We start from the raw sequence: 57671 nt of genomic DNA, 5'->3' as shown, positions 1-57671 counted from the left end.
GGCGAGGCGAGCAGCAGGTTGCGCAGGTCGTCGACGGTGCCGACCGGGCTGCCGACCTGCACGGTCAGCGTCTTGTCCGCGTCCGGCACGGTGCCCGCGGGCATGACCGCGCCGGCCGTGGTCAGGGCGGCGGTCAGCGCCTGCGGGTCCACCCGGGCCGCGCCGAGGCGGGCGTAGTCGACGGTGACGCTGACCTGGCGGTCGCGCTCACCGCTGACGCTGGCCTCCCGCACACCGGGGATGGCCTCCAGGCCGGGCACGACCTCGGCGCGCAGCCGGGCCGCGGCGGCGATGTCGTCGTCGCCGGAGGTCGCGGCGAGCGCGATCACCGGGATGTCGTCGGTGCTGCCCTGCGCGACGGTCGGCTCCACGCCCTGCGGCAGGCGCGGCTGGAGCCGGTTCACCGCCTGCTGCATCTGGGCCACGGCGGCGTCGATGTCGGTGCCGTAGGTGAACATCACCTGGACCGTCGCGGAGCTCTCGGCGGAGCGGGTGAACACCTGCTCGACACCGTCGACACCGCGCACGGCCGACTGGATCGGCTCGGCCACCTGGCTGTCCACCAGGTCCGGCGACGCGCCCGGGAAGGGCGCGATGACCACCGCGGCGGGCAACTCGATGGACGGGAAGAGCTGCTGCTTGATCGAGGGCAGCGTGAACGCACCGAAACCGATCACGAGCAGGCTGAGCAGCCCGACGAGACTTCGGTTGGCCAGGCTCAGTCGAGCCAGCACGGACATCGTGGGAATCTCCTTGGTGAGCGGACCGGCCGGCAGGCGACTGCACGGGGTACCGCGGGCGGATGTGCGAACGCTGGCACACGCCACCTGAGAACGGGCTCAGACATGGGTTGACCGCACGCCCGTCGAACGGGCTCTGACCTGCGCGAACGGCATCCGCCACCGGATCGCGCGGACGTGGTGATCTTTGTCACGGAGGCCGGGGACGCGTGCCCCCGGCCTCCTGCACCCACGACGGCGTGCCCTGCCGGACGCCCTTGGTCTCGGCCGCCGCCACGGACCGGCCGCCGGTTGTAGGCCCGGCGACTGCATGCTTTACGAGATGGGCGGCCGGTTCGTTCAACGCGCCTGTTCGGAATACCGCAGTCCGGTGTGGCGCAACCAGAGCAGACCGAGCACGGGCAGCACGAGCGGGACGAACCCGTAGCCGCCGCCGAAGTCCGACCACACCGTGGCGTCCGGGAACGCGTCGGCGAACACCAGGCTCGCCGCGCCGACCACGAGCACCCCGGCCAGCTCGACGCCGCACGCGAGGTAGGCGACCCGCCGCGACACGACACCGGCCAGCGCGGCGGTGGCCACGACGTACACGACCGCCGCGAACGCCGACAGCACGTACGCCAGCGGCGCCTGCTCGAACCGGGTGGCGAGCTGCACCGCGGAGCGGGAGGTGGCGGCGACCGCGAAGATCCCGTACACCGCGATGAGCATCCGACCGGGCCCGGACCGGGTGGTCTCCTTCAGCTCGTCGCGCCGCTCACCCATGGGTCGCCCAGAGCTGGTTGAGCCGCAGGATCATCACCGGCACGCTCAGGCACGCCACCGCCAACACCCCGGCGCCCCACCGCGACCGGTCGCCCAGGGCCCAGAACGCGCCGACCGGCAGCACGGCGACCGCCGCGACCAGGTAGCCGAAGAACGTGGGCGCGTCCAGGCCGGCCCGGTCGGAGCCCAGCACGGCGACCGTCGCGGCCACCGCCTGCACGAGCAGCCCGGCTTCGAGCAGCACGACGACCGCGGCGAGGCCGAGGGTGGGCTTGGTGGCGAGCGTGATGGGCCGGTCGGCGACGACCAGCACCAGCGACCACGCGGCCGCGACGAGCGCCACGACCGTCAACGCGGTCGCGAGGACTTGGATCATCAGCACTTCCCGGTCGAGCGGACTTACCGCGGCAACCTACCCGGCGTCACGACAGCGGCAGCTTGAAGCCCTCGTGGGACTGGACGAAGCCGAGGCGGCGGTAGAAGCGGTGCGCGTCCACGCGGGTCTTGTCCGACGTGAACTGGACGATGACGCAACCGCGGGCCCTGGCCTCGTCGATCGCCCAGCGCATCAACTCCTCCCCCAGCCCTTGCCCGCGCATCGAGGACGCCACCCGCACGGCCTCGACCTGCGCCCGTGCCGCGCCCCGCCGCGACAGGCCGCGCAACACCGTGAGCTGCAACGTGCCCACGACCTCACCGCCGCGTTCCGCGACCGCCAGCACCTCGTGCCCGGCCGCGTCGATCGCCTCGAACGCCCGCAGGTAGGGCGCCAGGTCCTCCGGCGACTCGCGCCGCGCGCCCAACTCGTCGTCGGCGAGCATGGCCACGATGGCGGGGACGTCCTCGGCGGTGGCGCGACGGATGATCACTGGCACGGTCCTCCCCGGTCATCGGCGACTCCACCTCATCACAGAAGGGGATCAGCGGCCCGCGCACCCGGCGGCCCGGGCTAAGGCGGCCCGGCGCCGTGCAGGAGGGTGTCGACCACCCGCTGCGCCAGCGCGTCGGGTTCGAGGCCGCTGTCCGGCCCGTGCACCGCCTCGCCGATCAACGCGTAGAACACCCGGCGCGTCCAGTCGAGGTCGGCGGAGGCGTCGAGCAGCCCCTCGTCCCGCGCCCGGCGCAGCAGCACCAGGCAGCGGTCGTCCACCCGGCGCTTGCCCTCGGCGGCGGGCGAGTCGGCGGCGGCGAAGACGACGCCCATCGCGAACGGCCACCCGATCTTGACCCGCAGCACGTTCGCGGTGATCTCGTGCAGCGCGACCAGCGGCGGCGAGGTCTCCGGCCGGCCCGCGTCCATCACCTCGTCCAGCTGCCGCACGACGTCGGCCGTCATCGCCTCCACCAGCGCCTGCCGGTTGGCGAACCGCCGGTGCACCGTGGTGCGCGCGACGCCCGCGGCCTCGGCGATCTGCTCCATGGACGCGCCGGGGTTCACCGACAGCAGCCGCTCGGCGGCTTCCAGGATCGTCCGCACGCTGCGTTCGGCGTCGGCGCGCAAGGGCCGCGTCGCTCCCAAGTCTGTCTCCTTCCGTGCACCACCGATGGTACAGCTACTGCGTTAACTGGAACGTCAGTGTTGCATTTACGGCGATAGGTGTGCCTAAGATGTCTCACATAACCGAGCCGATGGAGATGACATGACCCACCGCCCCACCGCCCTCGTCACCGGCGCGTCCGCCGGGCTGGGCGTCGAGTTCGCCGACCGGCTCGCCGCCCGCGGCCACGACCTCGTCCTCGTCGCCCGCTCCGCCGACCGCCTGGACGCCGTCGCCGACCGGCTCCGCCACGAGCACGGCGCGAAGGTCCACGTGGTCCCGCAGGACCTGTCCGCGCCGGACGCGGTCGACTCGGTCGTCGCACGGCTGCCCGGCCCCGTCCACACGCTGGTCAACAACGCGGGCTTCGGCACCGCCGGCCGGTTCGAGGAGATCCCCGACGGCCACGACCAGGAGCAGTTGATGGTCAACGTGGTCGCGCTGGTCGGCCTGACCCGGGCGCTCGTGCCCGGGATGCTCGAAGCGGGCTCCGGCGCCGTGGTCAACGTCGGTTCGACGGCCGGGTTCCAGCCCTCGCCGTACTTCGCCACCTACAGCGCGGGCAAGGGGTTCGTGCTGAACTTCAGCCTCGCGCTGCGCCGGGAGTACCGGGACCGGGGCATCAAGGTGCTCGCCCTGTGCCCCGGCCCGACCGAGACCAGCTTCTTCGACCGCGTCACCCCGCGCGCCGCGATCGGCGGCCGGATGATGAGCGCCGAGGCCGTCGTGCGGGCGGCCTTGGACGCCCTGGACCGCGGCCGCGCCTACGTCACGCCGGGCCTGGGCAACGCGCTCAACGCCCACCTCGTCCCGCGTCGCCCGCGCACGATGGTGGCCGCGATCGCCGAACGCGTCACGCGGTCCGTGCTCCAGGGCTGAGGCTCAGGACCCGCCCGACAGGGACAGGTCGCCGATCACGACGGTGGTGCGCGGCGGCGCGACGGCCGCCGCCACCCTGGCCACCACCTCGTCGAACACCGGGTCGTCGTAGTAGTCGCTGTGCCCGCGCAACGGCGAGGCGACCATGTCCGGGTCGGGGTCGAGGAACTCCGGGTCGCGCAGCCGCACGTCGTTGCCGCAGCGCACGCCCCACAGCTTCGGGCCGGCGAACACCTGCTCCTCGGCCGTCTCCGGCCACACCTGCACCGGCCCGCCCAACGGGTCGGTGAGCCGGTGCACGTTCCACCAGCGGTCGCCGAGCTCGTCGTGCAGGCGGACGAGCTCGGCGTGGCCCAGGTAGTGCGGGAACAGCCGCGAGTACGCCCACTGCAACTGCGAGCCGTACGTCACCAGGCCGACCCGGCGCAGCGCGGCGACCGCGTCCGCCTGCCTGATGTACCGCTCGCCGTCGGCCGGGTCGGGCCGCTCGCTCTCCCGGCGCAGCAACGACAACGCGGCGAAGCACACCACGCTGCCCTGGCTGTGCCCCGACAGCACGACCGCGCCCACGTCGTGGTGCCCGGCCAACCGGACCGCCCGGGAGGTCAGCTCGATGGTGGCGCGACCGCCGTAGGGCGGCGGGCAGATCGGGTGCGCCAACCTCGGCCAGAACGCCACCAGGTCCCACACGATCCCGACCGCCGTGCGCATCCGCGGGCTCTGCCACGTCCGCACGCCCAACAACAACAAGACCAGCACGAGCCCGGACACCACCAGGCTGCCCAACGCGCCCAGCTCCTGCGCCGGGAGGGTCGACAGCCAGTCGGCCAGGCCCGGCGGCGGGGCGGCCCGCCAGTCCGGGTGCGCGAGCCGGGCCAGCGCGAGCCCGCCACCCGCCGCCACCAGCACGCCGCCCAGCAACGCGACCGCGCCGAGCAGCCAGTGGTAGCGGTACTTCGCCGAGGCCAGGCGCTGGTTGAACGCCACCTTGCCGATGCCCGGTCGGTCCGGGCGCCCCGGGTAGTCGGTCACGATGCCCTCGCGGACCGCCGCACCGCTCGCGTGGCGCATCCAGGACACCGCGCCGACCGCGTACAGCAGACCGGCGGCCACCGCGGCGACCCAGAACGCCCAGCCGGGCATCGGCGTCCACCGCAGCACCACCGCCACCGCCGCGGTCACCGAACCCGCCGCGAACACCAGCGCGCTCGACACCTGCCGCACCATCGCCGCCACGATCGGTGCCACCAGCAGCGGGAACGCGATCGCCAGCACGCCCCAGAGCCCCGCGCCGACCAGGTAGCTCGTGCTCAGCACCAGCCCTTGACGCCCCGCCTCCGGCACCGGGTCGCCGACCCAGTCCACCACCCGGTAGGCCAGCCCGCCGCTGAACCCGACCGCCAGCGTGGTGGCGACCGCGGCGATCACCACGGCCGCGTACCCGTGCCACATCGGCCGGAACCGCTTGTCCGCCACCATCAGCTCGACACCGCGCGCGGAGTGCCGCAGGCGCACGCACGCCCCGAGCAGCACGACCAGCAGCAGCATCGCCGACGCGGCCAGGATGTTCGTGACCGCCTCGAAGCCGGCCAGCGGCGTCACCGACCCGGACGCGCCCGTCGGCGCCCGCCACAGGAACGCCGTCGCCAACCCCGCCGCGAGCAGCAGGTACGCCGCCGACGCCCACTTGAGCGCCCGCGAGTTCACCTGCCGCCGGTCCGGCGACATCACCACGCACCCGAGGGCCCACGCCAGCACCGCCACGCCCAACCCGACCACCGTCCACGACAGCGCGTCCGACGGCCGGTCCGGCTGCGGGGTCCGCAACGCGCCCGCGTACAGCACCCCCACCACCACGCACGCCGCCGCCACGTGCGCGTCACGCAGCACCGGCGTGCGCGGCGACGTGTGCCAGAACGCGTAGTCGCCCAGGCTGCCCGTGCGGGTCTCCCACACGTGGTGCGTGCCCTTCGGCTCGTACAGGAACGTCTGCCGGCCGAACCACCACAGCACGGTGATCACCAGCCCGGGCGGGACCATGCCGACCAGCAGCATCGCCCCGAACGGCCAGCCGTCGAAGAACGCCAGGTGCGCCGACCGGCACGCCGCCGTGCCCGCGCACTGCCGCACCAGCAGCTCCAGCGACACGTACGCGGTCGCCGCGACGAGCATGCCCGTCAGCACCAGGCCGAGCAGCCGCAGCACCGCCTCGGCGAACCGGCCCGCGCCGAGCAGCGTGTACCTGGCCAGGTTGAGGATCGCGAACGGGATCAGCACCAGCCACAGCGCCCGGCTCGCGCCGCCCGAGGTGAACCGGCCCCAGTGGAACGCCTCCACCGTCCGCGTCCGCCCGCTGGACAGCGCCCGCGCGGGCTTGGCCGCCCGCAGGAACCGCGCGACGTCGTCACCGGCCACCGGGGTCGGGAACGGGTCGCCGAGCATCGCTTCCGGCGGGGTGCCGGACACGCCGTGCACCCGCAGTTCGACGACGTCCTCGGGACGCATGAGATCACCTGCCGTAGGTAGCCCTGGGCTGTTGCCTACCGGATCGCCCACGCGGGGTAGGCCGTTTCAGCGCGGGAGACACCCGGTTGGGCGATCCACGGGCTGGTGAGAGCATCCTGGGTGACGTCCGGTCGCCGATCGCGATCGGGCGTGCTCACGGCCCCGACCCGAAAGGCTGCCCACGGTGACCAAACCCGCCCGCCGCGACCCGAGCAAGCTCGTCGACGCCTCCGGGTTCCGCGAGTTCGTCCAGCACGGCTGGGGCCCGGCCGACCGCGCCGCCCGGGTCGCGCCCGGCGCCGCCGAGGCCGCCGCCGCGCACCGCGACCGGCTCAGCGCCGCGCTGCCCGGCGCGCGCATCGCGGTGGCCGCCGGCTGGTCGCCGGTGCGGTCCAACGACACCGACTACGGCTTCCGGCCCGACAGCGATTTCTCCTGGTTGACGGGCTGCGCCGCGGAAGGCGCGGTGCTGGTGATGCACCCGGTCGCCGGCGGTCACGACGCGGAGCTGTTCCTGCGCCCGCCGGCCGGCCCGGACGAGCCGGACTTCTTCGCCAACGCGCGCGACGGCGAGCTGTGGATCGGCCCGGTGCCCGGCCTGGCCGAGTGGGGCGAGGCACTCGGCGTGCGCTGCCGCCCGCTGCACGAGCTGCCGTCGGCGCTGCGCGGCAGGCTGCCCGCCGTGCACGCGACGGCAGGCGTCGACCCGCTGCTGGACGCGCTGGCGGGCGCCGATTACACCGCCGGGCTGCGCACCGTGCTGGCCGAGCTGCGCCGGATCAAGGACGACTGGGAGGTCGGCCAGCTCCAGGCCGCCGTGGACGCCACGATCCTCGGTTTCGCCGACGTCGCCGCCGAGCTGGGAGCGGCCGTCAAGGGCGGTGGCGAGCGGTGGTTGCAGGGCACGTTCGACCGGCGCGCCCGCACCGCGGGCAACGGCCCGGGTTACGCCTCGATCGTGGCCGCCGGGCCGCACGCGCCGGTGCTGCACTGGGTGCGCAACGACGGTCCCGTGCCCGAGGACGCCGTGCTGCTGCTGGACGCGGGCGTCGAGCTGGACACCCTCTACACCGCCGACATCACCCGGACGTTGCCGGTGTCGGGCTCCTACAGCCCGGCGCAGCGGCAGGTGCACGAGCTGATCGAACGCGCGTCGGTGGCGGCGCTGGCGGTCGTGCGGCCGGGCGCGGCGTACCGGGACTTCCACCAGGAGGCCATGCGGGTGCTCGCCGAGGGCCTGCACGACTGGGGCCTGCTGCCCGTGTCGGTCGAGGAGTCGCTCGACCCGGACGGCCAGCACCACCGCCGCTACATCACGTGCGGCGTCGGCCACTTCCTGGGGCTGGACGTGCACGACTGCGCCAACTCCAGCTCCACCGCCTACCACGAGGGCACGCTGGAGGTCGGCATGGCGCTGGCCGTCGAGCCCGGCCTGTACTTCCACCCGAACGACGAGACCGTGCCGCCGGAGCTGCGCGGCATCGGCGTGCGGCTGGAGGAGAACGTCGTGGTGACCGAGGCGGGCAACCGGGTGCTGTCCTCCGCACTGCCCCACGACGTGGCAGGTCTGGAGGCGTGGGTGGCGGCGGCGGGCCGCTGACCGCGGTCCCGACCACGTTGATCTGCGCACGGATGAGCTGGACGCTGGTCTTGCGCACAGGACGTGACCTCGGGAGCCGCCATGACCGCACAGCCGTCCTCCTGGCGATCGGGTGCCGCCCACAACGACATCGGGGGCGACGTCCACGGCAACGTGGTGCAGGTCGGCCACGTCGAGGAGGTCACCGCCTCGCAGGTCGTCCTGCTGCCGTCGCCGCCTGCCGACCGGTGGCCGCGGCGAGTGGGAGTCGTGCCGCTCGTGGCGGACTGCTTCCAGGACCGGGCCGCTCTGCGGCAGTTCGACCGGCCTGAACCCGCGCCGACGACGTCGGTGCTGGTCGGCATGGGCGGTGTCGGCAAGACGCAGCTGGCGGCTGCCGTCGCGGAACGGCTGTGGAGCGACGGCGCGGTCGACCTGCTGCTGTGGGTGACGGCCGGTTCCCGGGACTCGGTGGTCGCGGGGTACGCCGCGGCCGCGGCCGAGGTGATCGGCTCGAACCACGGCGACCCCGAGCGTGCCGCCGAGCGGCTGCTGGCCTGGCTGGCCACGACCGGGCGCACGTGGCTGGTCGTGCTCGACGACCTGGCGAACCCGGCCGACCTGCGCGGCCTGTGGCCACCGAGCAGGCAAGGCGGGCGAGCGGTGGTCACGACCCGCCGCCGTGACGCCTCGCTGTCGCGGCGGGACCGGGTCCTGGTCGAAGTCGGGGTGTTCACGCCCGCGGAAGCCGCCTCGTACTTCGCCGACAAGCTCGCCGGGCACGGCCGGCTGGCGGAAGGCGCCGCGGAGCTGGCAGAGGACCTGGGACGCCTTCCCGTCGCACTCGCCCAGGCCGCCGCGTACCTGGTCAACCGCGGCCTGACCGCACGGCGGTACCGGCAGCGCTTCGCCGCCCGCGGCAAGACCCTGGCCCAGGTGCTGCCCGACGCCGATGAACTGCCGGATGATCACCGCGCCACCGTGGCGGTGACCTGGGCGTTGTCGGTCGAGTCGCTGAGCCGCTCGCCCGGGTCGAACCTCGCGGTGCCGTTGTCGGAGCTGGCCGCCGTGCTGGACGCGAACGGCGCCCCGATCCAGGTCTTCACCGGTCGCACCGTCTCGACGTGGCTGGGTGGCGGGTCGGGGCACCCCGCCGACCTCGACGACGTCCTCGACGCCTTGCACCTGCTGCAGCGGTTCAGCCTGGCCTCGGTGCGGCCGGACGAGCCGGACCGCGCGGTCAAGGTCCACGCCCTGGTGCAACGGGCGACGAGGGAGGGCGCCACCCCGGCACGGTTCCGGGAGGTCGCCCGGACGGCCGCCGACGCGCTGCTGGAGATCTGGCCCGAGACCGAGCGCGTATCGGACCTCATCGCCGCGTTGCGGTCGAACGTCGTGGCGTTGAACGCCGTCGCGGGTGACCACCTGTGGGAGCACGAGGCACACCACGTGCTGTTCAGGGCTGGGATCAGCCTCGCCGAGGCCGGCATGTCCGCCGAGGCGGCCGAGCACTTCGGCTCGGTGGCCGCGACCGCGCGACGCCTCCTCGGCGACGACCACCCCGACACGATGACCGCCCTCGCGCACCTCGGGAACCTACGCGGAGTCGCCGGGGACCCCGGTGCGGCGATCGAGCAGGCGAACGCGCTGCTGGTGGACCGGACCCGCGTGCTCGGCGCCGATCACCAGGACACGTTGAGCACCCGTGACGACCTCGCCTACTGGCTGGCGGAGCTGCGCCGCAACGAGGAGGCGATCGACGAGTGGGAGCGGCTGGTGCCCGACCAGCTGCGGGTGCTGGGCCCCGATCACCCGATCACCCTGACCACCCGCGGACGGCTCGCCAAGGCGCGGACGATGGTCGGCGCGCACGCCGAGGCGGTGGCGGAGCTCGAACAGGTCCTCGCCGACCGGGTGCGGGTGTCCGGCCCGGACCACCCCGACACCCTGATGACCCGGAACTCCCTCGCCGCGTGCGTCGCGGAGGCGGGTGACCCGGCCGCCGCGACCCGGCAACTGGAGGACCTGCTCGTCGACCACATCCGGGTGATGGGCGAGAACCACCCGAACACCCTCGCGATCCGCAACAACATCGCGTACTGGCTGGGCGTCGCCGGTGATCCCGCCGGTGCGGTCGCGCGGTTGGAGCGGGTGGTCGCCGACAAGGCCCGGGTCTGGGGCTGGAACCACCCGCGGACGGTCTACAGCCGCAACAACCTCGCCGAGTGGACCGGCAGGGCCGGTGACCCCGCCGGGGCGGTGGAGCAGCTCGAACGGCTGGTCGAAGATCAGCTCGGGGTGTTGTCCCCGGGGCACCCGTACACGGTGAAGACCCGAAGACTCCTGGCGGAGTGGCGGACAAGGACCACGCGTCGGTAGTCAGCGCTTCCGCAGGCGCACGGACGTGATGGCGTGGTGCTCGACCTTCAGCACCTCGATGGACCAGCCGGGGATCGTGATCCGGTCGCCGGGGGCCTCGGGGATGCGGCCGAGCACCACCAGCACCAGGCCCGCGACGGTGGCGTAGTCGCCCTCGGGCGGGTCGGCCAGCTCGACGCCCAGGTCGATCAGGTCGTGGATCGGGAACGTGCCGGGCAGGACGAGCGAGCCGTCCGCGCCGCTGCGGACGGCCATCACGTCGCGGTCGGTCTCGTCCAGGATCTCGCCGACGATCTCCTCCAGCAGGTCCTCGAGCGTGATGATGCCGTCGACCGCGCCGTGCTCGTCCACGACCAGGCCGAGCTGCTCGCGCTCGGCCTTGAACCGGCGCAGCGCGTCGGACACCCGCACCGAGTCGGGGAACACCATCGGTGAGCGGGCCACGTCGACCAGCTTGGCGTCGTCGTCCAGAAGGTCCCGCAGGTGCACGACGCCCACGACGTCGTCCAGGTGCCCGCCGCGCGCGACGGGCGCCCGCGAGTGGCCCGAGGCGGCCAGCTCGGCGCGGGCGGACGGCACGTCCGTTTCCGCCGCCAACGTGACCACCGACCGGCGCGGCACCAGGACCTCGCGCAGCCGGCGCTCGCTGATCTCCAGGGCGCCGGTGATGATCATGCGCTGCTCGGCGTTGAGGCCCCGTTGGGCGGAGACCAGCTCGCGCAGCTCCTCGGACGACAGCTGCTCGGACTCGGGTTCCGGTTTGCCGCCGAACAGCCGGACCACCAGGTTCGTCGACGCGCTCAACGCCCACACCGCGGGCCGTGAGGCGGCCGACAGCACGTGCAGCGGCCGTGCCACCAGCAACGCCCAGCGCAGCGCGTACTGCATCGCCAGCCGCTTGGGCGCGAGCTCGCCGAACACCAGGGTCAGGAACGTCAGCACCACCGTGACCAGCGCGATCGCCACCGCGTTCGCCGCGTTGCCGAGGAACGACAGGGCCGGCACCAGCGGCTCGGCCAACGACACCGCCGCCGTCGCCGAGGCCAGGAACCCGGCCAGCGTGATGCCGATCTGGATGGTGGCCAGGAACCGGTTGGGGTCGCGCGCGAGCCGCACGAGCGTCTTCGCGGACGCCCGCTCGTCACGCTCCAACGCCCGCAACTGACCCTCGCGCAGGCTGATCAACGCCATCTCACTGCCCGCGAACAGCGCGTTCAGCAACACCAACACGGCGACCAGCGCGACCGTCCACCCGTACCCGTCCACACCCGAGTCCATACCCGAACCGGGCCGTCCCGCAACCGGAGGGTTGGTCATTTCGAGTGGCGGCGCTGCCGCCCCACCCCTCCTCTGGACTACAACAAGCAGTGGGGAGGTCACATGGTGTCTGCCGCGGTGCACCACTCGTTCGTCGTCGTGGACGTGGAGTCCTACGGCGATCCGACGCGGACGTCACCCCACCGGACCGCCGTGCGCGACGGCATGTACCAGGTGCTGATGAGCGCGTTCGCCGACTGCGACCTGCCCTGGAACGACAAGGCGGTGGACGACGCGGGCGACAGCCTGATGGTGCTGGTGCCCGCCGACGTGCCCAAGTCCGTGCTGGTCGAACGGCTGCCGGAGCGCGTCGTCGCGGCCCTGCGCCGGCACAACCACACCCACGCGCACGAAGCGCGGTTGCGGATGAGGATGGCCGTGCACGCCGGTGAGGTGCACTTCGACGAGCACGGCAAGACGAGCGAAGAGATGATCTTCACCTACCGGATCCTCGACGCGCCGGCCGCCAAGCAGTCCCTCAAAGCCTCGACCGCAACCCTGGTGCTCGTCGTCTCCGACCTGTTCTACCGCTCCGTGGTCCGCAACGACGCGGCCACCAGGCCCGACGACTACTCGGCGGCGCAGGCCAAGGTGAAGGAGGTGGACGCCCGCGTCTGGGTCCGCCTGGTCGACGGTCACCCGATCGAGACCTCACGCCCCGCCGCCCGCACGCGGAGCCTGACCCTGGCCGAACTGGGCCCGGTCATCGAGGTCATGCTGCGCACCCCCGGCTTCGACACCCGCGAGGGACGCGACCTCGTGCTGCGCGAACTGCCCTTCGCCGGCTCCATCACCCGGCACAACGCCGACCGCCCGGACACGGTCAGCATCGTCCGCACGTGCGCGCACTACCCCGGCGGCCTCGACGCGCTGCTGGCCGCCATCCGCTTCTACGCCGCCGGTTCCACCGAAATGGCCGAACTGGACACCCTGTTGGCCGAACGGGTCAGTGGCGTTTAGTTGCCCCCTGCGGAGCCGAATACCGCCATACGCACCTCTTCCGCTCTGTTTCCTTGACATTACACTGAGTCATGCCGTCGTAAGGCGAACCCCACCGCGCAGGGGCACCGCTACCTGATGGCCAACTCGGGAGGCCAGCTAGTGGATGAATCGGCAATTCGGATCGACTCCGGTCTGGTCGACTTGACGAACGTTCCTCTCGACGCGCTGGACGCATTCGACGACGGGATCCTGACGACGTCGACCGACCGTTTCCTCAGACAGGTCGACCACGCCATCATCAGTGTGGGCGGGCACGACTCCTGACCGGCGGACTCCGCACCCATGACGAGGGGCGACCACGAGGTGGCAGGCTCGAACTCCACGCACGGGATATCGCTGCCCAACCACGGGATGTCCCTGGCCCAGTTGGACGCCTTGGCGTCCGCACGCCCCGACGCCGGCGCCATCGCGCTGCTGCACCGGGTCGAGCGGACCAGACGTCTGCTCGCCCTGCGGTTGGTGCTGCACCACGCGCGCGACCACCCCGTTCCGGGCAACCCGTTGCCCCCGGTGGACGAGGCGTGGGACCTGCTGGTCGCCGCCGAGCGCGCCCGCCCGGAGGCGGTGGCGGACCTGCTGTCGCGCCCCCAGGTCGGGGTCTGGTCCGCGCACCTGCTGCGCCGGCTCCGGAACAAGGCCTCCGACACCGCTCCGGTGTGGTTCCACGTCGGCCAACTGCACTTGTTGGCCGCCGCGGCCGGGTTGTCCGCAGAATTGCGCTTCACGATGGCTATTCCCTTGCGGGATGGCATCGCGGTGCTTCCCGGCTGGGGCGTCGCCCGAGTGCCGGAGACGACCGGATGGGGTCACGGCACCTTGGTCTCGGAGGCATCGGGGTTAACCGTTAAAACCGGAGCCGGCACCGCTCACCCGGTGGAATGGCAGCCGATCCGCATTCTTGAGGGCGAAGTCGCCGCCACCGCGCCGCGCATCCACCTGGACGACACCGGACCGTACCGGGGATTGGCGATCCCGGAGCGACCGGACCCATTGTCGGAATCCGCGGCGGCCCGGTGGAACGCGCTCTTCGCCGAGGCGTGGGCGATCTTGGAGCGCGACCACCCGCACCGCGCGCGGGAACTGTCCACCGGGCTGTCGGTGATCACACCCCGCCCGGCGGCCTACCGCTTCCGGCCGCACAGCGGGTCGGTCGGCGACGGCTACGGCGCCGCGATCATCTCCGAACCGCACGACGCCGAGCAGCTGGCCGTGACGATGGTGCACGAGTACCAGCACAGCAAGCTGAACGCGATCAGCCACCTCGTGCCCCTGACCACCGTCAACCCGGCAGCCACCTGCTACGCGCCGTGGCGCGACGACGCCCGCCCGGTCGCCGGGCTGTACCAAGGCGTGAACGCCTTCCTCGCGGTCGTCGAGTTCTGGGAGTCCCAACGTCGGCGCCTGAGCGGAGCGGACGCGGCCCTGGCGCACTTCGAGTTCGCTTACTTCCGCACCCAAGTGGGTGAAGCACTCGACGCGCTACGGCGCCACCCGTCGCTCACCGAGCCCGGGCGGAGGTTCGCGGCCCGCCTGGCGGAACGACTGGCGGCGCTGTCGGACGCCCCGGTGCCCGCCGGGGTGCTCGCGGCCGCCGAGAGGGCCGCCGAGGACCACCGCGCGGCCTGGCGCGCCACCCACCTCCACCCGGCGCGGTCGCACGTGCTGGAGTGCGCCGAGCGCTGGCACGCCGGCGAGGCAGCGCCGACCTCGGGGTCGAGACCGGTCGTGGCCGCCGACGACGCTCCGCCCAGGTTGGACGCCAAGGTGATCCTCACGCGCGTCCTGCTGTCCGATCGAGCGGAGTTCGACGCGATGGCGTCGGACGCCTCCGGCGACGTCCACAAGATCGCCACGGACCTGGTCGAGGCGGATTTCGCCTTGGTGGCGGGCGACTACCACCGGGCCCACGCGCTGTACGCGGCGGAACTCGCCGCGGGCTCGCGCCGGCCGGGCGCCTGGTCCGGCTTCGGGGTCGCGGTGCGGGAGTTGTCACCCGGCCCGGCGGCACGAGCCCTGCTCGAACGCCCGCACCTCGTCCGCGCTGTGCGGAACGAGATCGCCGCGACCGGCGAGGCGCCCGACGTGCAGCGCCTCGCCGCGTGGCTGGGAGGAGCGGACGGTTAGAGGGGCATCGGGTCGATGTCGCAGTTCGCGCGGACGCGAGGATCGCTCAGCTCCGACACCGCCGGGTGATACTGCCCGAGCCGTTCCCGCAGCAGGCCCACCGCTCGTCGGTGCACCTCTTCCGCTTCGTCGGCGCGCCCGAGCGCACGCAGGTCGTGCGCGAGGTTCGCCTGGCACGCCAGCGTCGTCGGGTGGTCGGAGCCCAGGATCTCCGTCGCGCGGCGCAGCACCTCGTCGTCGATGGCGTGGGCTCCCTGCGCGTCGCCCGACTCCTGCAGGTCACTGGCGAGGTTGATCCGGGTGACCAGCGTGGAGGGGTGGTCATCGCCCAGACGTGCGCGGAAGCCGCCCAGTGTCGCCTGATCCAGCTCACGTGCGCTCTCGGCGTCGCCCATCAACCTGTGCAGGATCGCCACGTTGACGGCCGCGGAGAGGGTGTGCGGGTGATTGGGTCCGAGCGTTCGCTCGTACCTGCTGAACGTGTCGCGACCGAGCTGCTTGGCCTGTTCCAGCCGGCCCAGGTGCCTCAGCTCGATGGACCGGGCCAACGCGGCGGCGAGCGTGTCGGCGTGGTCGAGGTTGTACCTCAACCGCAACCCGTCGAACGCCGTCTCCGCGGCTTCCATCGCGCCGACGTGGTCGCCCGCCTTGCGGCGCATCACGGCGAGGTGGCGCACGGCGCGGAGCCAGGCGGGGTTGAGCGGTCGCCCCGTGCTGCGCCGTTCGTACGTGCGCACGATCTCCTCGTGCTCGGCGGACGCCTCCCGGTAGTTGCCGAGTTCCCGCTTGTCGATGGTGAGGCCCACCTGCGTCAGCAGTGACGTGTCGTGGTCCTGACCGTAGATCTGGACCCTGCGGTTCCAGGTGTCCGCGTCGAGGTCGAGCGCGGCGGCGAAGTCACCGACGAGGCGGAGGTTCACGCCGAGGCTGTGCGCGACGGCCAGCGTCGTCGGGTCCTCGTCCCCGAGGTACCGGACGCAGATGTCGTAGTTGCGCTTCGACAGCTCCAGCCCGCCGACGAAATCACCCTCCGCGCGCTTGTCCGCCGCGACCTGGCTGATCGCCAGGATCGTTTCCTCGTGCTCCTCGCCGAAGGTGCGGCGGTGCCGCTCCAACAGGTCCCTGTTCAGCGGGGTCGCCTCGGCGTACCGGCCCTGCACCCACAGCATGAAGCCGTACCAGCGGCCCATCCTCAAGGTCTCGGGGTGGTCCTCCCCCAGCCGGTCCACCCAGTTCTTGTAGATCTGCTCGGACAGTTCGGCGCTGCGCTTGTGCTCGCCCCACCGGTAGAGGAACTGGACCTGGTTGTACAGCAGCGTTCGAACGGGCTCGGCATCGCTCTCGTAGGCGTTGGACGCGGCCAGGTGCGCGCTCAGGTCCACGTAGGTCGGCCAGTTCTCCGGCTCGGCCGGCCCTTCCGGGTCGTTCTCGCTCAGCATCTGGTGGGCGGCGTGACGCATGGTCACGCGTTCGTCCTCGCTCATCTGGCTGATCAGCACGGACTGGACCAGGCGGTGCAGCTCGATGGAGTTGGTGCGGTGGTCGACGCGCACCAGCGCGAAGCGGTTGATGTCGCGGATGGCCTCGTTGAGCCGCAGGCTGTCGCGCAGGACCTTGGACAGCTCGGCCGGCACGTCGGTGATGTTGCGGCTGTAGGTGAACATCTTGCGGTTGATCGGTTCCGGCGCCAGGAAGGCGCACACCTGGAGCAACCGCAGCGCCGAGGGGTTCTTGCGCTTGAGCTCGCTGAGCGACAGGTCCCACATCGCGGCCACCGACTCGGGGTAGTCGAGGGTGGTGGTGACGTTGAGCAGCTCCAACTGCTTCTCGGCGAGCAGTTCGAGGTACTCCGCGGCGGGCATGCCGGTCTCCACCCGCCACGCCGCCGCCTGCGCGATCGCCAGCGGCAGGTCGCCCAACGCCTGGGCCAGGCGGTCGGCGTCCTCCTCGCCGAGTTCCGGGTCCCGCCGCCGCAGCAGCTGCACGCTCTCGGCGCGCTGGAAGACGTTGACCTCCAGCGGGCGGGCGACGCTGAGCCACTGCGAGTTGCGCGAGGTGACCAGGATCCGCCCGGTGCCGCCGGTGGGCAGGTACTGCTGCACGGCGTCCGGGCTGTCGGCGTTGTCGAAGATGAGCAGCCAGTTGGTCGGGATCTTGTGGTGGTTGCCGCTGCGCAGCGCGTCGAGCACCTGCTGGACCGCCACGTTGGCCTCGGAACCGACGACGAGGTCCAGGCGCTGCCCCAGTTCCACCAGCGAGTTGACGATCTTGACCGACCGCTCGGCGGGCACCCACCAGATCAGGTCGAAGTTCGCGCGGTTGCGGTAGGCGTACTCGATGGCCAGGTGCGACTTGCCGACACCGCCCATGCCGTGGAGCGTTTCGGGCAGCACGGCCGCGGTCCCGCCCCGGACCAGACGCCGTTCGAGCTCCTGGAGGAGGTCCGCCCGCCCGGTGAAGTTGACGTTCCTCGGCGGTACTCCGCCGAAGACGGGCGATGCGAGAGTCCTTCTCCTTTCTTCCTGCTCGACGGCAGTCACCTCTAATCCTCCCGCATTTCGCTCGACATCGACCGTGCCCTCGCGAACACGTGTTCGGTCCCGTTCATCGGCGTGTATACTCGCGCCGACCTCATCATTGCCGACTGCCGACGGCAGCTCTACTCCGGGGTCCCCTTCCGGCGTGGAATAGCGCAGATGAACCCCCGACCAGGCCCTCAACACCGCTCGCTCCGCTTCCGCCACGTGAGGCGACGTGACATTGGGCGAAGCGGCCGATACCGGCTCCTCGTCCAGCGGCCATTCGAACCCCGCCACCGCCGGTCGGTGTTCGTCCAGGTAATGCCGGACCACCTTGCGCACGCGCTCGGTGTCGATCCGACGACCATGCGCAAGAAGTTCCTCCCGAATACCCTCCCGCACGAACCTGAACGTCACTCGATTTCCGCCGTTGTCGTACCCGGGGGGCGCGATCGCCACCAGTGGGCCGCCGAGGAATTCCGACAGGGCCGCGGGTCCGGCTTCCGGGTGCAGCAGTTCGAGGATGCGGAGCAGGAGCGGCACCTCCAGCGGTGCGACGGCCCAGTGGACGGCCAGGTCGAACACCACCTTCGACGCGGTCGTGCGGTACGCCGCGACGAGTTCCTCGACGCTGAAGCTCGTGTCACCCGGTTGGGGCCGTGCCGCCCCGGCCGCCGGGTCGGGCGGAGCGGGCACCAGGGCCGCGCCCAGGTTCGCCCACCCGACCGCCGCGGCGAGGTCGGCCCACTCGCGCAGGCCCGCCGGGGCCAGCTCGACGAACGGGACGGGGGCGACGTCGCCGAGGTCGTCGTACAACCCGGGCACGTCGACCTGCGGCTCCCACTCGTGGAAGTGGTTCGGCGCGCCCGGCTCGGACGCCTTGAGGCGCAGTCGATGCAGGTCCAGGCCGGTGCGGCAGGCCGTCCACCACGGCAGCGGGCTGACCACCGCGACCGAGTGCGCGGCGCCCAGCTCGCGCAGCGACACCCACGCACCACCCCACCGCCAGGCCGGGTCGACGGCGTCGGTGAGGGCCAGCAGCAGACGCCGCCCGGAACCGGCCAGGTCCGGCGGGCTCCCCCCGTCGGACCCGCGCAGCACGGCCCGACCGCTGTCGTCGATGCCGAGGGCGCACACGGCGACCTCGCCGAAGACACCGGAGTCGGCGAGCGCACGGGTGAAGGACTCGACCGTCGACGCCCAGATCGACATCGCCGGACCGTCGTCGACGGCGACCACGAGGTCGCGGGACTGGCCGTCGAGCGGCGCGAGCACCTCCCGCAGCCCGTCCGCCGTCCACTCGTGGGTGTCCGGACCCGCGGTCACACCCGCGGCAACGTCCTCAGAGTCGACGCGCACCGTCACATCCCTCCGGTGCGGGCACGACACCCGGATTCGGATCGAGGAGCCGATTCATGCCGGTATGCCCTGGAATAAGGGAACCACGGCCTTGGCACCACCTTAGCGCCCGACCGCGGGAACAGTGCGCCTTCACGCAGTGAATCGATTCCGAACGGACCGGGTAATCGCCGGGACCTCGGGGAATCGACTACGCTCTCACCATTTCGAGTGAACAGAGGGCTACGCTCATCAGGTGAATACGGAACCACTGTGGGTCTGGTATCGAGTGCACGCCGACTGCGCATCAGATACCTCCCTGCGAACCCCAACCAGAGGTCAGGGGTTCCGGTAGACGCTCCGCATCGTCCCACAATACGGCAAGACTCCGGCCCGCGTGCGGCCCATCTGACTCATTCGCGAGCAGCGCTTCCCGGCGCAACTGGGCCAATCGGTCCGGCAACCGACGGACCTCGCCCGCGGCGAACAACCGGGTCACGGCTTCGTGGAAGTGGCTGGTCGAACAGTCCTCGCGATCCCAGATGATGATCGGGATCCCGGCCCTGAACGCCATCGCGGCCTCGTGCCACGCCCTGCCGCGACGGTCGCCCGGCGGTTCGCTGAGCACCAACGACACGATCGAGGTGTCGTTCAGGTCCACCGCCATCCCGGTGAGGTCCCACCCGCCGTTGGTCCGGCTCCAGTACGGGCGCGCGGCCTCCGCCGAGATCGCGTTCCAGCGCTGCTTCCACACCAGCCAGTACCGCTGCGCCCGCGTCCGCTCCAAGCTCCGCACCAGCACGGGGTGATCCACCGCCAACGGCACGCTGACGTCCGCCGGCGAGGCCTTCGGCCAGAACTCCACCGCGGTGTTGATCATCTCCCAGGGCAGTGCGAACTCCACCACGATGGCGCTCACGTGCTCGGCCGCCGGAGTGACGCCCAACTCGGCCTCCAGTTCCGCGATGACGCGGTCGACCTCCGCCTCCAGGTCGTCGCGCCGGATCGCGGCGTCGCCGCGCCGGCGGCCGTGCCAGCCGGAGCCCTTCCAGCTCAACCAGTGCGAGAGCACCACCTTGCCCTGGTCGACCGGGTCCGGGTCGACTTCGAACACGAGGTGCACCACATCGGAGTCATCGCCGTCGGCCTTGGTTTCGTTGCGCCAGCGGGCCTCCTCGACCAGATCGGTCACCTCGAACTTCTCCGCCAACCTCCAGTTGCAGCGACGCAGCTCGGCCGCCAGGGCGCCGTCCTCCAGGCGTCCGGCGAGGCAGTCCACCAGCACCATGGCGGGCAGCAGCGCGCCCGGACCGGCGTTGTGGTCGGCGAGGTGCAGGAACAGCGACCACACCGAGCGGCACCGCGCGGGCAGGTCGTCGCAGTGCCCCTCGGTGGCCACGTCGGCCAGGCGGCGCAGCTCACGCCGCTCCTCGAACGGGTCGTCCGACAACCGCACCGACCGCAACGCCTTCGCCAGCCGGTCCCAGTCCCCCGTCGGCAACGCCCGGAAGGCGGCCCACTCGTCCCCCAGCTCGACCAGTTGGGCTATCTCGGGCGCGTGGGGGTCCAACAACCTGAGGCAGTCGACCAGGCCGCGCAACCCGGCCGCGTGACGGCAGCACCACCGGACGAGGCCGAGGAGCTGGAGGTGGACCTCGGAACCGTCCAACGACACCTGCTCACCGAGGACGTCGGACAGCAGGCTCACCAGCATGGCGCGTCCCCGCTCGGCGCGCAGGCTCTCACAGCGCTCCAACAACGCGACGATCTCGCCTTGCAACCTCAGTTGGGCGGTGTTCACCCCTTCGTCCACGACCATGTGACCATCCCCCTCCACCGTCGACCACCCTCATCGGGACAGGCGTCGACCTGAGAGAACCGTGACTCCCGGCCGTCACTGTTGCACAGCCGGTGTGCGCTTTGTCCGCAAAATGCGGTCACACGACGGCGGTCGGGCGGTCGGTGGTCAGGGAGCGGCCGCTGGTGGTCAGTTCGGTGGCGACGCGGTCGACCGCTTCGGTGAACTCGGGGTCGTCGCAGTGCCAGTCGGTGAGCTTGACGAGCAGCCAGCGGCGCCAGGCGGCGACCAGGTCGGTGAACACCTCGGCGCCCTGGGGCGTGAAGCGGTAGTGGGCGTCGGATTCCGTGACGTAGCCCCGGGTCTGGAGTTGGCGGGCCACCGGTTCGAAGACGCCGGCGGGGACCTTCGTGGCCTCGGCCAGCCGTTCGAGCGTGGCGTCGCCGTGGTCGACGCTCTGCCGGAACACCTTGACCACCAGCCACGCCTGCGCGTGCGTGAGCGGGACGCCCGAGTCGCGCAGCACGTCCGGCGTGGGGTCGCGGCGCTCGCGGCTGACGATCAGGGCGACCAGCTTCTCCAGCTCGTCCCCGGAGTCGGACGTGTGCGGCGCGGCGAAGTTGTCGCCCACCTCGGTCGCGGCGGCACGGGCGGTGTCGCGCAGCGGGACTTCCTTGAGGAACAGGGCGACCAGGAACGCGACCGCGGCGACCGGCGCGGCGGACAGGAACACCAGGTGCAGGGTGTCCGCGTACGCGGCGATGATCGGGGCCTTGAGCTGGTCCGGCAGGGCGTGCAGGGCCTGCACGTTCGCCGCGGCGGCCGGGTCGACGCCCGGTGGGACGGCGGCGGCGAGGTTGGCCGGCAGATTGCTCGCGTACACCGTGCCGAAGACCGCCACCCCGAACGAACTGCCCAGCGTGCGCAGGAAGCTCACGCCGGACGTGGCCACGCCGAGGTCCTCGTAGCTGCTGGTGCTCTGCACGACCACCATCGCCACCGGCATGCACATGCCGACGCCGAGGCCGAGCACGAGCATGTACGTCGACGCCTGCCAGAACGACGTCTCCGGGTGCAGCCGGGACAGCAGGAGCAGCCCGCCGACCATGAGCAGGCTGCCGACGAGCGGGAACACCTGGTAGCGGCCGGTCTTGCCGATCACGTTGCCGGTCGTGATCGAGGCGACGAGCAGGCCGAGGACCAGCGGCAGCATCTCCAGGCCCGACTGGGTGGCCGACGCGCCGTGCACGTACTGCAGGTAGGTGGGCAGGAAGGTGACGCCGCCGAGCATGGCGAACCCGACCACGAAGCTGAGCACCACGCACACGGTGAACACGCGGTCGCGGAACAGGCGCATGGGCAGCATCGGCTCGGCGGCCCGGTTCTCCACGAGCACGAACAGGCCGAGCGCGATCACCGACCCGACCGCCATGAGGATGATCGTCGGCGACGCCCACGGGTACTCGACGCCGCCCCAACTGGTGACGAGGGTGAGGCCGGTCGCGGCCAGGCCGATGAGCAGGATGCCCAGGTAGTCGATCTTCGGTCGGGCGGTGCCGCGCGAACCCGGCACACCAACGCCCGGCAGCGCGAACGCGCCGACGGCCAGCACCACCACGCCGAGCGGCAGGTTGACGTAGAACGCCCAGCGCCAGCTCAGGTGGTCCACGAACAGGCCGCCGAGCAGCGGGCCGACCACCGTGGCCACGCCGAAGACCGCGCCGATGAACCCCTGGTACTTGCCCCGCTCGGACAGCGGCACGACGTCCGCGATGACGGCGGCCGAGGTCACCATCAGCCCGCCCGCACCGAGCCCCTGCACCGCGCGGGCCAGGATGAGCCACGTCATGGAATCGGCCCAGCCGCACAGGAACGAGCCGACCAGGAACAGCGCCACGCTGACCAGGAACGCCCGCTTGCGGCCGAACAGGTCGCCGAACTTGCCGATCAGCGCGGTCATGATGGTCTCGGCGAGCAGGTAGGACGTGACCACCCAGGACAGGTGCCCGCCACCGCCGAGGTCGCTGACGATCGTGGGCAGCGCGGTCGCCACGATCGTCTGGTCGAGGGCGGCGAGGAGCATCCCGAGCATGATCACCGCGACCACCGCGTGCCGCGCGCCGCGCCCGACCTCGACTCGTTCGACCACGTGGACCTCCCGGCCCGACGATAAAACCGCCGCACCTCACCCGCCCGCCACGACCACGGCCGGGTGATACTCGACCGCATGGGGAACTCACGCGAGATCACGTTCGCCGGCGCGGGTGTGACGTTGGCGGGCGCGCTGACCACGCCCGACCTCGGCGAGCCGGCGCCCGGTGTGGTCATGGTCGGCGGTTCGGGGCCGTCCGACCGGGACAACGGCAACCACTTCCCCGCGATCCGCGCGCACCTGGTGGACGCCGGGATCGCCGTGCTGTCCTACGACAAGCGCGGCGTCGGCGGTTCGTCCGGTGACTGGCGCGACTCGACGCCGGCGCCCCTGGCCGCCGATGCCGCCGCCGCGCTGGACTTCCTGCGCGGTCGGCCCGACGTGCGGGCCGAGGCCACCGGGCTGTTCGGCCACAGCGAGGGCGGCGGGGTGGTGCTGCGCGCGGCCACCCTGCGCGACGACGTGCCGTGGGTGGTCACCAACGGCACCCCCGGCATGACGTACGCCGCCCAGGACCGCTACGCGGTGGCAACCTGGCTGAGCCGGACCGAAGGCGTCGACGACGAGGGCGTCGCCGCCTCGCTGGCCGCCTACGACCGCGTGGTCGAGGCCGGCCGGCGCGATGCCGACCTCGCGGAGGCGACCCGGCGGTTCGAGGCCGCGCCGACGCCGCCCGAGTTCGTCGAGTTCTGGGCCGACGTGGACGACCGCCTCTGGGAGTCCATCAAGCGCAAGCTGGACCACGACCCGATCCCGGACGCGCTGCGCCTGCGCTGCCCGCAGCTGGCGATCTTCGGCGGCGCGGACGAACTGGTCCCGGTCGCCGACAGCGTCGAGCTGTTCACCGCCGCCGCCACGCACCCCGACCGCGACCCGCGGGCGACGTTGACCGTCGAGGTGTTCCCGGGCGCCGACCACCGCGTCCTCGTCGACGGCGGCCACCTGGCGCCCGGCTACCTCGACACCCTGACCCGCTGGATCACCTCCCGCACCGGTTGAGGACGCCGGCTGCCTCCCACGCAACGCAACGCGCACCGCGCCGTCCGTACGGCGCAATCCATGCCGCGCAATGCGTGCCGCGCGATCCGCGCGGCGAAATCCGTGCGCCCCTTAGGGTTCCTCCCTGATGTCCGCACGGCGTGCGCTCCTCTACCGTCGGCGCCGGCGCCGACGCTTCCGGCAGGCCGGCCCCGCACCCCGCACGCCACGGAGGCCCCCATGAAGGCGATCGTCCAGGACCGCTACGGCTCGTCGGACCGCTTGCGGTTGGAGGAGGTCGACGACCCGGCGCCGGCCGATGACGAGGTGCTGGTGCGGGTGCACGCGGCCTCGGTCAACGCGGCCGACTGGCACGTCATGCGCGGCGACCCGCGCCTGGCGCGCGTGGTGATGCCGGCGGCCTTCGGCTGGTCCGGGCCCAAGCGGCGGATCCGCGGTCGTGACTTCGCCGGTCGGGTGGAGGCGGTCGGCCGGCGCGTGGTCCGGTTCCGGCCCGGTGACGAGGTGTTCGGCGACCTCGGCTTCGCCGACGGCGCGTTCGCCGAGTACGTGTGCGCCCCGGAGGATCTGGTGGCGCGCAAGCCGGCGGGCCTGACGTTCGAGCAGGCGGCGGCGATGCCGGTGGCGGGCAACACCGCCCTCATGGGGGTGCGCGACCTGGCCGGAGCCCGACCGGGACAGCGGATGCTGGTCAACGGGGCGTCGGGCGGCGTCGGGACGTTCGCCGTGCAGATCGCCAAGTCGTTCGGCGCCGAGGTGACCGCGGTGTGCAGCACGAGGAACGTCGACCTGCTGCGGGCGATCGGCGCGGACCACGTCGTGGACTACAAGAACGAGGACTTCGCCGCGAACGGGCAGCGCTACGACGTCGTCTTCGACCTCGTGGCGAACCGCTCCCTGGCCGAGCTGCGACGGGCCCTGACGCCCGACGGGGTCCTGGTGCTCAGCGGCGGCGGCGTGTCCGACGGCGGCAGCCTCGTCGGGCCGATGGGCCTGACCATCAAGGCCGCGCTGACGTCCCGCTTCGTCAGCCAGCGCTTCGTCGCGCTGAACACGAGGACGAGCCGGGAGAACCTGGCGACGCTGGCCGGGCTGGCCGAGTCGGGCGACGTGGTCCCCGTCATCGACCGGACCTATTCGCTGCCCGAGACCCCGGAGGCCGTCCGGTACCTGGAACTGGAGCACGCCCGCGCCAAGGTCGTCATCACGGTCGACCGCTAGCCGCCTGGCCGTGCCGTGGTCGGCGGCTTCACCGCGCGGACCCGGGCGCCCGCTACCGGGTCGCGACGTCGATGGCGCGCCGCATCGCGGCGTCGAGGGGCTCGCCGGTGCGCACGGCGGTGCGCCCGGCGGCGAAGACGGCCCCGGTGACGGCGCCGACGAGCACGGCGGCGTCGAGGTCGTCGAGGTCGTCGGGGAACGCCTGTCGCAGTGCGGTGGCCAGTTCCTGCTGGGCGTCGGACGCCCGCTGCAACATCGCCGCCCACAGCGCCGGCACCGACGTGACGAGGTGCAGTCGGATCCGCTCCAGCTCGCCCGCCGGGTCGCGGACCCCCGTCCCGGCCTCGGCCAGCATCCGGTGCATCGCGCGCCGCAGGAGGTCGCGCGCCGTCTCGTCCGAGCGGCGTTCCGCGATCACGTCCAGCCCGGCGCGCAGGAGGTGCCGGCCGTCGTCGGTGAGGAGCAGGTCCTCCTTCGTGGCGAAGTGGTTGAAGAACGTCGCGGTGGACACCTCGGCGGCCGCGGCGATCTCGGCCGTGGTCGTCCGGTCGTACCCCTGCTGCTCGAAGAGCCGGTACGCCGTCTCGATCAGCGCCCTGCGAGTGCGCAGCTTCTTCCGCTCACGCAACCCCACCGGTTCGGTCATGCGACCAGCGTACTGGATTCACTACATCATTAGAGTTACTCTAACTTTAGAGTCGATGTAGCCAAGCTGGAGGACCCCCGTGACGATCGACGAGTTCCTCGACCGCCTGGACCACCGCGAGCCCGTCCGGGCCGATGCGGCCTCGCTGGGACGGCTGCACCGGGCGTGGCGACTGCGGGTGCCGTACGAGAACGTCGACGTCCAACTCGGCAGGCCGGTCCTGCTCACCCCGGACGCCCTGGTGGACAAGTTCGCCCGCCGCCGACGCGGCGGTCTCTGCTTCGAGATGAACGGCGCGCTCGCGCTGCTCCTGCGGGCGGCCGGGTTCGCGGTGACGATCGTGGAGGGCGCGGTGCTGCGCGCCACCCGCGGCGACCGGCAGTGGGGCAACCACATCGCCCTGCTGGTGGACGTCGGAGGAGACCGGTGGCTGGCCGATACCGGCATCGGGGACGCGTTCCTCGAACCGCTGCCGTTGCGGGAAGGCACCTACCGGCAAGGGCCTCGGGTCTACCGGCTGGAGCGCCTCGACACCGCGACCTGGCGCGTGCACCACGACCCGGCGGGCACGGTGTCCTCCTACGACTTCCGCACCGAACCGCGCGACCTCGCCGAGTTCGCCGATCGGGCGCGGAACAAGCAACCGGACTCCCCGTTCGTCCGGGTGCTCCTCGCCCAGCACCACCGCGACGGCCACGAACTGGCCCTCCGCGCCCGCACGCTCACCCGCACCGGACCCGACGGCACCGATCGACGCACGCTGACCACCCTCGACGAGTTCGCCGCGGCGCTGACCGAGCTCCGGATCCCGGTGGCCGACATCGGCCCCGAAGCGCTGCCGGTCCTCTGGGAGAAGACCGGCCACCAGCACGAAGCCTGGCTCGCCATCCAGGAGAGCGCCGCGCGAACCTGAATCCAGGACCCCAGCGGAACCTCAGGTCACGGACGGTGTCGGCGGGACCTCCCCAGGTGCAGCCCGAGCAGGCCGAGCGCCAGCAGCAGGAGGCCGCCCAGGATCGGCAGGGCGAGGTTCACGCCCGTGTCCGGCAGGTCGTCGGCGGGTGGGGTCGGTAGTGGTTCCTGCGGTGACGTCGGGGTCGTGCCCGGCACGTCGCCCGCCGGCACGGTGGCGGTGTCCGGTGGGGAGTCGACCTCACGGCCGGTCGGGGTCTTGCCGGTGGCGGTGGCGGTGTTGGGGACGCTGCCGGCCTCGACGTCGGCCCGCGTCACGGTGTAGGACGCGGTGCAGGTGATGACGCCGCCCGGCGCCAGCGGTCCGGCCGGGCAGGTGACCGCGATCCCGGCGCCGGCCAGCCGGTCGTCCTCGATCGCCGGGTCGGTGATCGTGACCGAGCCGGTGTTGGTCACGGTGAACGCGTAGTCGATCCGCTCCCCCGCCTGGGCCCGGCCGTCACCGTCGACGTCGGCCAGCACGGCCTGCTTGTCCACCGCCAGGCCGGCGACGACGTCCACCGGTGTGGTGGCGCCGTCGGTGCCGACGACCGGGTCGCCGTAGGGCGGCTGACCGGTGGCGGTCGCCGTGTTCTCGACCAGGCCCGCGTCGACGTCGGCCTGCGTCAACGTGTACGTGGCCGTGCACGTGACCGACGCGCCCGGGGCGAGCGCCGTCACCGGGCAGGCCACGGGACCGGTCTTCGGGTCGTCCACCGCGATCGGGTCGAGCGTCACGTTGCCGGTGTTGGTCACCACGAACCGGTAGGTGATGGTGTCCCCGGCGTCGCTGCCGTTGGCATCGGTGTCGGTGACCGCGCCGGCCGTCTTCTCCAGCGAGAGCGACGGCAGCCGGGTGATCAGCGTGACGACCTCGTCGGTGCCGGTCACCGGGTCGCCGCTCGGCGGTGTGCCGGTCGCGGTGGCCGTGTTGGTCTTGGACCCGGCGTCGATGTCGGCCTGGGTGAGCACGTAGGGCTCCGCCGTGCAGGTCATGGTCGCGCCGGGGCCCAGTCGGCTCGCCGGGCAGGTCACCGCGCCCACCACGGGGTCGGTGACGGTGACCGGGTCCAGCGTCACCGTGCCTTCGTTGGTGACGCTGAAGGTGTAGGTGATGACGTCCCCCGGGTCGGTGACGCCGTTGCCGTTGCGGTCGGTCACGCCGGAGGAGTTCTTCTCCAGCGCCAGACCTCCCTGGCCGTGGACGGGGGTCGACGTGGTGTCGTCGTCGGTGACCGGGTCGCCGGTGGGCGGGGTGCCGGTCGTGGTCGCCGTGTTCTCGACCAGGCCCGCGTCGATGTCGGCCTGGGTCAACGTGTACGGCGCGGCGGTGCAGGTCACCGAACTGCCGGGCGCGAGCGCACCGGCCGGGCAGGTCACGTCGCCGACCAGGGTGTCCCGGACGGAGACCGGGTCGAGCGTGACGTTGCCCGCGTTGGTCACGACGAACGTGTAGGTGATCGTGTCGCCGGCGTCCGGGCCGTTGCCGTCCACGTCGGTGACGCCACCGGACTCCTTGTCCAGCACGATCACCGCCACGGTCGGCACCGACGTGACGGTGCCGTCCTCGGCGGTCACCGGGTCGCCGGACGGCGGTTACCCGGTCGCGGTCGCGGTGTTGTGCACGGCGCCGGCGTCCACGTCGGCCTGGGTCAGGGTGTACGACGCGGCGCACCCGGTCGAACCGCCGGGAGCGAGGCGCGTCGCGGCGCAGGTCACCGGGCCCGTCTTCGGGTCGTCCACGGCGATCGGGTCGAGCGTGACGTTGCCGGTGTTGGTGACGGTGAACGCGTAGGAGATCGTGTCGCCCGCGTCGGTGACCTGGTTGCCGTTCACGTCCGTGATCGCGCCGGCCCGCTTGTCCAGCGCGATGCCCGGGACGGGCGGGACGGGCGTGGTGACGGTGTCGTCGTCGGTGACCGGGTTGCCGGTGGGCGGGGTGCCGGTGGCGGTGGCCGTGTTGTCGACCTCGCCCGCGTCGACGTCGGCCTGCGTCAGCGCGTAGGGCTGCGCCGTGCACTGCGTGGACGTGCCGGGGGCGAGCGACGTCGCCGCGCACGTGACCGGCCCGACCTTCGAGTCGGCCACCGACACCGGGTTCAGCGTGACGTTGCCCGTGTTCGTCATCGTGAACGCGTAGGAGATCGTGTCACCGGCGTCCACGAGCTGGTTGCCGTTCACGTCGGTGACCTCGCCGGCGGCCTTCGCCAGCACGATCGACGGGCCGGAGGTGACCGGCGTGCTGACCGCGTCGGTGGCGGTCACCGGGTCGCCGGACGGTGGGGTGCCGGTGGCCGTGGCCGTGTTGTCGACCTCGCCCGCGTCCACGTCGGCCTGGGTCAGCCGGTAGGGCTCGGCGGTGCAGGTGGTGGACGCGCCGACGGCCAGCGACGTCACCGCGCACGTGACCGGCCCGACCTTCGGATCGCTCACCGACACCGGGCTCAGCGTCACGTTGCCCGTGTTGGTCACCGTGAACGCGTAGGAGATCGTGTCACCGGCGTCGGTGAGGTGGTTGCCGTTCACGTCGGTCACCTCGTTCACGGCCTTGCCCAACAAGATCGAGGGCGTGCCGGACAGGGGCGTGGACGTGGTGTCGTCGGCGGTCACCGGGACGCCGGAGGGCGGGGTGCCCGTGGCGGTGGCCTTGTTGTCGACCTTGCCCGCGTCGACGTCGGCCTGCGTGAGGGTGTAGGGCTCGGCGGTGCAGGTGGTGGACGCGCCGACGGCCAGCGACGTCACCGCGCACGTGACCGGCCCGACCTTCGGATCGCTCACCGACACCGCGTTCAGCGTCACGTTGCCCGTGTTGGTGACGGTGAACGAGTAGGTGATGGTGTCGCCCGCGTCGTGGCCGTTGCCGTCGGTGTCGGTGACCGCGCCGGCCTGCTTGTCCAGCGCGATGCCGCGGGTCACGGGCACGGGCGTGGTGACGGAGTCCTCGTCGGTCGCGTCGGGCAGGTCGGTCGCGGTGCCGGTGGCCTTCGCGGTGTTCGGCACCGTGCCGCTGTCCACGTCGGCCTGCGTGAGCTGGTAGGTCGCCGTGCAGGTGGTCGAAGCGCCGACCGCCACCACGCCGGCCGGGCAGGTCACCGGGCCGACCTTCGGGTCGTCCACCCGAACCGTCTGCAACGGGACCGTGCCGGTGTTGGTCACGGTGAAGGTGTAGGCGATCGTGTCACCGGCGTCGGGGCCGTTGCCGTCCACGTCGGTGATCGGCGCGGCGCTCTTCACCAGGTCGATGCGCGCGACCTCGGCCGTGTTGGTGAACGTGCACAGCGCGGCGACGCCGGCGACGCCGCCGTTGGGCATGGTGAAGCGCCCGGTCGTGCCGGTGCCGGTGGCCAGCGTCTGCCCGGTGTTCTGGTTCACGCACTCCCACGAGCGGTCGTAGCCGGGGGTGGTCGGTCCGCTGTCGACCGTGCCGCTGCCCGACTCCGACACGGTGTAGGTGGTGCCCGCCAGGCCGAACACCGGTCCGGCGACCTCGGCCGGTTCGGTCTGCAAGCCCGCGTCGGTGCCCGTCGTGGTGCCGGTGTTGCCCGTGGTGATCCCGCCGCCGGTCACCGTCAGGGTGGCCTGGTCGGAGGGGGTGACCCGGCCGCGCGGGAAGTTCTTGCGCACGGTGATGGTGTTCGGCGAGGCGCACGAGCCGAAGTCGACGGAGCCCGCCTGGGACAGCTGGCGGCTGTCCAGCACGGCGCCGGTGCTCGGGTTGGCGCGGTCCAGCGTCGTGCCGCTGGCCAGGTACAGGTAGCCGTCGCCGGCGAACGCGATGCCGTTGAGCGCCTGACCCGGCGTGCTGACCGAGGTGATCCGGCTGCCGGTGATCGCCTTCGCGGGCCCGGCGGTCGTCGGGATCTCCTCGTTCACGGCGAACACGCCGCCCGCGCCGCCCGCGCCGCCGACGACGTACAGGGTGCCCTGCTGGTCGAACGCCCAGTCCCCGTTCGCGCCGTCGGTCGGCATGGCGCCCTGCGCGACCAGGCCGAGCGACGTGCCGGTGGCGGGGTCGAAGCCGTAGACCCTCAACGTGGTGCCGGAGAACCCGCCGTAGTAGTAGAAGCCGTTGCGGGGGTTGACGGCGCCGTGCGTCACCGGGGCGTCGGGGATGCCGGCCACCGAGGTCGTCGTGCCGGTCGTGGCGTCGAAGCGGTAGATCGTGCGGGCCGAACCGTTGGCCGCCACGCCGTACGCCGCGCTGCCGCCCTCCGTGATGCCCAGCGCGTTGATCGTGCCGGACACGCCGCTGAACGTCGCCGTCGGCGTGCCGACGCCCGTGGCGGGGTCGACCGACCACAGGGTGCGGGTGACCGGGTTCGCGCCCGTGCCCTGCAACGAGTACAGCGACCCGCAGTTGAACGCGGCCCGTGGGGCGGCGGTCTGCTGAGCGGGCATCGCGGGAGGGCTGCTCCACACGACCAGGCTGAGCACCGCGACCGCCGCGGCCGTGGCGGAACCGATCCGACGCGCGGGCGACCGAACCACGCTTGCCTCCCTCACCCACCGGAGCGCGGACATCGCGGATTGCCGGACCACAGCACCACAGCGGCGGCCCGCTCGCCTCCGCGAGGGAGTCGATCACGACGATCGTGCAGCCGACGGTGCACGTCGACCGGTCCGACACCCGCTCGGGGCACCACTGTCAGGTGCACGATCGCGTTATGCGGCGGGAGATCCGTTCTTGGTGCGCAACTCCCGCCCGTGTTGGTCCGGGATCGACCGGTTCGGGTGATTGCCGTCCACTGTGGTGGGTCGGCGACGAATCCCGCCGGGCCTCGCCCTCCGAGGGGAGTCGCCGGTCATCGTCGACCGACCAGCCGGGCGAGGTCGCGCAGTGGACGACGGCGGTCCGGCCGGTTGGGGGCGAGGCGTTCCCAGACCGCCATCACCGGTCCGCACGGCGAGGGCACCCCGACGGCCACCCACGGCACGATCGACCGCACCCAGCCGAGCGGGGTCCGACACGCGCGGCACCGGCCGTGGTCGTCCGGGCGGTGCCGGTCGACCAGCGCCTGGACGATCTCCAGCAACCCCGGCAGCTCGCTCGCCGTCACGGCGGCCCGGTGCGAGTCGTCACCCCGTTCCACGACGGCGCGGACGGCGGCGACGTAATCGGTGACGGATTTGACCATCTCCCAGTGGACCAGCCCGTTCGCACCCGCGTGCGTCTCCGCCACTTGCCGGCTCCTCGTTCGTCGGTGTGCCGCCCGCGTCGGAATCCGCATTCCGGTCGGAGCGGATCCGCGCGGCGCGGGAAAGGGAATTCCGGATGACGACGACCGCGGGTGGGTTTTCTTTCGGGATCGTCGACCGTCCGTTGCGGCGAAAAACTAACACCCGTCCCGGAACGGGACGAACGCACGGACGCCGGTCCACCCGGTTGTTGCCGATCCAGGGCATCAGAGCTACCGGAGGTGTCGGTCGGCCCTGGTCGCCCGCCCGTGGCACCACCCGGACGAGCAGGGCGGCCAGGCGGACGACCACCAGGAGTTTGACCCGGATGTCGATCGTGGCACGGGGAATCCTTCGCGCTCCGACGCGTTCCTCCCCCGCGCGGGTCAGTTCCGGCACCGGCCGCTCAAGCGCTCGTGCCGCCGGGACGATAGGAGCACCGTGGGAATGAATGCCGGATCGGCGGGCGTCGGGTGCGGCGCCACCGCTGTCGAAATCCGGGTGGCGGAGAAGACCCGACACCCGCACGCGCGGACCGACAGCAACACGTGGTCGACGTCCTTTTCCGGTATTCCTGTCCACGGGGAGCCGCGTGGCCGGCACCGGCACGGGTCGACGGCGCCTCCGCCCGCGGTCCGCTTCCGGGCGGCACCGCGGGAGGGTTCCGCCCTCTCCCGCTCGGCGACGCCGGCGACGACTCGGGTGCGCGACAACGTCCCCACGGGCGTTGACCCACGTCACGCCGGCCACGCGGTCCCCGATACCCGACCAGTGCGACGTCGTCACGCGACGCCGTGCGGCCTTGCACCCCGTGCGGGGAAGCACCTGCCGTGGTGACCGGTGGCGCCGGCCCGGTGGTGGTCGCCGGGGACGGCAGCGCGCTGGCGGACCCGAGCACCGTGCGGGCGGACCTGCGCAGGGTCGCGGTGGTGCTGCGGAGGCTCGCCGGCGTCCCGGTCCGGACGCTCCCGCTGGACGTGGCCGGCCCCGATCACCTCGACCAGCGGTTGGCCGCGCTCGCCGAGCCCGCGTCGGCCGTCGTGCTCACCCGCGTCAACGCCGATCGCACGGCCCGGGTGCAGGCGGCGTGGGGCCTGCCGCCGGTGGTCGCCGACCGCGACGCCGCCGCGATCGTGACGGCCGCGAAGGTCATCTCCGCCCTGTCCGGCACCCGACGCGGACCCCGTTCGGCCGACGTCGTCGTGGTCGGGGCGGGTGAGAACCAGGCGCTCGGGCCGGTGCTGATGGCGGCCGGGGTCCACCGCCTGACCGAGTGGAACCACGTCGACGGCGACGGGTTCGACGCGCTGCGCGAGTTCTCCCGCCGCGCGCACGTGATCGTCGACCTCGTCGGCGGCCTGCCGTGGACTATGACCACGCGAAGCCGGGCGCCCACACCCGCGGTCGTCACCTCGCCGGGCCGCCGCGAGGAACTGCTCGTGCTGCCCGGACTCGTGCGGGCGCTGGCCGTCACGCCCGACGCGACGCTCGACGTCCACGTGCGCCTGGCCTGCGCCCTGGCGCTCGTCCTGGCCACCCCGGACGGCCGACTGGCCCCGCCACGGCACACACCGGCCCTCCGCGGCCGGATCAGCTCGGCCGCGAGCAGCGCGATGCGCCCCGACCCGGACGGTCAGGGCGCGGTGGCGCTCCCCCACGACACCACCACCTGACGCGCGGCCCGTCCGGGCGGTGCCTCGATCGGATCCCCGGGGCTGCACGGCATGCGCGAAGAGCGCGGTCGGAGGACGTGCGGAAGCCGCGGCACGCCGCTGCCCGGGAGGGGTCCCCGGCCGGCGCGTCTACCGTCGCACGGCAGTCGCTTCCCGTCGGCACGCAAGTGATCGGAATCGAGTCCATGGACGTCACCTCGCTCTTCGCGTTGCCGCTCGTCGTGCCGCGCGCGAACCGCTACGCGGAGCTCGGCATCGCGCCGGAGGCGACGGCCGCCGAGGTCCGCGCGGCCACCGATCGGCACGTCGCCCGGCTGAAGGCGGGCGGCGCGAGCGACGACGCGATCGCGCGGGCGCACCGGCTCAGCCTGGAGAAGCCGGAGGACCGGGCCGCCTACGACGCGGAGCACCCGCCGTTGGCGTTGCTGCGGCTCGAACCCGCGGGCCACCCGGTCTTCGACGACCGGGCGACCAGCCTCGCCGCGCTGCGCCGTGAACTCGAGCGGTTCCTGCTCGACGCCGGGGAGGCGGTCCACCACCCGGACGACACGACCCGGACGGACTTCACCGCGGACTTCCGCCCGACCCCCTTGCTCGACGACCAGCGGCCGGGCCGGACCAACGGATGACGGGGACCATGGACGACAAGAACGCGCACCTGCACCGGGTCGTCGGCATCGACCTGGGCACGACGTACTCGGCGATCGCGGTGTTCGACTCCGACGAGGACACCGCGGTGATCGTTCCCGACCGCACCTTCGACCCGCCCGCCGGCACCACGCCCTCCGTGGTCGGCTTCGACCCGGACGCCGGCGTGGTGATCGTCGGCGCCGCGGCGAAGCAGGCCATGTCCGCGCCCGGTCGGGGCCGCGAGACGATCATCGAGGTCAAGCGCGAGATGGGCGCGCTCTTCAGCGAGGAGACGCTGGAGCTGTTCGGGGCGAGGGGCACGTCGTTCCGCGTGGACGACCCGCTGCGCGTCCGCCTGCACGGCGAGTGGTTGCGGCCGCAGGAGGTCAGCGCCCTGGTGCTGATGCGGATGAAGGAGATCGCCGAACAGGAGCTCGGGCGCGGCGTGCACGACGCGGTGGTCACCGTGCCGGCCTACTTCACCGAACGGCAGAAGAAGGCCACCGAGGAAGCGGCGCTGCTGGCCGGCCTGCACCCGCGGCAGCTGATCCCGGAGCCCACCGCGGCGGCGATCGCGTACGGGGTGGACCGCGCCGAGGAGGAGGCGAAGGTCTACCTGGTCTTCGACCTCGGCGGCGGCACGTTCGACGTGTCGATCATCGAGACCGAGGACCGGCAGATCACCGTCCTCGCCACCGCCGGTGACGCGCGGTTGGGCGGCGGGGACTTCGACGCGGCCATCGCGAAGTGGCTCAACGACAAGGTGGGCCGCTCGTCCCCGAGCGACGACGAGCGCATGCAGGCACTGGCCGCCGCCGAGAAGGCCAAGCGCAAGCTCTCCCTGCACGAGAGCACCACGATCGACCTGGGCGGCGGCGTGCCGCCGGTCGAACTCGACCGCGCCACGCTCAGGTCGTTGATCAAGCCCACGTTGGACCGGTCGCTGACGAAGGTCCTGGAGGCGCTGGAGATGGCCAGGGGCGGCCCGGACGAGCCGCCGCTGGACGTCGACGCCGTCCTGCTGGTCGGCGGGTCGACCCGGATCCCGCTCGTGCGGGAGATGCTGGTCGACCACTTCGAGAAGGACGACGACTTCGTCCGCGCCGACGGCGATCCCGACACCCTCGTCGCACGGGGCGCCGCGATCCTCGCCGGCCGGTTCGAGGCGTCGGACTCCTTCGACCTCAACCGGCGGCCGACCGCGGAGCGCCAGTCCGACGCCGACGACTTCGAGATCCGGCTCATCACCGAGCACACCCTCGGCGTCGGCGTGCAGGACGACAGGTTCGACCCGCTGATCGAGCGCGGCGCGAAGATCCCGACGCGCAAGGAGAAGCGCTACACCAACCAGAAGGACTCCGAGAACGTCGAGGTGCCGATCTACCAGGGCGAGTCGGGCCTGGTGTTCGACAACACCCGGGTCGGCACGATCGTGCTGGACAAGATCGAGCCGCGGGAAGCGGGCCACCACCAGTTCGACATCACGTTCAAGCTCGACGTGAACGGGCTGCTCGAGGTCAAGGTGTTCCACGTCAACGCGGGGCGCGAGTACGAGGCGACGTTCCGGCAGAGCACCAGCATCGGCAGGATCGACATGCTGGCCGAGAGCAGGCGGCGGCTGCTGCGGCTGCTGGAGCCGGGTCTGCGGGAGACCGATCCGGTGGGGAGCGCCGACGCGTCCCCGTTCACCGTCCCGCCGCCCGTGGACGTGATCGCCGAGAGCTCTCCGGCCGTGGCTCCGGACGCCGTGCCCGCCGAGTTCCGCCGGCTGTTCCGCAAGGTCACCGCGTGGGCCTCGGAACGCGACGCGCCGCAGGACCTCACCGCCGCGCTGCGCGAGTTCACCGAAGCCGTGCGCACGGGCGTCGGGCTGGACGACGTCGCCGACCGTCTCGAGGACGCGTATGACCGCGCCCGGCGATGAACCCGTGCGGCTGATCGAGCAGGAGCTCGACGCCGAGTACGCCGGGGTCGGCAGGCGCGGCACGCTGTACCGCGCACCCGCCCGGCGGCGCTGCTACCGGCTGATCACGCCGACCGAGATCGGCGCCGACCACCGCGACGAGCTGAAGCGCTGGCAGCACCTGGGATCCCGCGCGGGCCTCGCCCCCGTGGTCCCCGCCGACGCGGCGGGCGACCAGCAACGCCTCGGCGGTCGCTGGTACCAGGTCGTCTGCTACGAGACGAGCGGCGGGCGCAGCCTCGCCGACGCCATCGCCGATCCCGACCCGGCGCGGCGCGTCGACGCGCGTACCTCAGGAAGCTCAACGACCTGTCCGGTCTCGCCGCCCGGTTCGCCGTCGAACGCGTCATCCGCGCCGCCGAGAACAGGCTGGACTCCTCGGCCGACTTCCCCGACCGCTACCAACGCCTCTGCCGGTCCTGGCACCGCAACGGCGCGCCCGAGCGCTACCTGGACCTGCTGGAAGACCCGCACCCGGTCTACCTGCCGTCGGTGGAGCACGCGCTCGACCTGCTGAACGACCCGCGCCCGGTCCACCTGTCGTCGGCGGCGGACGCGGGCGCCCGGCAGGACGACGAAGCCTCGGCGCGCGAGGCCCGGGACGCCGTGCTGGCGGCGTTGCCCACCATGGTGCACTGGATCACCCGGCTGCGCGGCGCCGCCGGTCCCGCCGCCATGCTGGGCGAACTCCTGGACGCGGTGGGCGAGCGCGCCCGCGCGCTGCCGCTGCTCGCCGAAGCCCGCGCCGCCTGCGTCCCGCGCGACTCACCTGCCTACGTGCGCCTCTGCATCCAGTGCGACGAGCTCCTGGACGCCCGCACGCGGCTGCGCAGGCTCGCCCGCAAGGGAGAGCACCTGGACGAGGTGCACCGGTTGTTCGTCCTGGTCCACCGCCGCTCGACGCGGTGGCCCGGCCCTCCGTCCACGGCCGGGGACATCGCGGCCGACTTCGCCCTGATGTCCCAGGTCGACGCAGGCGACGCCCGACGCCGGCTCGTGGTCGAGGTGACGATCGCCAAGCACCGCCGCCGTCCCGGGGAGGTGGACCCGGACTCACTGGCCAAGGACCTCCGCCGGCTGCTGCGCGACGACGAGGGCAACTCCCACGCCCGGTACCAGCTGACCCAGCTGCTCTACCAGCACGCGGTCTCGGTCCGCACCGCCATGCGCACGACGTTCGGCGCACGTCGCGCCGCCTTGCGGGACGAGCTGACCCGCCTGCGCACCGAGTGCGCCGACCACGCCGCCACCCTGCTGCTGGACCACGACCCGACCGACGACCACCACGCCCTGGCCGACCGGGCCCGGCTCGACGAGGTCGACGCGATCCTCGGCAAGGTCCGCTGAGGGAACCGCCGGCGCACCCGGCGGGGTGCCGAACTCGACCTGGCGACGGGGCACGGACGCCCGCGCGTACGGTTCCGGCCGGACCCGCCGTCAGCCGGCAGCCCGCTGGTCCAGCCACTTCAGGATCGCCCGGTTCGTCGCGTCCGGCATTTCCTGCTGGATCCAGTGACCGCAGTCCAGGCCCACCACGTCCACGTTCGGCACGAACTCGGTCAGTCGTGCGGACCTCGGGATCGTGTCGCGATCGCCGTAGATCATGAGTGCGGGCTGTCGGACGACCGGGTCCACGTCGGCCAGCAGACGCCAGTTGCGGTCGAGGTTCCGGTACCAGTTGATACTGCTCGTGAAGCCCGTCGACGCGAAGGCGGAGACGAAGACGGCCAGTTCGCCGTCGCTCATGACGGGCTCGCCGAGGGGTGTCTCCGCCCTGGCGAGATCGATCATCGCCATGCCCGGCCGCGGCGGCTTCGGCGGCTCGTTCTTCCGGAACAGGTTGCGCAGGAACCGGGCCGCGTGCTCGTCGAGCACGGCGTCCGCGACGCCCGGCTGCCGGTTGAAGTGGACGAAGTAGAAGTCGGGGCCTAGCACGGCCTCCATGGACTCGATCCAGGGCGTGTCCCCGCGCTCTTGGTAGGGCAGGCTCAGCGCTACCACGCCGTTCACCCGGTCCGGGTGCAGCAGGGTCAGGCCCCAGACGACGAACGCGCCCCAGTCGTGGCCGACGAAAGTGGCGTCCTCGTAGCCGTAGTGGTCGAGGAGGGCGACGAGGTCACCCGACAGGTGCCCGATGTCGTAGTCCGCCACTTCGGTCGGACGGGACGAGTTCCCGTAGCCCCGCTGGTTCGGGACGATGACGTGGTAGCCCGCCGCGGCCAGGGCAGGCACCTGGTGGCGCCACGAGAAGGCGTGCTCCGGCCAGCCGTGGCAGAGCACGATGGGCTTCCCCGCGTTCTCCCGGCCCGCTTCGAAGACCTCGAGTTCCACACCGTTGACGGGGACGAGGGTGGGTTGGGGAAAGTCGGTCGGGTTGAACATTGCGTTTCCTCTGTGTTCGTTGGGGCGTCAGCGCCGACGGCCGTCGCGGCGTGGTGCCATCGTGCCGACCGAAACCGGTCACCCCATGACCGGTTTTCCGTGGGAGTCTTGCCCGTGTGCGAGCCGACCGGCTGATGGCCATCCTCCTGCTGCTGCAACAGCGCGAGCAGCTGACGGCGGCGGACGTCGCCCGGGAGCTGGAGGTGTCCGAGCGCACCGCCCGCCGTGACTTCGACGCCCTGGCCATGGCCGGCGTGCCCGTCTACTCCATCCAGGGCCGGGGCGGCGGCTGGCGGCTCGTGGGCGGTGCCCGCACCGACCTGTCCGGGTTGACCGCGGGTGAGGCCCGCGCCCTGTTCCTGGTCGCCGGCCCGGCCTCGGCCGCGACGCCGGCCGTGAAAGCGGCGCTGCGCAAGCTCGTCCGTGCCCTGCCGGAGCCTTTCCGGGTGCAGGCCGAGGCCGCGGCGTCGTCGTTCGTCATGGACCCGCAACGGTGGGGGTCGAGCCGGATCGAGCACCGACCGCCGCCCCGCTTCCTCGACGACCTCCAGGACGCGGTGATCCGCCGCGTCCAGGTGCGGCTCGGCTACGTCGACGGCAACGGCGCCGAAACCGAGCGGACCGTCCACCCACTGGGCATCGTCGCCAAGGGACCGTCGTGGTATCTCGTCTGCCACACCGAGGCGGGCAGGCGGACCTTCCGGATCGACCGCGTGTCCTCCGCCGACCCGACCGGCGATCCCGCGCACCGACCCGACGACTTCGACCTCGCCGCGAGCTGGCGCGAGATCGCCGACGAGGTCGACCGCAGGCGGACGCCCCTAGAGCTCCAGGCGACCTGCGCACCCGACGGGATCGCCCGGCTCCGGATGGTGCTCGGCGACCGGCTCGAGGTCGGAGGTGCCACGACCGGCGGCCGCATCGAGGTCGTGATCCGCGGCTACAACGAGTACGCGCTCGCCGGCGAGCTCGCCGGGCTGGTCGAGTGGCTCGAGGTGACCGGCCCCGAGGGTGTGCGGGACCACCTCGCCGCGATCGGCGCCGCACTGGTCGAACGGTACGGCTGAGACCTGCTGGTGGACCCGGTCGTGCGCACGTGGGCCGTCGTGCGCCGGACGGCCGTGGTTGCGACCGTGGTGGTGATCGCGGCCCGAAAAGCCCCCGCCCGCGGCCCGTCGGGGGGAAGGCCGCGGGCGGGAACACCCCTCGGGTCAGGACAGCAGGACTGTCCGGGAGGTCTTGGCGACCGGGCGGCTGGTGTTCGCGGTGGCCCGGTCCGCGGCGATCTGCACGGAGGTGTCGTGCTGACCCTTGTCGCCGTTGTACGCGGTGCAGCCGTACCACTCGAGCATGCCCTCGCGGTACACGCCCTTGCAGGTCGGCGTGAGCTTGGAGATCACCGTCGTGTTGCCGTGCACGAGGGTGTCCGCCAGGCCCTGCGTGGTCAGGCCGGCGCGCCCGCGGGCGATCAGCGCCACCGGGCCGACCGCGTCGAGGGCGAACCCGAGCTGGTCGATCGCGCCGGGGTCGACCACGGCGTCGAGCAGGCTGTCGATGTAGGTGACGCAGGCGGTGGCGTCGCGGGCGAACGCCTGGAGCGTGTCCGGCGTGAACCGCTCGATGTCCGCGAAGTCGATGATCGCGGCCCGCGCGCACGCCTTGGCCTGCGCGGTGGCGACGAGGTCGATGTGGGAGATGATCTCGTTCTTGGCCGAGTCGATCGCGCTGAGGATCTGCCTGGTCGCCTCCTCCACCGACATGCCCGCCTTCGCGAACTGCCGGTACGCCGAGTAGGCCGCCTGGGCCGCGGCGACGATCACCTGCACCGAGGTCGCCGACACCTCACCGGACTGCGGTGCCGCGGCGGGGGCGGCCTGCGCGCCGGGAGCCGCCATCGGCACGACCATCGCCGTGGCCAGGACCGCGGCCGTCGTGCCGCGCACCAGTCGCGAACGCATACCGCTCCGCGGCGCTCGTTGCCGTAACCACATGAAGTCCTCCGTGACCGTGATGGGGTGCGGCGAGGACCGGCGTGTCGTGGGCTCGTGCCGTTCCGGTCCGTCACGTCCGCCACCTTGCTCGACCGAACGAACGAAAACCTGCGGGAAACCTGCAACCGCGCGAAGCCCCTGCTAGACCGGGATCACGGGGGCCGGTCGGCGAAAGGGAGTCCCGCGGTGGCGGTGGAGTTCCGCGTGTTGGGCCCGGTGCAGGCGTGGGTCGGCGGGCGACCGGTGGACCTCGGTCACGCCCGGCAGCGGTGCGTGCTGGCGGTGCTGCTGGTCGAGGCCAACCAGTGGCTGTCGGCCGACCAGCTGCTCGACCGGGCCTGGGGTGACCGGGTCCCGCCCGGCGGCCGCAACACCCTGTACGGCTACCTGTCGCGCCTGCGCCGGGCCCTGCGCGCCACCGAGCACGCCGCCATCGTGCACCGGTCCAGCGGGTACGAGCTGGTCGTCGACGAGGAAGCGGTGGACGTGCACCGGTTCCGCCGGCTGGTCGCGCGGGCACGCGCCGAGACCGACCAGGTCCGCGCGCTGGAGCTGGCCGAGGTCGCCGCCGGGCTCTGGCGGGGCGAGGCGCTGCTCGGGTTGGACACGCCGTGGATCACCTCGGTGCGCCACGGGCTGGAGCAGGAGCGGTTCGCCGCCGACACCGACCGGTTGGACCTGGCGCTGCGGCTCGGGCGGCACGCCGCGCTGCTGCCCGAGCTGACCGACCGCGCCGCCGAGCACCCGCTGGACGAGCACGTGGCCGCCCAGCTCATGCTCGCCCTCTTCCGCTCCGGTCGCCAGGCCGAGGCCCTGGACCGGTACCGGCGGCTGCGCGCCCGCCTGGCCGAAGAACTCGGCGCCGAACCCGGATCGGACCTGCGGCGGCTGCACCACCGGATCCTGGCCGCGGACCCAGACCTGGCCTCGCCCGAGGCGGACCGGTCACCGGTGGTGCCACGCCAACTGCCCGCGGCGCCTGCGCCGTTCACCGGCCGCGTGCCCGAGCTGACCGAACTCGACCGCGCCCTGGTCGCGGCAACGGGCGACGGGGCCGACGCGTCGGGCGACCCGGTGGCGGTGACGGGGACGGGGACGAGCGCGCGGGCGGGGGCGATCCCGGCTACCGGCGCGGTGGCGATCTCGGCGGTCGGCGGGGTGGGCGGGGTCGGCAAGACCTGGCTCGTGCTGGCCTGGGCGCACCGCAACCTGCACCGGTTCCCCGACGGGCAGCTGTTCGTGGACCTGCACGGGTTCAGCCCCACCGGGGAGCCGACCGACCCGGCCGACGCGCTGCGCGGCTTCCTCACCGCCCTGGGCGCCACCACGGACGGCACCCAGTCGGACCCGGGCGCCCTGTACCGCAACCTGATGGCCGGGCGGCGGGCGCTGGTGCTGCTGGACAACGCCGCGTCCGCGGACCAGGTCGTGCCGCTGCTCCCGGGCAACCCCACCTGCACCGTGCTGGTCACCAGCCGCACCAGCCTGCCGTCGTTGATCGACCGGCACGGCGCGCACCACCTGCCCCTGGGCGTGCTCACGCCCGCGGAGTCCCGCGCCCTGCTGGCCGCACGGCTGGGCGGGCACCGCACCGACGCCGAACCCGACGCCGTCGACGAGCTGGTTCGGCTGTGCGGTCGGCACCCGCTGGCCCTGGCGATCACCGCGCGGCACGCCGCCACCCGTCCCCGGCTCCCGCTGGCCGAGTTGGCCGCGGAACTGCGCGAGGCGGGTCTGGAGATGCTCGACCACGACACCGACCTCACCGCCAGCCTGCCCGCGGTGCTGTCGTGGTCGCTGCGCCACCTCACCGAACGGCAGCGGATGGTGTTCGTGCAGCTCGGGATCGCGCCCGGACCGGACACCGACCTGCCCGCCGCCGCCTCCCTCACCGGCCTGACCCCGACCGAGGCGCGCAAGGCCCTGCGGGTGCTGGAGGACCACTCGCTGCTGGACCGGCACCCGCACGGCCGCTACGCGATGCACGACCTGGTCCGCGCCTACGCCACGACCGCGGACGAGCACCTGCCGGAGCCGGCGCGGGAAGCCGCGCTGGAGCGGGTGGCGGACTTCTACCTGCACACCGCCCACGCCGCCGACCACCTGCTGAACCCCTACCGCCCACCGATCCGGCTCGACCCGCCCGCGCCCGGCGTCCAGTCCCACCCGTTACCCGACCGCGCGACCGCCCTGGCCTGGATGGACGCCCACCACCTGCACCTCCTGGCCGTCCAGCAGGACGCCGTCGCCCGGCGCGACCACCGGGTGGTGTGGCAGATCGCCTGGACCCTGGGCACGTTCCACCGCCTGCGCGGGCACATCCACGACGACCTGGCGGTGTGGCAGGCCGCGGCCGAGGCCGCCACCCACCTGCCCGACCCCGGCACGCACATCCTCGCCCACCGGCTCCTGGGCCACGCCAACGCGGAACTGGAGCGGCACGAGCGGGCCATCGACCACCTCCACCAAGCCCTCGCCCTGGCCCGGCAACACCACGACCTCGCGCAGCAAGCCCATACCCACCACGCCCTCACGTGGGCCTGGGAGCAGCGCGGCAACGACCGCAAGGCCCTCGACCACGCCCGGCACGCCCTGGACCTCTTCCGCGCCCTCGGCTCCCCGGTGTGGGAGGCCACCGCGCTCAACATGGTGGGCTGGCACGCCGCCCGCCTGGGCGAGTACGAGGTCGCCCGCGAGCACTGCCAGGCCGCCCTCGACCTGTACCGCCGCCACGACGACCTCGACGGCGAGGCGGACACCTTGGACAGCTTCGGCTGGATCGAGCACCACACCGGCCACCACCGCCGGGCCGTCGAGCACTACCGGCAGGCGCTCGACCTCTACCACGCCGTCGGCAACACCGCCGAGGCCGCCGACACCCTGGACAACCTCGCCCACCCCCACCTCGCACTCGGCGACCACGCCGAGGCTCGCGCGGCCTGGAGGGAAGCGCTGGACCTCTACCGGCAGCAGGGCCGCGACACCGACGCCGAGCGCGTCCGCCGCCAGCTCGCCGACCTGGAGCCGGCGTCGATCAGGACCGGGAAGGCGGGGAGCGGAGGGCCGGGGCCGTCCGGCCTCACAGCCGGGACTTGAGCACGTCGACCTCGTCAGCGTCGGCGTGCCGCCGGTGACTCAGCCGAAGCCGCGGCTGTCCTGCTTCAACGCCGTGTCCACGGTCAGCGCCGACGCCACGACCAGGCTCAGCAACGGGTCGGGCAACGGCCGGTGGATCTGGACGACGTAGTTGTCGGCCGTGGTGAACATGGTCTTCGCCAGGCCCTCCCACGTCTTGGTGATGCGCGCGACCTCGGCGCCGGTGTGGTCGGAGACGGAGAAGTTCCACGCGCGCCAGTTCTCCGCCTGCACGCCGCCGATGCGCTGACCGCCGACCTCGAACGCGAACCGGATCTTGCCGATCGCGTTCTCCTGGCGGATCTCGCCGAGGGGCGCCCCGTCGCCGCGCTCGACGATCATCCGCGACTTCACGACCTTCGCCGGCCTGGTCAGCCGCAGCACGGTGTGCCCGTGCGCGTCGCGGACCTCGAACTTGTGCGTGAAGAACTGGTCGTAGCTGCCCAGGAACCGCACGGCCTTCTTCAACGCGCTCTGCCCGACCTGCACCACCGCGCCCAGCTGCCGGCCGTGCTGGTCGTAGACGGCGTACTCGTTGGCCAGTTCGATCAGCTTCACCCGCTGGTTGACCACCAGCACGGGCTCGGTGAACAGCGTGCCGCCGCCCTGCCCGACCTGGCCCACGCCCGCCTGGCGCTGCTGCCCGCGGATGCGGTCGGGGTCGTGCGCGCCGTCCAGCGCCACCTCCCACGGGCTGGAGTCGTCGGCCTGCCGCGTCTGCGGGGTCCACTGGTTGCCGTCCCAGTAGCGGACCACCGGCGAGCCGGGACGCTTCGGGTACCAGCCGGGTTGCGGGTTGACCATGCCGCGCAGAGTAGTCGCGCACCGCCCGCCACCGGCCCCGATCGGCGGAACAACTCCGCCCGCGGGTTCCCCGGGAGCGCTTCGGGAAGTGCCGGTCACACCGATCGCTGACGGATCGAGGACGCCACGAACCGGCCACTGGACGAGCCGATGGCCGGTCCGGCCTGCCTTCGACGCGGCGGCCCACGCCCCGATCCGGTTCCGCGTACGCGCGTCGGATCCAATTCGGTTACGCACGGTCACCCCCGTGGCCGCCGGTCGGCCGTGCCCGAATCCGGGCACGGCATTTGGTCCGGTGGTTGGCTGCAACAGCTGGTCCGGCGCGGCAACCGCCTGATCCGCACCGACCTCGGCCGACTGGCGACCCTGGCCGGCTTCACCTGAATTGGAACCGAGGGCCGCTCCTCGACCACATCCTCACAGGCTGAACGTGCCGACACGGAGGTGCATCGGTAGCTCAACGGTGTTGACCAGCCTCCAGATGTCGTCATCTGCCGCTGATCGCCTCAACGATCATCCCGATGATCAGACGTCGTGCATCGGGAAGGTAGTGATGGCCTCCCGAAAGAAGCGCGGTGATCGTCGCAGCGGACGTGTGCCGCTGCCACCCCAACAGGTCCACATCGGACACCCGCCAGTTCACGCAGAACATGTTCGCCGGGACCTGTTCGGCCAATCCCGACGCCGCCGCGATCGACGGCACCAACGCCGTGCCCAACGAGACGGACTGACAGACCCGTCAGGCGCTGGTGCAGATCGCCCGCGATGTCGAGCTGACGTTCCTGGTCGGCCACTACCAGGAGCCCACCGACAACTCCACGGTGCGCAAGACGCGGGCATCCTGGAAATCACCAGCACCAATGTGATCACCGACGCCGCCCCGTAGCCGCTCACCGAACTGGTGGTCCTGGAGGGTGGCAGAAGAGTGTGGGAGAACGGCGGCATCCAGGTCTCGGAGACGGCCACTCTGATGTGCAACGCGTGGCAGAAGCGCCGCGTGACCGACGAGATCGGGTGATCGCCGAGACCGGGCGGGAGGGGCGGCGTGATCGGTTGTTGCCGCCGGTGGTGGTGTATTTCGTGTTGGCGATGTGCCTGTTCTCCAGTCAGGGTTATGAAGAGGTGGCCCGGTTGTTGACCGAGGGTATGTCGTGGGCGGCGTGGTGGTCCAAGCCCTGGTGGGTGCCGACCACGGCGGCGATCTCCCGGGCTTGGGTCAGCTGGGCCCGGCGCCGTTGAAGGCGTTGTTCGAACAGGTCGCGAAGCCGTTGCCCGGGCCGACCACGCGTGGGTCGTGGTATCGGACCTGGCGGGTGCTCGCCGTCGACGGCACGACGTTCGACGCGCCCGAGAACACCGAACGGTTCGGTCGGCCGGGCAGCGGCAGGTCGGCGGCGCGGGGTGATCGGGCGGCGTTTCCGCAGGTGCGGGTGGTGGCGGTGGCCGAGTGCGGCACCCACGCGATCGCCGCGGCCATGCTGGGCCCGATCACGGCGGCCGAGGCCACCCTGGCCCGGGAGCTGTTCCCCGGTCTGGGCGCGGGTGAGCTGGTGATCGCCGACCGGGGGGGTTCGCCGGGCTGCCGCTGTGGCGGGCAGCGTCCGCGAACGGGGCGGACCTGTTGTGGCGGGTACACGCCAACATCGTGTTGTCGGTGCGGGAAGACCTGCCCGACAGGTCGTATCTGTCGGAAATCGTGGCCACCGACCACCACTACCGCCGCATGGATCCGGTGACCGTCCGGGTCGTGGGGTACGCACTGGACGATCCCGCACGCCCCGGGCACGACGCGCCCTACCGGTTGATCACCACGATCCTGGACCACCGCGGGGCCCCGGCGAAGGAGTTGGCGGCGTTGTACTGCCAACGCTGGGAGATCGAGACCGCGCTGGACGAACTCAAGACCCATCAACGCGGTCCAGGGCAGGTGCTGCGTTCTCGCGCCCTACAGCGAGATGCTTTGGTGGGATATCCCGCTCGGCGGCGTGGTCCCGTACGCCTCGGTCATCACCACGGCCGTCGAACTGCGGACCACTCCGCACCATGTGGCATCTCGCCTCAGGGCGTGAGGTCTTACACTGTCGTGTCCGCGCCTGCCTTCAGGTCTCACCCTCGATGACGTGCCGAGGTTACTCGGCACCACCGACAATGGCGACCAGCGAATCACGCGCAGCAACCGCGTGTCACTGCACCACCTACTCGTCCTCTCTCGCCGGATGAGGAAACCGGTCCCTCAGATCATTACCTGGCCGCGCGAGCTCGGGGCGCACATTCCGGATCTGTCCACCATGATCCGAGAGGCACTGATCCGCGTACCCCGCGAAGTGACCTCCTCGCAGGACGAGTTCGACGTCGGAGACAGCGTCTAGTGCTGCACTCGGAACGTTGACCCGGTAATCGGCCTGGTTGGGTTACAGGCCAGGCTGGTCCTCCCATGTCGAGCGGGAGGTGGTCGTGGGTCGTCGTCCGGAGGTGTTCGTCCGGCCTTCGTCCATGGACGAAGGCCGCAAGCTGGCCCGGATCGGTCGACTACGTGCGTGATGTGATCCACGCGTTCAACGAGCGGGGGTTTCGCGGCACCGGACCCGAAATGGAGCAGGGGACGTCCGAGGGCGATCGGTGAGGCGGTCCGCGAGCGGATCTGTCTGATCGCCCGGACCTCCCCCTCCTCCTGGGGCATCAGCGCGTTCTCGACCTGGTCGCTGTCCAGGCTGCGCGAGCACCTGCTCGATCGCGGCACCGTGGCGGCGATCACCCGGGAGACCCTGCGCCGCATCCTGCACACCGGCGGCATGTCCTGGCAGAGCACCTCCACCTGGAAGGCCTCGGACTTCCCGACCAGGATGGACCGGATCCTGGACCTCTACGACCACCCATCTGAGCGCGGCCGGGTGATCTGCATCGACGAGTTCGGGCCGCTCAACCTCCAGCCCCGCAAAGGCAGGTCTGGCGGCCGACCGGCTCCCCGCTGCGATTACGGGCCACCTACAACCGCCGCCACGGCGTCATGCACATGCTCGCCGCCCTGGACCTGACCACAGGGAAGATCCACTACCGCATCCGCCGTCACAAACGGCACGGCGAACTCCTGGACTTGCTCAGAAGCCTGCGGGCGCGGTGGCCGGGTCAACAACTCCACCTGGTCATGGACAACTTCTCGCCCCACCGCCACCCCGACGTCCACGCCTGGGCCGCCGCCAACGACGTCGAGCTGGTGTTCCTGCCGACCTACTCCAGCTGGTTGAACTGGATCGAGGCCGAGTTCACCGCCCTGCGCTACTTCACCCTCAATGGCACCATCCGTACACAGGTAGCCTGTCACGACCTTCCGCGCACCGCCTGTCAACCAGGCCGGTCGGCATGACCGCGGCCGAGCGGACCGGGCTGGCCAGGGAACGGCTCTACCGCGAGCTGCGGCGGTTGCGTACGAGGCCAAGACGAGCGGCCCAGTCCTAGCACCGGCTGCAGGTTCGCCAGACCCACATCGACGATCTGGACGAGCGGTTCGTATTCCTGCACCGAAAATGCACGGTGCTTCGGTCGGCAACAAATACGACTGGCTCCGGGGCAGCGGCGGATGCCGCAGCCCCGGGACGCCTCATCAGCGCGGTTCCGCTGTGCGGCTACACGCCCCAAATGCTCCATTGCTGCGCAGCGCTGCCGTTGGGACCCCACAACTGCAATTGCCTACCGGCGGAGTAGTCCGAACTCGGAATGTCGAGCACGAAAGCTCCATCGGTGTGCGTGGCGAGCTGGTGCCCACCCACAGGATGGGAAAGGCGGTGCCACCGCTGCGAGGCGCTCCCGTCGCAGCGATTGACCTTGATGCGCACTCCCCAACCGCGTTCGCCGTCGAAGTCCAGGCACAGCCCCCAGTCGTAGGACGGGTGGTAGTAGTCACCGCCCTCGCGTGCATCCTCCTCTACCCACACCTGGGCGGCGGTGCCGTTCGACGGCCACAACTGGACGGCGCTGCCATGTCCGCCGGACCCGGCGGCGTCCATGACCAGACCGTTGTATTGGGCATGGAACTGCCACCGCTCCCCGGTCATCGCCGACGGTTGCGCCGCAGCGGTCGCGGGCACGGTGATCGCCATTGTGAACATGAGCGCAGCCGTCAGAGCAGTCCAGTTTTTGACAGATGACATGATCTCCCCCTGGTCGGTTTTATTTCAACCCACCCGACCGCAACCGATCAGTGATGGTTCGAGGTCGGATAACTGTGCGAATCCGGCGACCGGCGTCAGTCGACGATGCCGTATTGCCAGGTGTCGCAGTAGACGTCGGTGCCGCCCGGACCGTTCCGGAGGCATACCCTGAATCGGAAGGACTGACCGGTGGAGATGGTGGGCAAGTCCTCCCAAAACTGGCAGTCCCCGGTACCTCCGGCGGCATGAACTTCGTACCTCGTGCCCCGGACCTCCAGCATCGCCACGGCTCGTCTGCCATCTTTGGCTCCGCCGTCGCAGACGTCCATGTCCCGCCTGTCCGACGACGGGTTCACGAATCCTCCGTACCCGAAACCGCCTTCCGGCGAGGTCCGGGACACCGAGTCCGCATCCTCGGCGTACGCCGCCGGAGCGGAGACGATACCGCCGGCGACAAGCGTTGTGCCCGTCAGCATGGCAGCGGACAGATGACGAACTCGTTTGAAATATTTCATTTCATCCCCTCATCCGGCGATACGCCCGGATTGCCGCCATTCTTCGGGAGCCACCGCGCGAAGGCGTTCGACCGCCCCAGAAGACAGCGTGCAGGACGTGCCTGGGAGGAATCTTGTACGTTTCTGGAGTGCCGACACCTCCGCCCGGACGACCGCGTTCGCCGGCATCCCGACGCGGTCGACCTGGCCCAGCCCAGCCCAGCCCAGCCTGCGAGCGGCTGCACACCAACATCCGCACCGCACGGGGCCACCGGCAGCCGGCGACGTTCAACGCCAAGCGCGCCGCCCTCGCCAGCGCTTCGTCCTACTTCGCCGACCAGGAGTGGATCAACGACGCTGAGATGGTGCTCCACGGGCTCCGCCGGGAGCACCAGCACGAGGACCGGACGTTGTGGTCAGTGCTCTACACCACCGCGGCCCGCGCCGAGAAGTCTCTGGGCCTGGACGTCGAGAACCTCGACTGCGGGAACAGGAGCGCCCGCACAAAGCGCAGGGGCGACAAGCTGCTATACGACGCGCACCGTGCTGATGCTCGGTCAACTCCTCGGGCGCCGCCGCACCGGCCCGAGCTTCCTGCCGACCCGGATCGCGCCGAACGACGGCACAGTGCGGGTCCGCGACAAACGGGTGGGACCCGCACGACCTGCTGGACCGCGGCTCACCCATGCCGGCAAGGACCGCGCGACCGAGGCCGACCTGATGAACCTCTCCGGCCACGAGGACCGGCGCACCCTCGAGCGCTACCTCGAGCCGTCCAAGGAGGGCACGCACCGCCGCCTGGACGCAATCGACGCCTGCCGTCCCGAGCACCCCCAGACGCCGCCGAACTTGCCGCGAACCCGGATACACACCCAGTGAATGGGATACGGGGCTGCGCGGTGCCCTCAGCTTGATCACTCGGACCGCCGCGTCAACCGGATGACCCTCGGGTTGACGATCACAGGCGCGCCGCACCGCATTTTAAACCGAGATCGCGATATGCGCCAGTAGTTCATCAGACAACGCCCGGTGGACCCTCTTGGGGCTTTTCAGCATCGTTGACCGTACGCGCGGTCAGCCACAGTGGGGCGTACGACAACACGAAGGGATCACTTGCGGTGAACGTTCGTCTCAAATGGATCAAGCTCGGTACGCTCTCTACGGCACTACTACTCGGCAGTACCCTAGCCGCCGCCCCGCACGCAACCGCTGCGAGCGGCTATACCGTCCACGGCATGGTGGCGTGTAGCTCCGGTGCTCCAGTCAAGGCCGTGCAGGTGGTGGCGAACAACGGAGGCAGCGGGCCCGCCCAGTTGGGCAGGGCCGATGATGTGACGACCCTCGTCCCCAACAAGATCAGGTTCGCCAAGAACATCCCCAACGGGGGCACCTACTGGCTCCGTGTCGACTGCGCGTCGTCCATGTACATGCCAGCCAAGTCGGTGTTCTCGAACACCACGAGCAGTCGGAACCCCGATTTTCGTTGCAACAACTTCCCCCGGGCATGGGATCTCCTCGTCCGCACGACCCAAGTGCCGCTTCGGGGCAAGCAAGTCCTCCCTCCTTACGGCCGGTGCGCGTAATCGGCATTTAAAGCTTACAGTCGCCGGTTAAGCGCCCGCGAAGACATCCGACACATTCCCTCGTCTCGTACTCCGAGACAAGGGAATTTCTTTTGCCCGCGACCGGTCAGCCAAACAAGTTTCGTCAACCGCGCCGGAGCAACTTGACCTCGCACTAGGCAGTGTCCCTGCAGACCGGTGATCAGGGTGTCTGACAGTTTTGGTGCGTGGTGGGGCGTGGTGAGTTGACCGATCGTGCGTGGGCTGTGATCGAGCCGTTGTTACCGGTGTCCGGGCGCGGGCGCAGGTGGCGGGATCACCTTCGCCAGCAAGCCCAAGACCGTCAAGGGGAGGCCATTGATCTGCACATGATGGCGAGAGCCCACCACGGCCTGGGGGAGGATCGAAGAGCGATCGCGCTGTGCCAGCAGGCCCTCGACATCGAAGAACACCACCGCCTCCGACGAGAAACCGCCGCGACCCTGTACACCCTCGGCACTCTGCTGCGCACACCGACACCACGCAGGCACTCCGCTGCTGGCGCGAAGCCCTGCGCATCTACGACGACTTCGGCGACGACCGCGCAGCCGACCTGCACGACCGCCTACGTGCCCTCGAAGCCCAGGCGGACCGACCGTCCACAACGTGATCGACCAAGGCAGTCAGCTCAACCGAGTCGCGGCCCTGACCCATCAACTCGCAGACAGTGAAGTTGACCCAGTAGTACGCGGCTGACGGCACATCGCCAGAGCGGCCTCGAAGCGCTCCTCGAGCACCCGACCCGCACACTGGGGCATGGCGAGAGCATGATGAGGACGCGTTCACGAGCCGACGGATCTCGGTGATGGCCAGCTCGATCATGGTCTGCTGGGCGTGGTCGCCAGGACGGCAAGTGTGGCCGCCGTACCAGGCGTTCTTGGGCTCACGCTGTCGAGCGGGTCGGCGCCGGGGCGTTCCCGGCAGTTGCCCGCGGCAGGCACGATGGTGGCGTGCCCCGGACATGGATCTGCGTACGACAGGTTCTGCTGACCCTCGGATTCCTGCTCGCCATCGTGGTGACCAGCGGCGGAGTGGCCTTCAGCTACAGCTTCGGCTTCACCTGGCTCACCGTCCTGGTCTCGTTGCCCCTACTGGCCGGTGTGTTTGCCAGCGGGATGGTGTGGTTCATCGGCGAGCATTCGCTGGATGTCGAACCGAAGTGGATCGTGCCGGTAGCGATCGCCTCGGTTTGTCTGTTCTTCTATGCCCCGATCGGTCTGTCGCTCGCCTATCTGCACACGGCTGCGGATCGGGTGGCCGTCGTGGTCGTCGACGACGTCTACGGCAACTCCGCTCCGGACACCGACCAGAAGATCCGGGTCGCGGACGCCGGCACCGGCGCGGACCTCGGCGAGCTTGCCTACCACGCGGACCGGGACCTGCGGGTCGGCGACCGGCTGGAGGTCCTGGTCGATCCGCGGGGCTGGCTGCCGACGGAGGGCCCGGGGATGTCTCCCGCGACGCGCACGATGACCTACCTGTTCGCCGGCACCGGGTTCGGCGTGATGTTCCTGATCACCGGGTTGCGCATGCGCCGGGATCTGCGCCGCTATCGGCTCACCGGCTCCCGCCTGCCGTTCGCGGCGCCGGCGGACGCGCGGGATCCCGAACTCCGGCGCGAACCGACGGCCGACAACCCGGATGCGCCGGAGTTCGACCCGCCCGATTCCGACGGCGTGCTGGAGCGGGCTGAACAGGGGGGCGCTGGCGGCTCCTCCGGCGGTGACCACGGCGACTCCGGCGGCGATTACGGGGATTGAGCCGTCCGGGCTGCCGACGAATCCGTTGAACAGTTCCAATCTCGGAGCGGCCACCGACGGCCCCTGACTACAGCGGGGAGATCCTGGCATCGCCCGGCAGGTGGGGCCAGCTCAACCGCCCTCCCAGAACAATGTCACCCAAGTGGGCCAAATCAAGCCGCTCAAGCCGGGGCCAACTCAAACCGCCAGAGTCAGGGGTGAACACGTCCAGCCGATCACCCCGGTGACCGCCGCGCCCCGCCGCCGCGTCACGCTGGCGGCTGGTGACCACGACCTGCCCGCTGGGACCGGGTGGCGGGTCCAAGCCCCGCAGGTCGGCCGGGTCCTGCACGTCGTCCACCACGATCAGCAAGCGGCGCGATGTGCCGGCCAGCCACTCCCGAAACCGCTCCGCCGCTTCGTCGGGCGACCGGTCGGCGATCCGGTGGTCCTGCTCGACCAGCACCCGTGCGGCAGCCTCGGCATAGGCGGTCACGATCGCGTTGCGTGAGAGAGCCGACACCCACACCGCCACGGCCAGTTCCGCGTCTGCCCATACCGACCAGGCGTGGTGGGCGGCCAGCTGGGTCTTGCCGACCCCGCCCATCCCCGACACCACGACACCGGCGCGCCGCCCGGCCCCGACCAGCACGACCGAGCGCCCCGTGGCCAACGTCTCCACCATGTCGGCGTGGGCCCGGCGCTGCTGATAGTGCACCGCCGGTGCGTGCGGCACCCCGACCCGCACCGGCCACACCACCCGAGGCCGGGCCTGGTGGTAGTGGACGTTCCCGGCGACCGCACCGATGGCCATGCTCTGGTCGTTCGCGGTGATCGCGTCGGGGACAGTCCGGTTACGCACGGTCACCCCGTGGCCGCCGGTCGGCCGTGCCCGAATCCGGGCACGGCATTTGGTCCGGTGGTTGGCTGTGGCCATGCTGGAGCCCGTGGGAGACGAGGTGCCGGAGGAGCTTCTCCGGCACGTGGTCAGGACGACCGGGTTGCCTCCCGCGCTCGCGCGGCGCGTGGTGTCGGACGTCATGGGCTACTTCGTCGAGACGGCGGAGGAGTACGTGCTGCGCCGGCACGCCGAGCTGCGGCGCGACGGGCTGGGCAACGCGCGGATCTGGGCGCTGCTGCGGGAGGAGCTGGACGTGCGGCCGGTGGCCGCGCCGCCGCTGTCCGAACGCCAGCTGCGCCGGATCGTCTACGGCTAGGTCGACGCCAAGAGGGAGATCACCGGACATGTGCGGAATCGTCGGTTACGTGGGTCCGAGGGACGCCGTCCCCGTGCTGCTGGAGGGCTTGCACCGGCTGGAGTACCGCGGCTACGACTCGGCCGGCGTCGCGGTCGCGGACGACGGCGGGCTGCGGGTCGTCAAGACCGCCGGACGAGTCGGCGACCTGCGCAAAGCCGTTGCCGAGGGCACGGCGGGCCGCACCGGCATCGCGCACACCCGGTGGGCCACCCACGGCGAGCCGAGCGACCGCAACGCCCACCCGCACGTGGACGCCGCCGCACGCGTCGCCATCGTCCACAACGGCGTGTTCGAGAACTCCGACCGGCTGCGCGCCCAGCTCGCCGCCGACGGCGTCGCGCTGGCCTCCGACACCGACAGCGAGGTCCTCGCCCACCTCGTCGCCCGCAGCACGGCCGACACCCTCGAAGACGCCGTGCGCGAGGCGTTGGCGCAGGTCGAAGGCACCTACGGGGTGATCGTGATGGACGCCGACCGGCCGGGCGAGCTGGTCGCCGCACGCCGGGGCAGCCCGGTCGTGCTGGGCGTCGGCGAGCAGGAGATGCTGGTCGCCTCCGACGTCACCGCCCTGGTCCGCTTCACCCAGCAGGTCATCTACCTGGACGACGACGAGATCGCCACGGTCACCGCCGACGGCTACCGCACGTCCACCATGGACGCCCGCGCCACCAGCACCACCCGCTCCCCCACCGCGATCGACGTCGCGAGCGCCGAGTACGAGCTGGGCGAGCACCCCGACTTCATGTACAAGGAGATGCGCGAGCAGCCCGACGCGGTGGACCGCTGCCTGCGCGGGCGGCTGGACCACCGGTTCTCCTCGGCCAGGCTGGACGGCGTCGGCCTCACCCCGCAGGACTACCAGCGCATCCGCCGGGTCAAGCTGCTCGGCTGCGGCTCCGCGTACTACGCGGGCCAGCTCGGCGCGCAGCTGATCGAGGAGCTGGCCCGGATCCCGGCCGACGCCGAGCCCGCGTCCGAGTTCCGCTACCGCAACCCGGTGGTCGACCCCGACACGCTGTACGTCGCGATCAGCCAGTCGGGTGAAACCCTGGACACGCTCGCGGCCGTGCAGGAGCTCAAGCGCAAGGGCGGGCACGTCATCGGCGTGGTCAACGCGGTCGGCAGCACGATCGCCCGCGAGTGCGGCCACGGCATCTTCCTGCACGCGGGCCCCGAGGTGTCCGTGGCGGCGACGAAGTCGTTCACCACGATGGCCGTGGCGCTGGCGATGCTGGCGCTGGACCTGGGCCGGGTGCGCGACCTGTCCATCACCGAGGGCAGGCGGCTCGTCGCCGGCCTGTCCCAGCTGCCACACCAGATCGCGCAGGTCCTCGCCGCCGAGGACGACATCGCGGCCATCGCCCGCAAGTACGCCGGGGCGGAGCACATGTTCTTCGTCGGCCGGGTGCGCGGGTGGCCGGCCGCGCGCGAGGGCGCGCAGAAGCTCAAGGAGATCTCCTACGTGCACGCCGAGGCCTACCAGGCGTCCGAGCTGAAGCACGGGCCGTTGGCGCTGATCAACCCCGAGATGCCGACCGTGGTGCTGGTGCCGGACGACGAGCTGCTGGCCAAGAACACCGCCACCATCGAGGAGATCAAGGCGCGCGGCGGTCCGGTCATCGCGGTCACCGACGCCGAGCTGCCGCCCGGTCTGGCCACCGACGTCATCCGCGTGCCGAAGGCGCACGACGCCTTGGCCCCGATCACGCTCTCGGTGCCGTTGCAGCTGTTCGCCTACCACCTCGCGCACGCGCTGGGCCGTGACGTGGACCGGCCGCGCAACCTGGCCAAGAGCGTGACCGTCGAGTAGCCACCCGGCCTGGACCGTTCAGGCGCGGCCATTCGCGTGACGGCATCGGGGATCGCTATCGGCTCATATCGGGCGGGTCGGGGTGGGTGTTGACCGGCGTCGTCCCCGCACGGAACTGTTTGCGTATTTTCGCCGACACAACCCGCGGGGGACGCCGTGAACCACCTATCGTTCGGGATCACGCTGGCCACACCGGCCACGCACGACGCGCTCGTCGAGGCCTGCCGCACGGCCGAGGGGTTCGGGTTCGACTCCGTGCTCGCCGTCGACCACCTCGGGCCGAACCGGACCTCGCCGTTCTCGGTGCTGAACCTCGCCGCCCAGGTGTCGCCCACCCTCAAGGTCGGCACGTACGCGCTCAACGGGGCGTTCTGGAACTCGTCGCTGCTGGCCAGGGAAGTGCAGACGGTGCAGCGGATGAGCGGCGGGCGGCTGCAGCTCGGGATCGGCGCGGGGATCATCAAGCAGGAGTTCGACCTGGCCGGCATCCCGTGGACGCCGATGGACGCCCGGGTCGCCCACGTCGGCTCGCTGCTGGACGAGCTGGGCAAGCTGCTCGACGCCGAGCCCGACGTCGAGCACCCGCCGGTGCTGATCGGCGGCACCGGTGACCGGATGCTGCGCCTGGCCGCCGAACGCGCCGACGTCGTCAGCGTGGGCGGCATCAGGCACATCAAGGGCAAGGCGACGGGGAACTTCCGCGTCATCGGCTCGGACGAGACCGAGGAGCGCGTGGCGTTCGTGCGGGACGCGGCGGCGGGGCGCGAGGTCGCGCTCAACGCGTTCGTCCAGGTCGTCGAGGTGACCGACGACCGGGAGGCGGCGGCCGAGCGGATCGCCGCGGACTGGGAGCTGACGGCGGAGGTCGTGCTCGACTCGCCGTACATGCTGATCGGCACCGCGGCCGAGATCGCGGAGCAGGTCGTGGCCTCGCACCGCCGGTTCGGGTTCACGTCGTTCTGCGTGCAGCGGCCGTACCTCGACGCGCTGGGGCCGTCGATCGCGCTCGCCCGCGCCGCCGCATGACGGCGACGAAGGGCGGTCGGCTGACCGTCGGCCAGGGCACCGCCATGTACGTCGGCGCGGTGCTGGGCACGGGTGTGATCGCGCTGCCCGCGCTGGCGGCCGAGATGGCGGGTCCGGCGTCGCTGCTGGCGTGGCTGGCGCTCGTGGTGCTGTCGGCCCCGCTGGCGGCGACGTTCGCGGCACTGGGCGCGCGGCACCCGGACGCAGGCGGCGTGTCCACCTACGCGCGGCTGGCGTTCGGCGAACGCCTCTCCGCCGTGGTCGGCTGGTGCTTCTACTTCGCCGTGCCGCCGGGCACCACGGCGGCGGCGCTGTTCGCCGGCGCGTACGTCGAGGAGGCCGTCGGCGGCGGGCAGTGGACCGTCGTGGTGACCGCGCTGACGCTGCTGACCAGCATGGCCGTGACGAACTGGATCGGCCTGCGCGCGTCGGGCGCGGTGCAGTTCGTGCTGGCCGCGCTCCTGGTGTTCCTGGTGCTCGGCTCGGTGCTGCTGGCGGTGCCGCACGTGGACATGGGCAACCTGACGCCGTTCGCGCCGCACGGCTGGCTCGCGATCGCGCCGGCCGCGGGCCTGCTGGTGTGGAGCTTCGCCGGGTGGGAGGCGATCACGCACCTGGCGCAGGAGTTCCGCAACCCGCAGCGCGACCTGCCGCGGGCCACGGGCATCGCGGTCACGATCGTGGGCCTGCTGTACCTGTCCGTGGCGTTCGCGATCATCGCGGTGCTCGGCCCGGCCGCCGCGGACGGCGAGGCGCCGCTGGGCCAGCTGATCGCGCGCACGGTCGGCGGCGACGTGAAGGTGGTGGCGGCCGTCGCGGCGGTGCTGCTGACCATCGGGTCGATCAACGCCTACATGGCCAGCGCCTCGAAGCTGAGCGCGGCGCTGGCGCGCGACGGCGCGTTCCCGCGCAACCTGTCCGGCGGCACGGTCGCGGGGGAGGTGCCCCGCCGCAGCCTGGTGGTCGTGGTGGCGCTGTGCTTCCTGTCCCTGGCGGTGGCCATGGGCACGGGCACGGGCGCGAAGCTCTTGGTCCTGCTCACGACCGGGCAGTTCGTGGCGGTCTACCTCATCGGCACGGCGGCGGCGCTGAAGCTGCTGCCGACGCGGTCGCCCGCGTGGTACGCCGCGCTGGTGGCGTTCCTCGGCGTGGTGGGGCTGACGGTCGCCACGGCGGTGTACATGCTGTGGCCGCTGGTGGTGACCGCGACGGCGCTGCTGTTCCTGCGGTGGAACCGGAAGCGGCGCCGGGACCCGGTGGAGGAAGTCGTCACGTGACGGGTCGTGGGGGGGGGGGGGGGGGGGGGGGGGGGGGGGAGAGGGGGGGGGGGGGGGGGGGGGGGGGGGGGGGGTCGGGGGGGCCGGGGCATGGGTCCTCCTCTTCCGAGCG

General features: G+C 71.8%; 48 protein-coding genes and 1 pseudogene (1 of these 49 only partly in view). 28 read left to right on the top strand and 21 right to left on the bottom strand.

All coding sequences use genetic code 11. From position 1 onward, the window contains the following. The 5 genes from ACZ7GX_RS05060 to ACZ7GX_RS05040 form a co-directional block, all read right to left on the bottom strand. On the bottom strand, positions 1 to 740 hold the 5' end (the start) of the coding sequence (locus tag ACZ7GX_RS05060; protein ID WP_498772998.1) for an efflux RND transporter permease subunit. It extends 2350 nt beyond the left edge of the window; only the first 740 of its 3090 coding nucleotides appear in the window; the start codon lies at positions 738 to 740; its stop codon lies off the left edge, out of view. A 339-nt stretch (positions 741 to 1079) separates the two neighbouring features. Then, a complete protein-coding gene (locus ACZ7GX_RS05055; protein ID WP_498772996.1) occupies positions 1080 to 1505 on the bottom strand; it encodes a hypothetical protein in 426 nt (141 codons plus the stop codon). Continuing rightward, positions 1498 to 1881 (bottom strand): hypothetical protein, encoded by a 384-nt coding sequence (locus tag ACZ7GX_RS05050; RefSeq protein ID WP_498772994.1) that lies wholly within the window; start codon positions 1879 to 1881, stop codon positions 1498 to 1500. The genes ACZ7GX_RS05055 and ACZ7GX_RS05050 overlap by 8 nt, the downstream gene beginning before the upstream one ends. Positions 1882 to 1927: 46 nt before the next feature. Continuing rightward, positions 1928 to 2374: a GNAT family N-acetyltransferase gene (locus ACZ7GX_RS05045; protein ID WP_498773456.1), complete on the bottom strand. Its 447-nt coding sequence runs from the start codon at positions 2372 to 2374 to the stop codon at positions 1928 to 1930. A gap of 80 nt (positions 2375 to 2454) precedes the next feature. Then, positions 2455 to 3024, bottom strand: coding sequence for a TetR/AcrR family transcriptional regulator (locus ACZ7GX_RS05040; RefSeq protein ID WP_498772992.1), 570 nt, complete (start codon positions 3022 to 3024; stop codon positions 2455 to 2457). A 121-nt stretch (positions 3025 to 3145) separates the two neighbouring features. Here ACZ7GX_RS05040 and ACZ7GX_RS05035 point away from each other — a divergent pair, with 121 nt between their 5' ends. Next, entirely contained in the window at positions 3146 to 3922 is a 777-nt protein-coding gene (locus ACZ7GX_RS05035; RefSeq protein ID WP_498772990.1) for an SDR family NAD(P)-dependent oxidoreductase, read from the top strand. 3 nt (positions 3923 to 3925) lie between these two features. Here ACZ7GX_RS05035 and ACZ7GX_RS05030 read toward each other — a convergent pair whose 3' ends face one another. Next, the gene (locus tag ACZ7GX_RS05030) at positions 3926 to 6427 is read right to left on the bottom strand and encodes a hypothetical protein (RefSeq protein ID WP_498772988.1); all 2502 of its coding nucleotides are present in this window, start codon (positions 6425 to 6427) and stop codon (positions 3926 to 3928) included. 184 nt (positions 6428 to 6611) lie between these two features. Here ACZ7GX_RS05030 and ACZ7GX_RS05025 point away from each other — a divergent pair, with 184 nt between their 5' ends. Both ACZ7GX_RS05025 and ACZ7GX_RS05020 read left to right on the top strand, forming a co-directional pair. Next, on the top strand, positions 6612 to 8027 hold the full coding sequence (locus ACZ7GX_RS05025) for an aminopeptidase P family protein (RefSeq protein WP_498772987.1): 1416 nt from the start codon (positions 6612 to 6614) through the stop codon (positions 8025 to 8027). Positions 8028 to 8108: 81 nt separating this feature from the next. Next, on the top strand, positions 8109 to 10385 hold the full coding sequence (locus tag ACZ7GX_RS05020) for a tetratricopeptide repeat protein (protein WP_498772985.1): 2277 nt from the start codon (positions 8109 to 8111) through the stop codon (positions 10383 to 10385). Here the strand turns inward: ACZ7GX_RS05020 and ACZ7GX_RS05015 are convergent, their stop codons facing one another. Continuing rightward, positions 10386 to 11651: a hemolysin family protein gene (locus tag ACZ7GX_RS05015; RefSeq protein ID WP_498773454.1), complete on the bottom strand. Its 1266-nt coding sequence runs from the start codon at positions 11649 to 11651 to the stop codon at positions 10386 to 10388. Between the two features lie 114 nt (positions 11652 to 11765). Here ACZ7GX_RS05015 and ACZ7GX_RS05010 point away from each other — a divergent pair, with 114 nt between their 5' ends. From ACZ7GX_RS05010 to ACZ7GX_RS05000, 3 genes are all read left to right on the top strand, one after another. Next, positions 11766 to 12662 carry an effector-associated domain 2-containing protein gene (locus tag ACZ7GX_RS05010; RefSeq protein WP_498772983.1) on the top strand — a complete coding sequence of 299 codons (897 nt, stop codon included), beginning with the start codon at positions 11766 to 11768 and terminating at the stop codon, positions 12660 to 12662. A 117-nt stretch (positions 12663 to 12779) separates the two neighbouring features. Beyond that, positions 12780 to 12968, top strand: coding sequence for a hypothetical protein (locus ACZ7GX_RS05005; protein ID WP_498772981.1), 189 nt, complete (start codon positions 12780 to 12782; stop codon positions 12966 to 12968). 18 nt (positions 12969 to 12986) lie between these two features. Then, entirely contained in the window at positions 12987 to 14828 is a 1842-nt protein-coding gene (locus tag ACZ7GX_RS05000) for an HEXXH motif domain-containing protein (RefSeq protein ID WP_498772979.1), read from the top strand. Here ACZ7GX_RS05000 and fxsT read toward each other — a convergent pair. The 3 genes from fxsT to ACZ7GX_RS04985 all read right to left on the bottom strand — a co-directional run bounded on the left by fxsT (position 14825) and on the right by ACZ7GX_RS04985 (position 22575). Next, positions 14825 to 18706, bottom strand: coding sequence for an FxSxx-COOH system tetratricopeptide repeat protein (fxsT, locus tag ACZ7GX_RS04995; RefSeq protein ID WP_498772977.1), 3882 nt, complete (start codon positions 18704 to 18706; stop codon positions 14825 to 14827). The two genes, ACZ7GX_RS05000 and fxsT, sit on opposite strands and share 4 nt — an antisense overlap. Before the next feature lie 286 nt (positions 18707 to 18992). Beyond that, a complete protein-coding gene (locus ACZ7GX_RS04990; protein WP_498772975.1) occupies positions 18993 to 20504 on the bottom strand; it encodes a VMAP-C domain-containing protein in 1512 nt (503 codons plus the stop codon). Positions 20505 to 20622: 118 nt separating this feature from the next. Further along, the gene (locus tag ACZ7GX_RS04985; RefSeq protein ID WP_498773452.1) at positions 20623 to 22575 is read right to left on the bottom strand and encodes an MDR family MFS transporter; all 1953 of its coding nucleotides are present in this window, start codon (positions 22573 to 22575) and stop codon (positions 20623 to 20625) included. 135 nt (positions 22576 to 22710) lie between these two features. Between ACZ7GX_RS04985 and ACZ7GX_RS04980 the strand changes: the two genes are divergently transcribed. Then, complete coding sequence (locus ACZ7GX_RS04980; protein ID WP_498772973.1) at positions 22711 to 23634, top strand: alpha/beta hydrolase family protein; 924 nt, start codon at positions 22711 to 22713, stop codon at positions 23632 to 23634. A gap of 219 nt (positions 23635 to 23853) precedes the next feature. Beyond that, complete coding sequence (locus ACZ7GX_RS04975) at positions 23854 to 24855, top strand: NAD(P)-dependent alcohol dehydrogenase (protein WP_498772971.1); 1002 nt, start codon at positions 23854 to 23856, stop codon at positions 24853 to 24855. Between the two features lie 52 nt (positions 24856 to 24907). Here ACZ7GX_RS04975 and ACZ7GX_RS04970 read toward each other — a convergent pair whose 3' ends face one another. Further along, positions 24908 to 25501, bottom strand: coding sequence for a TetR/AcrR family transcriptional regulator (locus ACZ7GX_RS04970; RefSeq protein WP_498772969.1), 594 nt, complete (start codon positions 25499 to 25501; stop codon positions 24908 to 24910). A 79-nt stretch (positions 25502 to 25580) separates the two neighbouring features. Here ACZ7GX_RS04970 and ACZ7GX_RS04965 point away from each other — a divergent pair, with 79 nt between their 5' ends. Next, positions 25581 to 26414, top strand: coding sequence for an arylamine N-acetyltransferase family protein (locus ACZ7GX_RS04965; protein WP_498772967.1), 834 nt, complete (start codon positions 25581 to 25583; stop codon positions 26412 to 26414). A gap of 26 nt (positions 26415 to 26440) precedes the next feature. Here ACZ7GX_RS04965 and ACZ7GX_RS04960 read toward each other — a convergent pair whose 3' ends face one another. From ACZ7GX_RS04960 to ACZ7GX_RS04950, 3 genes are all read right to left on the bottom strand, one after another. Beyond that, positions 26441 to 28030: a CLIPPER-2 domain-containing protein gene (locus ACZ7GX_RS04960; protein ID WP_498772965.1), complete on the bottom strand. Its 1590-nt coding sequence runs from the start codon at positions 28028 to 28030 to the stop codon at positions 26441 to 26443. Between the two features lie 18 nt (positions 28031 to 28048). Then, complete coding sequence (locus ACZ7GX_RS04955; RefSeq protein ID WP_498772963.1) at positions 28049 to 30940, bottom strand: CLIPPER-2 domain-containing protein; 2892 nt, start codon at positions 30938 to 30940, stop codon at positions 28049 to 28051. Positions 30941 to 31254: 314 nt separating this feature from the next. Continuing rightward, positions 31255 to 31632, bottom strand: coding sequence for a hypothetical protein (locus ACZ7GX_RS04950; protein WP_498772961.1), 378 nt, complete (start codon positions 31630 to 31632; stop codon positions 31255 to 31257). An 825-nt stretch (positions 31633 to 32457) separates the two neighbouring features. Here ACZ7GX_RS04950 and ACZ7GX_RS04945 point away from each other — a divergent pair. The 5 genes from ACZ7GX_RS04945 to ACZ7GX_RS04925 all read left to right on the top strand — a co-directional run bounded on the left by ACZ7GX_RS04945 (position 32458) and on the right by ACZ7GX_RS04925 (position 37240). Beyond that, positions 32458 to 33300 carry a hypothetical protein gene (locus tag ACZ7GX_RS04945; protein WP_498772960.1) on the top strand — a complete coding sequence of 281 codons (843 nt, stop codon included), beginning with the start codon at positions 32458 to 32460 and terminating at the stop codon, positions 33298 to 33300. Positions 33301 to 33485: 185 nt separating this feature from the next. Continuing rightward, positions 33486 to 33929: a hypothetical protein gene (locus tag ACZ7GX_RS04940; RefSeq protein ID WP_498772958.1), complete on the top strand. Its 444-nt coding sequence runs from the start codon at positions 33486 to 33488 to the stop codon at positions 33927 to 33929. 8 nt (positions 33930 to 33937) lie between these two features. Beyond that, positions 33938 to 35854: an Hsp70 family protein gene (locus ACZ7GX_RS04935; protein ID WP_498772956.1), complete on the top strand. Its 1917-nt coding sequence runs from the start codon at positions 33938 to 33940 to the stop codon at positions 35852 to 35854. Then, a complete protein-coding gene (locus ACZ7GX_RS04930; protein ID WP_498772954.1) occupies positions 35835 to 36410 on the top strand; it encodes a hypothetical protein in 576 nt (191 codons plus the stop codon). Before ACZ7GX_RS04935 ends, ACZ7GX_RS04930 begins: the two co-directional genes overlap by 20 nt. Further along, a complete protein-coding gene (locus ACZ7GX_RS04925; protein ID WP_498772952.1) occupies positions 36386 to 37240 on the top strand; it encodes a hypothetical protein in 855 nt (284 codons plus the stop codon). Before ACZ7GX_RS04930 ends, ACZ7GX_RS04925 begins: the two co-directional genes overlap by 25 nt. 90 nt (positions 37241 to 37330) lie before the next feature. Here ACZ7GX_RS04925 and ACZ7GX_RS04920 read toward each other — a convergent pair whose 3' ends face one another. Further along, on the bottom strand, positions 37331 to 38275 hold the full coding sequence (locus tag ACZ7GX_RS04920) for an alpha/beta fold hydrolase (protein WP_498772950.1): 945 nt from the start codon (positions 38273 to 38275) through the stop codon (positions 37331 to 37333). 116 nt (positions 38276 to 38391) lie between these two features. Here ACZ7GX_RS04920 and ACZ7GX_RS04915 point away from each other — a divergent pair, with 116 nt between their 5' ends. Next, positions 38392 to 39342 carry a helix-turn-helix transcriptional regulator gene (locus ACZ7GX_RS04915; RefSeq protein ID WP_498772948.1) on the top strand — a complete coding sequence of 317 codons (951 nt, stop codon included), beginning with the start codon at positions 38392 to 38394 and terminating at the stop codon, positions 39340 to 39342. Positions 39343 to 39486: 144 nt separating this feature from the next. On the opposite strand, the gene ACZ7GX_RS04910 is transcribed toward ACZ7GX_RS04915, so the two are convergent. Beyond that, positions 39487 to 40233: a hypothetical protein gene (locus ACZ7GX_RS04910; protein ID WP_498772946.1), complete on the bottom strand. Its 747-nt coding sequence runs from the start codon at positions 40231 to 40233 to the stop codon at positions 39487 to 39489. A 219-nt stretch (positions 40234 to 40452) separates the two neighbouring features. Between ACZ7GX_RS04910 and ACZ7GX_RS04905 the strand changes: the two genes are divergently transcribed. Further along, entirely contained in the window at positions 40453 to 43362 is a 2910-nt protein-coding gene (locus tag ACZ7GX_RS04905; RefSeq protein WP_498772944.1) for an AfsR/SARP family transcriptional regulator, read from the top strand. 39 nt (positions 43363 to 43401) lie between these two features. Here the strand turns inward: ACZ7GX_RS04905 and ACZ7GX_RS04900 are convergent, their stop codons facing one another. Then, positions 43402 to 44205: an LURP-one-related family protein gene (locus ACZ7GX_RS04900; RefSeq protein WP_498772942.1), complete on the bottom strand. Its 804-nt coding sequence runs from the start codon at positions 44203 to 44205 to the stop codon at positions 43402 to 43404. 575 nt (positions 44206 to 44780) lie between these two features. On the opposite strand from ACZ7GX_RS04900, the gene ACZ7GX_RS04895 reads away from it, so the two are divergent. Both ACZ7GX_RS04895 and ACZ7GX_RS04890 read left to right on the top strand, forming a co-directional pair. Further along, positions 44781 to 44936 (top strand): hypothetical protein, encoded by a 156-nt coding sequence (locus ACZ7GX_RS04895; RefSeq protein ID WP_498772940.1) that lies wholly within the window; start codon positions 44781 to 44783, stop codon positions 44934 to 44936. A 283-nt stretch (positions 44937 to 45219) separates the two neighbouring features. Next, positions 45220 to 45444, top strand: coding sequence for a transposase domain-containing protein (locus ACZ7GX_RS04890; protein WP_498772938.1), 225 nt, complete (start codon positions 45220 to 45222; stop codon positions 45442 to 45444). Here ACZ7GX_RS04890 and ACZ7GX_RS04885 read toward each other — a convergent pair. Beyond that, entirely contained in the window at positions 45422 to 45697 is a 276-nt protein-coding gene (locus ACZ7GX_RS04885; protein ID WP_498772936.1) for a hypothetical protein, read from the bottom strand. The two genes, ACZ7GX_RS04890 and ACZ7GX_RS04885, sit on opposite strands and share 23 nt — an antisense overlap. 129 nt (positions 45698 to 45826) lie before the next feature. Between ACZ7GX_RS04885 and ACZ7GX_RS04880 the strand changes: the two genes are divergently transcribed. The 4 genes and pseudogenes from ACZ7GX_RS04880 (at position 45827) to ACZ7GX_RS04865 (ending at position 47569) form a co-directional block, all read left to right on the top strand. Further along, positions 45827 to 46324 (top strand): transposase, encoded by a 498-nt coding sequence (locus tag ACZ7GX_RS04880; protein WP_498772934.1) that lies wholly within the window; start codon positions 45827 to 45829, stop codon positions 46322 to 46324. 1 nt (position 46325) lies between these two features. Then, positions 46326 to 46574: a hypothetical protein gene (locus tag ACZ7GX_RS04875; protein WP_498772932.1), complete on the top strand. Its 249-nt coding sequence runs from the start codon at positions 46326 to 46328 to the stop codon at positions 46572 to 46574. A 201-nt stretch (positions 46575 to 46775) separates the two neighbouring features. After that, positions 46776 to 46973, top strand: a pseudogene (locus ACZ7GX_RS04870) (helix-turn-helix domain-containing protein); the annotation flags it as partial. A 128-nt stretch (positions 46974 to 47101) separates the two neighbouring features. Next, the gene (locus ACZ7GX_RS04865; protein WP_498773450.1) at positions 47102 to 47569 is read left to right on the top strand and encodes an IS630 family transposase; all 468 of its coding nucleotides are present in this window, start codon (positions 47102 to 47104) and stop codon (positions 47567 to 47569) included. Between the two features lie 259 nt (positions 47570 to 47828). Here the strand turns inward: ACZ7GX_RS04865 and ACZ7GX_RS04860 are convergent, their stop codons facing one another. Then, entirely contained in the window at positions 47829 to 48353 is a 525-nt protein-coding gene (locus ACZ7GX_RS04860) for an RICIN domain-containing protein (protein ID WP_498772930.1), read from the bottom strand. A 95-nt stretch (positions 48354 to 48448) separates the two neighbouring features. Continuing rightward, positions 48449 to 48868, bottom strand: coding sequence for a hypothetical protein (locus tag ACZ7GX_RS04855; RefSeq protein WP_498772928.1), 420 nt, complete (start codon positions 48866 to 48868; stop codon positions 48449 to 48451). A 522-nt stretch (positions 48869 to 49390) separates the two neighbouring features. On the opposite strand from ACZ7GX_RS04855, the gene ACZ7GX_RS04850 reads away from it, so the two are divergent. Beyond that, positions 49391 to 49726 carry a hypothetical protein gene (locus tag ACZ7GX_RS04850; protein WP_498772926.1) on the top strand — a complete coding sequence of 112 codons (336 nt, stop codon included), beginning with the start codon at positions 49391 to 49393 and terminating at the stop codon, positions 49724 to 49726. 1672 nt (positions 49727 to 51398) lie between these two features. Continuing rightward, on the top strand, positions 51399 to 52208 hold the full coding sequence (locus ACZ7GX_RS04845; RefSeq protein WP_498772924.1) for a hypothetical protein: 810 nt from the start codon (positions 51399 to 51401) through the stop codon (positions 52206 to 52208). A 67-nt stretch (positions 52209 to 52275) separates the two neighbouring features. Here the strand turns inward: ACZ7GX_RS04845 and ACZ7GX_RS04840 are convergent, their stop codons facing one another. Continuing rightward, positions 52276 to 53124: an NB-ARC domain-containing protein gene (locus ACZ7GX_RS04840; RefSeq protein ID WP_498772922.1), complete on the bottom strand. Its 849-nt coding sequence runs from the start codon at positions 53122 to 53124 to the stop codon at positions 52276 to 52278. Here ACZ7GX_RS04840 and ACZ7GX_RS04835 point away from each other — a divergent pair. The 4 genes from ACZ7GX_RS04835 to ACZ7GX_RS04820 all read left to right on the top strand — a co-directional run bounded on the left by ACZ7GX_RS04835 (position 53123) and on the right by ACZ7GX_RS04820 (position 57559). Next, positions 53123 to 53404: a hypothetical protein gene (locus ACZ7GX_RS04835; RefSeq protein ID WP_498772920.1), complete on the top strand. Its 282-nt coding sequence runs from the start codon at positions 53123 to 53125 to the stop codon at positions 53402 to 53404. The genes ACZ7GX_RS04840 and ACZ7GX_RS04835 overlap by 2 nt on opposite strands. Positions 53405 to 53432: 28 nt before the next feature. After that, positions 53433 to 55256, top strand: a complete 1824-nt coding sequence (gene glmS, locus ACZ7GX_RS04830; RefSeq protein WP_498772918.1) for a glutamine--fructose-6-phosphate transaminase (isomerizing) — start codon at positions 53433 to 53435, stop codon at positions 55254 to 55256. A gap of 156 nt (positions 55257 to 55412) precedes the next feature. Beyond that, positions 55413 to 56282: a TIGR03621 family F420-dependent LLM class oxidoreductase gene (locus ACZ7GX_RS04825; protein ID WP_498772917.1), complete on the top strand. Its 870-nt coding sequence runs from the start codon at positions 55413 to 55415 to the stop codon at positions 56280 to 56282. Next, positions 56279 to 57559 (top strand): APC family permease, encoded by a 1281-nt coding sequence (locus ACZ7GX_RS04820; RefSeq protein ID WP_498772915.1) that lies wholly within the window; start codon positions 56279 to 56281, stop codon positions 57557 to 57559. The genes ACZ7GX_RS04825 and ACZ7GX_RS04820 overlap by 4 nt, the downstream gene beginning before the upstream one ends. Positions 57560 to 57671 lie beyond the last annotated feature (112 nt).

The sequence above is a fragment of the Actinosynnema sp. NPDC037264 genome (assembly GCF_055603705.1).
The sequence above is the reverse complement of the archived record's forward strand: the minus strand, read 5'-3'. Positions and strand labels throughout refer to the sequence as shown.

Coding starts and splice junctions, on each gene's coding strand:
- ACZ7GX_RS05055 (WP_498772996.1), bottom strand. CDS start 1,505: ATGGGTGAGCGGCGCGACGAGCTGAAGGAGACCACCCGGTCCGGGCCC.
- ACZ7GX_RS05050 (WP_498772994.1), bottom strand. CDS start 1,881: ATGATCCAAGTCCTCGCGACCGCGTTGACGGTCGTGGCGCTCGTCGCG.
- ACZ7GX_RS05035 (WP_498772990.1), top strand. CDS start 3,146: ATGACCCACCGCCCCACCGCCCTCGTCACCGGCGCGTCCGCCGGGCTG.
- ACZ7GX_RS05030 (WP_498772988.1), bottom strand. CDS start 6,427: ATGCGTCCCGAGGACGTCGTCGAACTGCGGGTGCACGGCGTGTCCGGC.
- ACZ7GX_RS05020 (WP_498772985.1), top strand. CDS start 8,109: ATGACCGCACAGCCGTCCTCCTGGCGATCGGGTGCCGCCCACAACGAC.
- ACZ7GX_RS05010 (WP_498772983.1), top strand. CDS start 11,766: ATGGTGTCTGCCGCGGTGCACCACTCGTTCGTCGTCGTGGACGTGGAG.
- ACZ7GX_RS05005 (WP_498772981.1), top strand. CDS start 12,780: ATGGCCAACTCGGGAGGCCAGCTAGTGGATGAATCGGCAATTCGGATC.
- ACZ7GX_RS05000 (WP_498772979.1), top strand. CDS start 12,987: ATGACGAGGGGCGACCACGAGGTGGCAGGCTCGAACTCCACGCACGGG.
- ACZ7GX_RS04990 (WP_498772975.1), bottom strand. CDS start 20,504: ATGGTCGTGGACGAAGGGGTGAACACCGCCCAACTGAGGTTGCAAGGC.
- ACZ7GX_RS04985 (WP_498773452.1), bottom strand. CDS start 22,575: ATGCTCGGGATGCTCCTCGCCGCCCTCGACCAGACGATCGTGGCGACC.
- ACZ7GX_RS04980 (WP_498772973.1), top strand. CDS start 22,711: ATGGGGAACTCACGCGAGATCACGTTCGCCGGCGCGGGTGTGACGTTG.
- ACZ7GX_RS04975 (WP_498772971.1), top strand. CDS start 23,854: ATGAAGGCGATCGTCCAGGACCGCTACGGCTCGTCGGACCGCTTGCGG.
- ACZ7GX_RS04970 (WP_498772969.1), bottom strand. CDS start 25,501: ATGACCGAACCGGTGGGGTTGCGTGAGCGGAAGAAGCTGCGCACTCGC.
- ACZ7GX_RS04940 (WP_498772958.1), top strand. CDS start 33,486: ATGGACGTCACCTCGCTCTTCGCGTTGCCGCTCGTCGTGCCGCGCGCG.
- ACZ7GX_RS04935 (WP_498772956.1), top strand. CDS start 33,938: ATGGACGACAAGAACGCGCACCTGCACCGGGTCGTCGGCATCGACCTG.
- ACZ7GX_RS04930 (WP_498772954.1), top strand. CDS start 35,835: ATGACCGCGCCCGGCGATGAACCCGTGCGGCTGATCGAGCAGGAGCTC.
- ACZ7GX_RS04920 (WP_498772950.1), bottom strand. CDS start 38,275: ATGTTCAACCCGACCGACTTTCCCCAACCCACCCTCGTCCCCGTCAAC.
- ACZ7GX_RS04910 (WP_498772946.1), bottom strand. CDS start 40,233: ATGCGTTCGCGACTGGTGCGCGGCACGACGGCCGCGGTCCTGGCCACG.
- ACZ7GX_RS04900 (WP_498772942.1), bottom strand. CDS start 44,205: ATGGTCAACCCGCAACCCGGCTGGTACCCGAAGCGTCCCGGCTCGCCG.
- ACZ7GX_RS04860 (WP_498772930.1), bottom strand. CDS start 48,353: ATGTCATCTGTCAAAAACTGGACTGCTCTGACGGCTGCGCTCATGTTC.
- ACZ7GX_RS04855 (WP_498772928.1), bottom strand. CDS start 48,868: ATGAAATATTTCAAACGAGTTCGTCATCTGTCCGCTGCCATGCTGACG.
- ACZ7GX_RS04835 (WP_498772920.1), top strand. CDS start 53,123: ATGCTGGAGCCCGTGGGAGACGAGGTGCCGGAGGAGCTTCTCCGGCAC.
- ACZ7GX_RS04840 (WP_498772922.1), bottom strand. CDS start 53,124: ATGGCCACAGCCAACCACCGGACCAAATGCCGTGCCCGGATTCGGGCA.
- glmS (WP_498772918.1), top strand. CDS start 53,433: ATGTGCGGAATCGTCGGTTACGTGGGTCCGAGGGACGCCGTCCCCGTG.
- ACZ7GX_RS04820 (WP_498772915.1), top strand. CDS start 56,279: ATGACGGCGACGAAGGGCGGTCGGCTGACCGTCGGCCAGGGCACCGCC.